Origin of the sequence: Aeromicrobium sp. MLTX1 (assembly GCF_046452335.1) — a bacterium.
Lineage (GTDB): Bacteria > Actinomycetota > Actinomycetes > Propionibacteriales > Nocardioidaceae > Aeromicrobium.
Genome location: NZ_JBKFDN010000001.1, coordinates 115129 through 170444 on the forward strand (window position 1 = coordinate 115129; position 55316 = coordinate 170444).

A 55316-nucleotide genomic window follows, 5' to 3' on the forward strand; every position below is an offset into this window, starting at 1 on the left:
GTGGACCGGCTCGGTGGCGTTCGGCGCGGCGTGGGCGGGGACGGGACTGGTCGGTGCGGCCGTCACCGCCGTGTGCTGCCAGGTCGCGGCGAGCGCGCGTACGTGTGCCGGGCTCGCGGCCGGCGTTCTCGCGGTCCTGTTCGTCGCCCGGGCCGCCGGCGACGCGTCCGGCGCGGAGTGGCTGAGCTGGCTGTCGCCGTTCGGCTGGAACACCCGGCTCGAGGCCTACGGGGACACCCGGTGGTGGGTGCTGGGCCTGTACGTCGCGCTGTCACTCGCGGCGGCCGCCGTCGCCGTCGCGCTGGCGGCCCGGCGCGACCTCGGCGCCGGCCTGCTGGCGCCCCGGCCGGGTCCGGCCCGCGGGCCCGCCTGGCTCGCCGGCCCCCTCGCCCTCGGCCTGAGGTCCCACGTGGCGCCCCTGTGGGGCTGGACGGCCGCCGTCGCGCTGATGGGGCTGCTGTTCGGCGCGATCTCGCCGAACCTCGACGGGATCCTCTCGGACGAGACCGAGCAGCTGCTGGAGGGTCTCGGCGGCACCGGGGCGCTGCGCGACACGATGATCGCGTCGATCGCCTCGATCGCGGCGCTCATCGTCTGCTGCTTCGGCATCACGGTCCTCACGCACGCGGCCGACGACGAGCGGGACGGGCGCACCGAGATCGTCCTGTCCACGCGGGTCACCCGCGCCGGCGCGTACTGGTCCGTCGTGACCCTCGCGATCGGCGGCGTCACGTGGCTGCTGCTCGTCGCCGGTCTCGCGCTGGCGCTCGGCGTCCGGCAGGGCACCGACCACTCGCCGGCACGGATCGTCGAGTCGGCCCTCGGGCAGGCGCCGGCCGTCTGGGTCACGGTGGCCGTCGGGGTGCTGCTGCTCGCGCTGAGGGCCCGCTGGGCGGTGCTCGGCTGGGGCGTCCTCGTCGCCTTCGGCACGCTGGGGCAGATCGGCGAGCTGCTCGGCCTGCCAGATGCCGCCCTGTGGCTCTCGCCCTTCACGCACGTCCCGCACCTCCCGCTCGAGGACGCCGATCCGGTCTCCGCCCTGGCGCTCTCGGGGGTCGCGGCCGGCCTCCTCGGCGTGGGCTGGTGGGCCTACCGGGGCCGGGACCTCGCGTGACTGGCATGCTGGGCCCCATGACCCGCACGGCCCTGATCACCGGCGCCACCGCCGGCATCGGAAACGCGTTCGCCCGGCAGCTGGCGCGACGGGGGACGAACCTCGTCCTCGTCGCCCGAGACACCGTCCGGCTGGAGCAGGTCGCGGCCGAGCTGACCGACGCGCACCGGGTCGAGGTCGAGGTCATCACCGCCGACCTCGCGACCCTGCAGGGCATGGATCGCGTCGCCGACCGCCTCTCCGAGTCCGGCCGGCCGATCGACCTGCTGGTCAACAACGCCGGCGCCTCGCTCGCGGGCTGGTTCGGCACCACCGACATCGCCGACGAGGACCGTCAGCTCGACCTGCTGGTCCGCGCCCCGATGCACCTCATGGACGCCGCCATCAAGTCGATGTCCGGGCGGGGCCAGGGCGGGATCATCAACGTCGCCAGCGTCGCCGCGTTCACCCCGCGCGGGGCCTACTCGGCCCACAAGGCCTGGCTCGTGAACATCTCGCAGTGGGCCAACTGGCACTACTCCGACGTGGGCATCACCGTGCAGGCGCTGTGCCCGGGCTTCACGCGCACCGAGTTCCACCAGCGGATGGGCGCCGAGATCGGCGACGTGCCGCGATGGATGTGGCTCAAGGCCGACGCCGTCGTCAAGGGCTCGCTGCGCGACCTCGAGCGCGGCAAGGCGATCTCGGTGCCGTCGGCGCGGTACAAGGTCCTCGCCGCCGTCGCCCGTCACGCACCGACCTCCCTGGTCGCCAAGATCGCGCAGCGAGGTCGATGACCCGGTGAGCGTTCCCAAGACCCTCGACATCCCCGAGGGCGTCGAGGTCCTCCGCGCCGAGACGTCCCGCACCGAGCACGCCGTGCACCTGGCCCGCGCCACCGGCGAGCGACTCGGCTCGATCCTGCTCGTGCCCGGCTGGACCGGCAGCAAGGAGGACTTCACGCCCGTCCTGCCGCTGCTCGCGGCGCTCGGGTACGACGTGGTCGCCTACGACCAGCGCGGCCAGTACGAGTCGCCCGGCGACCCGCTCGACGACTACTCGCTCGACTCCCTCGCCGAGGACGCGCTCGCCCTCGCGGACACCCTCCTCGAGGACGAGCGGTTCCACCTGCTGGGCCACTCGTTCGGTGGCCTCGTCGCGCAGACCCTGACGATCGCGCACCCCCAGCGCATCCGCAGCCTCAGCCTGCTGTGCACCGGCCCGGGCGCGCTCGGCGACTCCCCCACCCGCCCCCTGCAGCGGATCGCCGCCGCGATCGGCAAGGTGCCTCTGCTCGACATCCACCAGCTGCGCGAACAGGGCATCAAGCGCCCCGCGCAGATCACGGCCTTCCTCGCGAAGCGGTTCACGGCCAACGCGCCCGCCTCGCTCAAGGCGATGACCCAGCACCTGCTGGACGCTCCCGACCGGGTCGACGAGGTCGCCGCCACCGGCGTGCCCGTGTGGGTCGCGCGCGGCGAGACCGACGACGCCTGGCCCCACGACGCGCAGGCCGAGATGGCCCAGCGCCTCGGCACCGAGATCGTCGTGCTGCCGTCGGCGGCGCACTCCCCCGCCGTGGAGGCCCCCGAGGAGCTCGTCGACGACTGGCGCGGTTTCCTGCTCGCCCACTGACGCTCCCCGGACTGCCGCCCGACTCACCTCGCCGAGTGGCGCAAACCGGGGTCGCGAGTGGCGCAGTAACGCCCGCCACTCGGCGAGTGGCGGGCGTTTTCGCGCCACTCGCGGTCAGGGGCGGGCGGCTGCTGGTGCGGCGGTCAGCCGACGATGGCGCGGAGGGCCTCGACGTGGCCGCGGTAGGCGGCGCGGCCGGCCTTCGTGAAGGCGGCCCAGGAGCGGACGCGGCCGGCGCGGGTGGCCTTGGAGACCTTGACGTAGCCGGCGTCCTCGAGCGCCTTGACCTGCTTGCTCAGCACCGACTCGCTCACGTCGAGCCGCTCACGCAGCAGGGCGAACTCGGTCTTGTCGACGGTGTCGAGGACTGCGCAGATCTGCAGCCGGTGCGGGGCGTGGATGAGCGGGTCGAACGCGCCCGAGCTCACGGCTGCTCCTCGATGCTGCGCACCCAGTCGGCGTCCCAGCGGGGGCCGAGCACGGCCCAGGTCGCGGTGGTCACCAGCGCGGCCACGGCCGCGACCACGGGCCCGAGGAACGCCAGACCGAGCGACACGAGCGAGACGGCGACCATCAGCCACGCGCGCCAGGCCCCCGGCTCGCGCAGCGTCGCGAACGTGACGATGCCGGTGTGCTTCGTGTACCAGGTCATAGCGCCGAAGGCCGTCGCCAGGCCGATGACGTAGAGCACCCAGCGGACCCACCCGTCGAGCCCCAGCCCGAGGATCACCAGGCCCATCCCGAAGCCCGCCACCGCGTAGTAGCCCCGCGGGCTCGCGGCACGGTGTGCCGTCTCGCGCCGTGTCGCGGCGATCTGCTCGAGCGCCTCGCGCGCCTCGTCCCGTTCGGTCATGATTCCTCCGTCTCGACTTGCCAACACGGAAAGTCTAGACACCGACTTTCCATCTTGGCAAGCCGAGTCGGCAAGCCGATACGGAAAGTCACTCGAGGAGGCGCTCCAGCTGCTCCGGCTCGGTGAGGTTGGCGCCGAGATGGAACGCGGCGCCCTTGCCGGTGCCGTGGTGGTCGCTGGAGCCCGTCCGGGCGAGGCCGAGGTCGGTGGCAATGGCCGCGAGCTCGGCACGGGCGCGGGTGTCGTGGTCGGGGTGGTCGACCTCGATGCCCGCCAGGCCCACCTCCGCGAGCTCGGCCAGCAGCTCGGGGGTGACCTTGCCGCGACTGTCGCGCGCCCACGCGTGGGCGATCACGGGCCGCCCGCCCGCCTCGCGCACGAGGCGCACCGCATCGAACAGGCTCGCCGCGTAGCGCGCGACGTACGCCGGCTTGCCCGGCACGAGCCAGTCGCGGAAGGCCTCGTCGCGGTCGGCGATGTAGCCCTTCGCGATCATCGCATCGGCCACGTGCGGACGCCCCCACGCGGCCGCGTCGCCGGCCACCGCGAGGACCTCCTGCTCGGTGAGCGGCATCCCCAGCGCGGCAAGCTTGTCGAGGATCCGCGGCAGGCGCTGGTTGCGGCCGCCCAGCACGCGCTCCAGCTCCTCCACGAGCGGCGCGTACGTCGGGTCGAACTCGTAGCCCAGCAGGTGCACGCTGAGCCCCTCGAACTGCGTGGAGATCTCGATGCCGCGGATGAGCCGCAGGCCCACCTCGTCGGCGGCCTCCTGCGCCTCGACCCAGCCCTCGGTGGCGTCGTGATCGGTGAGGGCGATCGCGTCGAGCCCCTCGGCCTTCGCCTTGCGCACGAGGTCGCCGGGCGTGTCGGTGCCGTCGGACCGCGTCGAGTGGGTGTGGAGGTCGATGCGCACGTTCAGAAGACTAGGCCCTGGGCGCGCGGCCGCCCTGCTGGACGTTCCACTGCTGGACCACCGGCTGGCCGCGGTCGTCGCCGAGCACCGAGTAGGTCGCGGTGTCGATCGCGAACACCCGCCCGTCGGCCACCTCGAGGCCCAGCCAGCGCGCCGCCAGGACGCGCAGCGAGTGCGCGTGGGCGAACACCAGGGTGCGTCCGCCGAGCGACCGCGCCCGCTCGACGACGCGGTCGAGGCGCGCGCCGACCTGCTCGGCCGTCTCGCCCCCGGGCGTGGGGTGCGACCACACGGTCCAGTCCGGCACGGTCTCGCGGATCTGCTGCGTCGTGATGCCCTCGTACTCGCCGTAGTTCCACTCGACGACGTCCTCGACCACCTCGGGCTCGAACCCGGCCAGCTCGGCCGTCACGAGGGCGCGGCGCCGCGGGCTGCTCCAGACGCGGTCGAACCGCACGCCCGACAGCTGCGGCCGCAGGGCCTCGGCCTGCTCGCGCCCGAGGTCGGTCAGCTCGACGTCGGTGACCGACGTGTGCCGCCACGCCCGGCTCCACTCCGTCTCGCCGTGGCGGACGAGCCACAGCTCGGCCGTCTGGGGCTCCTGGTCGGCGCTCATGGACTCAGCGTGGCACGAGGACCCAGTAGTCGAGGTCCAGCAGCACGCCGGGCGCGTACTTGCCGTCGTCGCCCTTGAGGGTCATCGACTCGTCACGGCCCTTCGTGGCGACGAGGCGCAGCCGCAGCGCGCCGACGCCGGGCGCGGAGGTCTCGGCCTTGTCGAGCACCTCGCTCCACGCGTAGATCGTGTCGCCGGCGAACGCGGGCGACGTGTGCGCGCCGGCGTTGATCGCGGCGATCAGCTGGGCATTCGCGAGGCCGTTGAACGACAGGGCCCGCGCCAGCGAGATGACGTGGCCGCCGTAGACGAGGTTGTTGCCGTCGGGGCGCGCCTCGACGTTGAAGTGCACCTTGGCCGTGTTCTGCCACAGCCGCGTGGCCTGCTGGTGCTCCGACGCGGTGAGGGTGACGCCGTCGACGTGGTCGATCCTCTCGCCGACCTCGTAGTCGTCGAACCGGTGCGGCTCACCCGCGGCGACGAAGTCGTACCCGGTGAAGTCGAGACCCTGCGGGATGACGAGGTCCTCGGGGGCCACGAACGGGGCGAGCTCGGGGATCACGGTCTCCGGCGCGGCCGCCTCGGTGTCGCGCTTGTGCACCATGACCCAGCGCGCCCAGTCCAGGACGACCTCGTCGCGCTGGTTGGTGGCGGTGGAGCGCACGTAGACCACACCGGACTTCCCGTTGGAGTTCTGCTTGAGGCCGATGACCTCCGACGACGTGGAGATCGTGTCGCCCGGGACGATCGGGGCGTGGAAGCGGCACTCGGCGTACCCGAGGTTCGCGACGGCGTTGAGCGAGACGTCGGGCACGGTCTTGCCGAACGCGACGTGGAACCCGATGAGGTCCTCCACGGGATGAGGGTCCAGACCCACCGAGGCGGCGAACGCCGCGGACGACGGCACCGCGAACCGGGTGGGGTACAGCGAGCCGTAGACGGCGCGGTCACCCTCGGTGATCGTGCGCGGCGTGGCGTGCTGGATCACCTGTCCGAGCGTGAAGTCCTCGAAGAAGTTGCCCGGGTTCGTCTTGCTCATGTCGTCCTCACTGTCGCCGATGGTGCGGGACCATCATGGCGGATCGTCAGAACGCGAGCGTCGCCGCGACCATGTGGTGGTCCGACGGCGGGGTCGCGCGGTAGCGCGCGGTGCGCAGGTTCGCGTCCACGACCGTCTCCCAGCCGCGCGCGCGGATGCCGGCCGCGAGCACGTAGTCGATCCGCGTGCCCTGGTGCTTGTAGTACGCCGCCGGGGTCGAGCCGCGCGGCCGCTTCAGCTTCTTGTCGCGGTACATGCACGTGTTCTTCGCGCTGCCCGGGCCCTTGCCCGAGACCGCGTTGGACGAGTTGTACGAGACGTTGATGCGGCGCTTGACGTGCAGCGGCACGCGGGCGAAGCGGGTGGCGGACAGCGACGAGGTCACGCCCACCGACTTGCACGAGCCGCGCCACGTCGCGCTCTTGGAGCGGTAGACGCGGCGGTCGGTGCCGAGCAGGTCGACGAGGCCGGCGCGCGTGAAGTCGTCCACGGCGGTCGTGCTGCGGGTGCGCCCGTTGCTGTTCAGGTCGCCCACGAGGACGGCCGGCAGGCTGCCCGCGCGCAGCTGCTTGACGGTCGCGAGGATTTGGGCCGCCTGCTTGCGGCGGAAGGAGTTCGACGCCGAGGTCGTGATGGCCTTGCCGCGGTAGCGCGCGTCGAGGTGCGTGTTGGCGAAGAGGAACTGCTTGCCGGTGGCGCGGACGCGGAAGATCGTCCAGTCCAGCGTGCGCTTCGTGGACGTCGCGCTCGAGAGCGGGCGCGAGCCGTGGCGCACGACCTCGAGGACGCGCGAGTCGTAGATCGTGCGGTTGTCCGAGGAGCTGGCCGACGCCGAGGTCGTGCAGGTGCGCCACGGGGCGCGCTCGCCGCGCCACGTGCCGTTCCAGACGGCGGGGTTCGGACCCGTGGTCGGGCACGACTTCCGGTACGTGTTCGTGACGCGGTACGGAGCGCCGGGCGTGCGCGCGTTCATGAGGTCGACGACGTGCTCGAACTGCGCGTGGTTGCGCGAGCCGGCCGGGCGGCGCTGCATCCAGGCCTCCGAGGCCTCCTGCAGGCCGATCACGTCGGGCGAGCAGCGCATGATCATGCCGACCACGCGGTCGGCGCGCGACTCCCAGCCCGGCATCGTGCCGGCCGAGGCGTTGTACCCGGCGATGTTGTACGAGGCCGCGAGCAGCGGCGTGCGCCCCGCGAGCACTCCGCCGGCGGACGTCTCGCGCACGACGTCGTGGTACGCCGCGCAGCGCGCGTTGGCCGCCGAGGCGGGCGCGACGGCGGTGAGCGGGGCGACGAGCAAGCCGGCGGCGACCGCGAGGGCCAGCGCCAGGGCAGCACGAGGGGAACGCACAGGAGACCTCCGGAGGACGTGCGACCCACCCGGTCGCACGATCTCCCATCCTACGTTCCCACGCGTCACTCCAACAAAAAACCGTCACATCCGCCGCAGCGGACGCCGGTCAGAACGTCGGGGTGGGACCGGGCAGCCCGGCGAGCAGCTCCTGACCCCGGGCGAGGTGCTTGTGCTCGACGAGCAGCTCGTACTTGCTCGGCAGGATCGTCTTGACGCTGCTGAAGTCGCGCTGACCACGGGTGGACGCGTAGCCCACCGCCGCGATGATCGCGCCCCACACGACGCCGAGCAGGATGCCCGTGAGGACCGCCGCGAGCCAGTCGCCCTCCGCGGCGAAGATGCCCAGCAGCAGGCCGATGAGCAGGCCGAACCACGCTCCGCCGAGCACGCCGCTGAGGATCACGCGTCCCCACGTGAGGCGACCGGTGACGCGCTCCAGCTGCTTGAGCTCGGTGCCGACGATGAGCACGTTCTCGACCGGGAAGTCGTGGTCGGAGAGGTGGTCGACGGCCTTCTGCGCCGCGTCGTAGTCGTCGTAGACGCCGAGGGACTGCGGGTACTCCAACGAGAAGATCTGAGCCATGCGGCCAGCCTAGACCCGTGAGCGCACGAGAACCCCGCGTCCACGGAGTGGATGCGGGGCTCTCGTGACGGGACTCAGAGCTTGTAGTCCTTGAGCAGGTTGCGCCCGATGATCATCTTCTGGATGTCGGACGTGCCCTCGCCGATCAGCATGAAGGCCGACTCGCGGTACAGGCGCTCGATCTCGTACTCCTTGGAGTAGCCGTAGCCGCCGTGGATGCGGAACGACGCCTCGACGACCTCGTTGCAGTACTCGCTGGCGAGCATCTTGGCCATGCCGGCCTCGACGTCCATGCGCTTGCCGGAGTCCTTGAGCCGGGCGGCGCGCACGACCATCGTGTGGGCGGCCTCGACCTTCGTGGCCATCTCGGCCAGGCGGAACAGGATGGCCTGGTGCTGGGCGATCGGCTTGCCGAACGTCTCGCGCTGCTGGGCGTAGGCGATGCCGAGCTCGAACGCGCGGTTCGCGATGCCGACGGCCCGGGCGCCGACGTTGACGCGGCCGACCTCGACGCCGTCCATCATCTGGTAGAAGCCCTGGCCGGGCGTGCCGCCGAGGATCTGATCGGCCGAGATCTGGTGCTTCTCCAGGATCATCTCGGTGGTGTCGATGCCCTTGTAGCCCATCTTCTCGATCTTGCCGGGCACCGTGACGCCCTGGGCCGTCTCGCCGAAGCCCGGCTCCTTCTCGATGAGGAAGGTGGTCATGTTCTTGTAGACGCTGTCCGAGCCCTCGTCGGTCTTGGTCAGCACCGCGACGAGCGTGGACGAGCCGCCGTTCGTCAGCCACATCTTCTGGCCGGTGATCTCGTACGAGCCGTCATCCTGCTTCGTGGCCTTCGTGGAGATCGCGGAGACGTCGGAGCCGAGCGAGGGCTCGCTCATGCTGAACGCGCCGCGGACCTCGCCGGTGGCCATCTTCGGCAGGTACTTCTGCTTCTGCTCGTCGGTGCCGTGCTGGATCAGCATGTAGGCGACGATGAAGTGCGTGTTGATGACGCCGGAGACGCTCATCCAGCCGCGCGCGATCTCCTCGACCACGAGCGCGTAGGTCAGCAGCGACTCGCCGAGTCCGCCGTATTCCTCGGGGATCATCAGGCCGAAGATGCCGAGCTCCTTGAGGCCCTCGACGATGTCGGTCGGGTACTCGTCCTTGTGCTCCAGGTCCGTCGCGACCGGAATGATCTCCTTCTCGACGAACTGGCGAACGACCTTGAGGATCTCGACCTGCTCTTCGGTCAGGCCCTCGGTGCTGACAAGACGCCCCATGACGGTGCTCCTCGAATCTCGGTGGGAATCGGGGCGAGCCTACAGTGGCGCGCTGCCGGGCACCGGGCGGGGACCGCGCGGAATCAGTCGGCGACGAGGGTCTCGGCCCGGCGCGCCCGCCCGGTCGACGCGGTCACCACGGCGAGGCCGGCGAGGATCAGCGCGATGCCGCCGTACGTCAGCCACGGCAGCGACTCGCCCAGGAACGCCGCGGCCAGCAGGGCCGCTCCGGGCACCTCGAGCAGCAGCATGAGAGACACGACCACGGGCGACATGACGGCCAGCAGGTGGTTGATGACGGAGTGCCCGAGCAGCTGCGCGCACACCATCACGGCCACGATCATCACCCAGGCCCGGGCCGACCAGCCGCCCAGCGGGACGCCGGCGACGAGGCAGACCACCAGCAGGATCGCTGAGCAGATGCCGTAGCAGGCGAAGGTGTAGGCGGTCGTCGACAGCGTCTCGCGCACCCGGGCGCCCACCACGACGTAGATCGCAGCGAACAGGCCGCCGGCCAGCGCCAGCGCGTCGCCCCAGAGCGCCTCCTTCGACAGCGAGAGGTCGACCCCGGAGATCGCGGCCACGCCGATCACCGCCAGGAGGGAGCCGGCGACCACGGCGGGCGCGGCCCGCTGCCCGCGCAGCGCGTCGATCGCGATGACGAAGAGGACCTGCATCGAGACCAGCGCCGTCGCCGCCGCGACCGAGGTCAGCTTGAGCGAGCCCACCCAGCAGGCGAAGTGCGCGGCCAGCGCGGCGCCGGCGACGATCGCCAGGGTCCAGCCGTGCCGGTCCTGACCCGTGATCGCGGTGCGGTGCCGCGTCAGCGCGATCGGCGCCAGCAGGCCCGTGGCCATGGCGTTGCGCCAGAAGGCGATCGCGAGCGCCGGCGCCGCCGTGGCCGCCATCAGCGGACCCGACATCGACACGCCGATCACCGCGACGAGCGCCAGCAGATAGTTCACGGCGTCAGTGTCCCCCGCCGCCTCGGCGCACCGCGTGCTGGGGAGGCGGTGAGTCCTCAACCCCTCCCCGGCCGGGGCGGTGCGCCATCAACCACATCGGCAGTCCATGCGGTTGATCACTCACCGCCCACCAGCCGTCCGCCGCTCATGAGGTTGACCACTCACCGCCCGACCAGCCACCAGCGGCGGGCGACCCGCGGCCGGTAGCCTCGGACCCGTGAGCAGCCAGCCGACCCGGATCTTCGTGTCCCGTCTCGTCGGGCAGGCCGTCTTCGACCCCGTGGGCGACCAGGTCGGCAAGCTGCGCGACGTCGTCGTGGCCGTCCGCAGCGCCACCCAGCGCCCGCGCGTGCTCGGCCTCGTCGTCGAGGTCCTCGGGCGGCGCCGCGTGTTCCTGCCGATCACCCGCGTCACCTCGATGGACTCGGGCCAGGTCATCACCACGGGCGTGCTGAACCTGCGTCGCTTCCAGCAGCGCTCCACCGAGACCCTCGCCGTGCACGAGCTGTTCGACCGCCAGGTCACGCTTGCCGACGGCACCCCGGCCTCCCTCTACGACATCGCGATCGAGCAGGACCCGCGCCGCGACTGGTACGTCTCCACCGTCGCCGTCGCCGAGCCCCACAAGCGCTTCGGCCGCCGCGGCACGAGCCACGTCGTCGAGTGGGACGAGGTCCGCGGACTGGCCAGCGAGACCGCCGCCCAGGGCGCCACCCACCTGCTCGCGATGATGGACGAGATGCGCCCGGCCGACATCGCCAACGCCCTGCGCGACCTGCCGCCGAAGCGCCGCATGGAGATCGTGCGCGAGTTCGGCGACGAGCGCCTCGCCGACGTCCTCGAGGAGATGCCCGAGGCCCTCCAGGTCGAGGTGCTCGGCATCCTCGATCCCAGCCGCGGCGCCGACGTGCTGGGCGAGATGGACCCCGACGACGCGGCCGACCTGCTCGGAGAGCTGCCTGCCCAGACCGCCGAGGAGCTGCTCGGGCTCATGGAGCCCGACGACGCAGAGGACGTCCGCCGCCTCCTGTCCTACGAGGAGCGAACCGCCGGCGGCATGATGACCACCGAGCCGGTCGTCCTCGACCCGAGCGCCACGATCGCCGACGCGCTGGCCCTGGTCCGCGAGCCCGAGCTGAGCGTCGCGCTGGCCTCGATGGTCTACGTGTGCCGCCCGCCGCTCGAGACGCCCACCGGCCGCTTCCTCGGCGCCGCCCACTTCCAGGCGCTGCTGCGCGAGCCGCCCTCCACCCTGGTCAGCCAGATCATCGTCAACGACATCGACTGGCCGCGCCCCGAGGCCTCGCTGGCCGAGGTCGCGGGCCTGCTGGCCGCGTACAACCTCGTCGCCGTCCCGGTCGTCGACGAGAACCAGCACCTGCTCGGCGTCGTGACGATCGACGACGTGCTCGATCACCTGCTCCCGAAGGGATGGCGTGAGCATGGCTGACCGCGAACGCCTCGACCAGCCGCGCGACCTGCGCCGGGGGCTGCGCCGCAACCTCGCCGCCCGCAAGGACGCCGATCCCGAGCGCTTCGGCCGCTTCGCCGAGTCCGCCGCGCGCTTCCTGGGCACCGCCACGTTCATCGCGTGGATGACGCTGTTCATCTTCGTGTGGATCGTCTGGAACGTGCCCTACGGTCCCGACCGTCCGCGCTGGGACGAGTACCCCTTCATCTTCCTCACACTGATCCTGTCGCTGCAGGCGTCGTACGCCGCGCCGCTGATCCTGCTCGCGCAGAACCGGCAGGAGGCGCGCGACCGCATCGCCGCCGAGCAGGACCGCGAGGCGGCCAGCCGCTCGCACGCCGACATGGAGTTCCTGGCGCGCGAGGTGGCGAGCCTGCGGATCGGCCTCGGCGAGGTCGCGACCCGCGACTTCCTGCGCAGCGAGCTGCGCGGCTTCCTGGCCGAGCTCGACAAGGAGGACGAGCCCGACGAGCAGGACCGGACCCGGCCCGACCGGCCGTCCCCGTCCGGACCTTGACGCGACCCCCGGACGTTCGATAGGGCCCCGTAGACTTCACGGCATGGCTGACGTCACCCAGGACCAGATCACCGAGGCGCTCTCGACCGTCAACGATCCCGAGATCAAGCGCCCGATCACCGAGCTGGGGATGGTCGACACCGTCACGATCGGCGAGACCGAGATCGTCGTCCGCCTCCTGCTCACCGTGGCCGGCTGCCCGCTCAAGGACACGCTGACGCGCGACGTCACCGCCGCCGTGGCCAAGGTCGCCCCGGCCCACACGGTCCGCGTCGACATGGGCGTCATGACCGACGAGCAGCGCAAGGCGATGCAGGAGCACCTCCGCGGCGGCCGCGCCGAGCGCGAGATCCCCTTCGCCCAGGCCGGCTCGCTCACCAAGGTCTACGCGATCGCCTCGGGCAAGGGCGGTGTCGGCAAGTCGTCCGTCACCGTGAACCTCGCCGTCGCGATGGCCAAGCGCGGCCTCAAGGTCGGCGTCGTCGACGCCGACATCTACGGCCACTCGATCCCCGACATGCTCGGCGTGGGCGACCAGCGTCCCACCCAGGTCGAGGACATGATCATGCCCGTCCCGGCCCAGGTCGGCGACGTGTCGCTCAAGGTCATGAGCATCGGCATGCTCAAGCCCCGCAAGGATCAGGTCGTCGCGTGGCGCGGCCCGATGCTCGACCGTGCGCTCGTGCAGATGCTGGCCGACGTCTACTGGGGCGACCTCGACGCCCTCTTCCTCGACCTCCCGCCGGGCACCGGCGACATGGCGATCAGCCTCGGGCAGCACCTGCCCAACGCCGAGGTCGTCGTCGTCACGACCCCGCAGCAGGCCGCGGCCCAGGTGGCCGAGCGCGCCGGCACGATGGCGTCGATGATGCACCAGCGCGTCGTGGGCGTCATCGAGAACATGTCGTGGCTCCAGCTGCCCTCGGGCGAGAAGCTCGAGGTCTTCGGCTCGGGCGGCGCCGCCGAGGTGGCCACCACGCTGACCGCGCGCCTGGGCTACGACATCTCCCTGCTCGGCCAGGTGCCGCTGGAGGAGAAGCTGCGCGAGGGCGGCGACAGCGGCTCCCCGATCGTGACCGAGGATCCCGACGCCGAGAGCGCCAAGGTGCTCCAGCAGATCGCCGACGGCCTCAGCGGTCGTTCCCGTGGCCTGGCCGGCATGCAGCTCGGCCTCGCCCCCGCCGGCCGACTGTAGGATCGCGCCCGTGGGCCTGGGCTGGATGGAGATCGGTGCGATCGCCGTCGTGGCCGTGATCGTCTTCGGACCCGACCGGCTTCCCGGTCTCGCGCGTCAGGCGGCGCAGTTCGTCAAGACCGTGCGCCAGATGGCCGAGAACGCCAAGTCCGAGCTCGGCAAGGAGCTCGGCGACGAGTTCAAGGACATCAACCTGCGCGACCTCGACCCGCGGGCCGCGGTGCGCGACGTGATCCTGTCGGACACGACTCCGCCTCCGGTGCCGAGCGTCCGCATCCTGCGCCCGGGCGAGATCCCGCCCTTCGACTCCGAGGCGACCTGACGCCGGCTTGGCAAGATTTGCTCCGTCTTCTACGTTCCAGTGGGACTGAAACGTAGAAAATGGAGCAAATCTCGGTACGGGCCGGTCAGATGCCGAGCGCGCCGAGGACGCGGGTGCGGCCCGCGCGGGGCTCGCGGTGGGCCAGCTCGCGCCGCAGCGCGGCGCGGCCGCGGTGCACGCGCGTGCGCACCGTGCCCGGCTTGACGCCCAGCAGCAGCGCGATCTCCGCGTGCTCGAGCTGCTCGACGTCGGACAGCACGACGGCCACGCGCAGGTGACTCGGCAGCGTCGCGAGCGCCGCCTCGATGTCGGGGTCGAACCCGGCGTCGTGGACGAGGTCGTGCGGCAGGTGGCCGTCGTCGACGAGGCGCGACTCGTGCGCGTCGGTCAGCGCCGAGGTGGGCTGGCGACCCGCGCGACGGGCTCGGTCGAGGAAGAGGTTCGTGGTGATCCGGTGGAGCCAGCCGGCCAGGTTGCGGGCCTCGTAGCGGTCGAGCGAGGTGAACACGCGCTCGAACACGTCCTGCGTGAGGTCCTCGGCGTCCTGACGGTTCCCGGTGAGGCGCGTGGCGAGGCGACGGACCTGCGTCCCGTGCTGGGCGTAGATCTCGGCCTGGTCCTGCAGCGTGGGCTTCCCGTCGGGCATGCCACGATCCTCGACCCTCAACCTGAGAGCAGTCGAAGAACGCCCTGACGGTTGGCGAAGTCCGGTGGGCCCTGACCGCGCGTCCCCTGCGCTCCCGGGGCTCCGCGTCGATAGGCTGGACCCACCCGCCGAACGATTGCGAGGGGACGATGACTTCCGAAGCCAGCCAGGCCTACGTCGAGCAGTACCGGTCCGAGGACGACCACCTGCGCACCGCGCGCCAGCACGCCGAGACCGTCGGCGTGGTCCCCGTCCTGCCCGGCGCGCGCGCCGCGCTGACGTTCCTGGCGGGCGCCGCCGGCGCCAAGAGCATCGCCGAGATCGGCACGGGCACCGGTGTGTCCGGCCTGGCCCTGCTGCGCGGCATGCTGCCCGACGGCGTGCTGACCTCGGTGGACCTCGAGGCGGAGAACCAGCGCCTGGCCCGCCAGGTCTTCCTCGAGGCCGGCATCTCCCCCACGCGCTTCCGGCTCATCACGGGCTCGGCGCTCGATGTCCTCCCGCGGCTCAACGACGGCGGCTACGACCTGGTGTTCTGCGACGGCGACAAGGTCGAGTACGGCGAGTACCTCGACGAGGCGCTCCGCCTCACCCGCGCCGGCGGCTTCGTGGTGTTCGACAACGCCCTGTGGCACGACCGCGTGGCCGACCCGTCGCAGCGCGATCCCGAGACCGTCGCGATCCGCGAGCTCCTGGAGCGCGTGGGCGCCGACGAGGACCTCTCCTCGCTGCTGCTGCCGCTGGGCGACGGCCTGCTGGTGCTGCAGAAGCCGCACTGACAGCGGCGGGCGGTCAGCCCTCGAAGCGGGCGGCGGAGCGGAAACCCGCCGGGCCGCGCACGACGGCGACGACCTCGAACGGCTCGATCTCGGGCAGGGCGCCGATCAGCGCGGTGCCGGGCGCGTCGGCCGCGCGGGTCTCGAAGTCGGCCTGGAACGCCGAGCGTGCCTCGTCGCTGACGAAAACGTAGGTGCCCTCGAACCACTCGCCCTCGCGGGCTCGCCACGTCTTGAAGCGCAGGCCCGACAGGCCCGCGAACTTCGCGTGGGACTCGGACTCGACGTACTCGTGCAGCTGCTCGAGCACGCCGTCAGGCGCGTCGGCCAGGGGCCAACGCACGGAGAGTCCGTACATCCAGCGTGCTCAGACGGCCTTGAGGGCGTCACCGAGCGTGGCGGCCTCGTCGTTGTTGAGCTCGACCACCAGACGTCCGCCGCCCTCGAGCGGGACGCGCATGACGATGCAGCGTCCCTCCTTGGTGACCTCCATCGGTCCGTCGCCGGTCCGAGGCTTCATGGCGGCCATCTGTACCCCTCTCGTTGGTCGCCCGAATTTTCGGGCCGGGATCCATTATCGCCCATCGCGACGACGGAATCACGCCAAGGGGGCGAAAGCGTCAGGCGGAGCGCAGCTCGCCGGACGCGTCGCCCCGCTCCGCGGAGTCGCTCTCGGCGGCCGGAGTGACGATGCGGGGGTCGATCTCGGGGCGCACGCCGAGCATCGCGACGAGCTCCTGCTCGGTGGCGAGACGCTCCTCGAGCTCGTCGATCTGGGCGCTGCCGGCGGCCAGGTCGGCACGCAGGCGGGAGATCTCGGCCTCGCTGGCGCGGAGGCGCTCGGAGACCGCGCGACGGAAGGACGCGTCGACGTCGAGGTGCTCGCGCTCGCGCTCGGCGATGACGCGCGCGTCGCGCACGCGGTCCTTCGCGAACTTCTGGCGAACCTCGCGGATCTCCTCGGACATGAGAACGGTCGACGTGATGCCGGCCGAGAGGGCCACGCAGGAGGCCATGATGAGGGCCGGGATCGTCTGCATCGCGACGGCGGCGATGACGACGACGGCGGCCAGAGCAAGCACGATCGCGGCGGATGTCACGCGCAGCGAGCGGGGAAGTGTGCGGCTGGACATGCGGCCCAGACTAGGCGGGGCGCGAGGTGCGCTCGCGACGGCACGCCGACGGGTCCCCGACAAACTTTCAGGTGAAGCCTGAGGCTTGCTTCGAGTGGACGTCGCGGCGCCGATCACTACGGTGGGACGGGTGCGATTTCCTCCGTCGATGCGGCTGGCCTGCGTGCTGGCCCTCGCCCTCTCGGTCCTGACCGCCTGCTCCACCCGCCCCACTCCCCCGGCCTCGGACGCGCGGCCGCAGTACCTGGCGATCGGCGACTCCTACGCCGCCGGCTACCGGCCCGCCATCGACGGCGAGCCCGCCCAGAACACCACGTCGGGGTTCGCCTGGAAGGTGGCGCGCGATCGCGACCTGCAGCTGGTCAACGTCAGCTGCGCGGGCATCACGGCGGTGGCCTTCGTCGAGGGCGAGACGTGCGACGAGGAGCTCCGCGGACCCGACGCGCCGCCGCTGACCGGCGGCTCGGAGGCGGACGCCGTCGTGCGCCACCTCGACCGCTACGGGGACGACGTCGAGCTCGTCACGGTCGTCCTCGGCGCGAACGACCTGCGGCGCTGCTCGCTCGACGCCGAGCTGCGCGGATGCGTGCAGGCGGCCGTCCCCGAGACCACCGCGGCGATCGACGCACTCCTGGGCCAGATCCGCGAACGGGTGGGCGCCGACGTGCCGATCGTCGGGCTGACCTACCCGGCCTTCTGGACCGGCGAGCCCGTGCGGCACCCCGACTCCGAGCTGGCCGACGCCATCGCCGACGAGACCGTGGACATGTTCCGCACGATCCTCAACCCGGCGCTGCGCGCGGTCTACGCCCAGCACGACGCCACCTTCGTCGACGTCACCGAGGCGTTCGGGGCCTATGCCTCCCCCGACGCCACCGTGGAGTCACCCGACTTCGGGACGATCCCCGCGCGGGCCGAGGACATCTGCGCGCTGACCTACTACTGCGCGCTCGGCGACATCCACCCCACGAGCGCCGGCCACACCGCGATCGCGCGACTCGTGGAGGAGGCCCTGCGGTCTTGACTCAGGCGTCGCCGCTGAGCCAGCGGCGCAGGCGGTCGTGCACGCGGTGCAGGTGCTCGACCGGGACCTGCTCGTCGGCCTTGTGCGCGTAGATCGGGTCGCCGGGACCGTAGTTGACCGCCGGGATGCCCAGCAGGGTGAACTTCGCGACGTCGGTCCAGCCGAACTTCGGTCCGACCTCGCCGCCGACGGCCTCGACGAACGCGGCCGCGGCCGGGCGCTCGAGGCCGGGCAGGGCACCGGGTGCCGAGTCGGTGACGGTGAGCTCGAAGCCGTCGAAGACCTCGCGCAGGTGCGCCAGCGCGGCGTCCTCGTCGCGGTCGGGCGCGAAGCGGTAGTTCACGGTGAGGACGGCCTCGTCGGGGATCACGTTGCCGCTCACTCCCCCGCGGACGCCGACGGCGTTGAGGCCCTCGCGGTACGTGAGGCCGGCGATGTCGACCGTGCGCGGCTCGTACGCCGCGAGGGTGGCCAGCACGGGCGCGAGGTCGTGGATCGCGTTGTGGCCCATCCACGAGCGGGCCGAATGGGCGCGCTCGCCGGTGGTGCGCACGTCGACGCGCATCGTGCCCTGGCAGCCGGCCTCGACGCCCGCGTTGGACGGCTCCATGAGGATCGCGAAGTCGCCCGCCAGCCACTCGGGGTGCTCGCGCGCGATGCGGCCCAGTCCGTTGTGGACGGCGGCGATCTCCTCGGCCTCGTAGAACACCCACGTGACGTCGCGGACCGGCTCGGCGAGGGCCGCGGCCAGGCTCAGCGCGATGGCGACGCCGCCCTTCATGTCGCACGTGCCCAGGCCCCACAGGGTGTCGCCCTCGAGCCGCGAGGGCATGTTGCCGTTCTCGGGAACCGTGTCGAGGTGGCCGGCGATGACGACGCGCTCGGACCGCCCGAGGTCGGTCCGGGCGATGATCGTGTGCCCGTCGCGGACCACCTCGAGGTGGTCGTGCGCGCGCAGCGCGGCCTCGACCGCGTCGGCCAGGACGGCCTCGTCGAGGCTCTCGGACGGCACGTCCACGACGGCGCGGGTCAGGGTGACGATGTCGGCGCTCAGGTCCAGGCTCACGCCCTCCACCCTAGGCCCACGCCCGCGCGGCGGATCAGGCGTCGAAGACGCAGAACTCGTTGCCCTCGGGGTCGACCATCACGGTCCAGCGGCGGTCGTCGCCGGGCGGCAGCAGCACGGAGGCACCGCGCTCGACGAGGTCGTCCACCGTGGCGTCGCCGACGAGCCTGACGTCCCAGTGGATGCGGTTCTTGACCGTCTTGGGCTCCGGCACCGTGACGAAGTCGAACGACTCCGTGGGCGAGCCCGGGATGTCGTCGACCCACGAGTAGTCGCCGTCGGAGCCGAGCGTGGCGCCGAAGACGTCGGCCCACCACGCACCGATCGCGGCGTGGTCGATCGCGTCGACCACGACGTCCTTGAGGCCGTCGGGCCGCTCACCGCCCTCGAACACGCAGAACTCGTGCCCCTCCGGATCGAGGAAGGTCGTCCAGCTGAACTGGCCGGGCTCGGTGACCCGCTGCTGGCCCTCGAAGGGCGTGAGGTCGCGGGCGACGAGGTCGAGGTGGACGCGGTTCTTCACCGTCTTGGGCTCGGCGGGGTTGATCCAGATCGTCTGGCCGGGGTCGTCGCCGCGCAGCACGGCCCCGACCTCATCGGTCTCGCCGCGCAGGTGGAGCCAGCGCCCCCACCGCTCGGCGGCGGCCGCCGGGTCCTCGACGTCGATCACCAGGTCCTTGAACTCCACGAGTGCCATGGAGCCCACGCTAGGGGCGACCACCGACGGCGTCACCCCGAGCGCGTCAGGACGTCAGCGCCTGCGCGACGACGGGTGCGATCGCGCGCAGGGCGCGGCCGCGGTGGCTGATGGCGTCCTTCTCCTCGCGCGAGAGCTCGGCGGTGGACACCTCGTGGCCCTCGGCGGCGAACAGCGGGTCGTAGCCGAAGCCGCCCGCGCCTCGCTCCTCGCGCAGCACCCGGCCGGGCATCTCGCCGATCTCGACGACCTCGGTGCCGTCGGGCAGCACGAACGCCATCGCGCACCGGAAGGTGGCACCACGGCGCTCGTCGGGGACGTCGGCCAGCTGCGCCAGCAGCAGACGGTTGTTCGCGGCGTCGCCCCCTTGGTCCTTCGGGACGCCGGACCAGCGGGCCGACAGCACGCCCGGCATGCCGTTGAGCGCGTCGACGCAGATGCCCGAGTCGTCCGCGAGCGCGGGCAGGCCCGTGACCTGCGCGGCCGTGCGCGCCTTGATGAGCGCGTTGCCCTCAAAGGTCGGCTCGGTCTCGGCGGGCTCGTCGTACGGCTCGACGTCGGCCAGGCCCAGCACCTCGACACCCGGCACGAGGGGCTCGAGGATCCGGCGCAGCTCGTCGAGCTTCTTGGCGTTGCCCGAGGCCAGGACGACGCGGGTCACGAGGCGAGCGCCTCGCGCTGCAGCCGGGTGAGGTCGGCACAGCCCTTCTCGGCCAGGCCGAGCAGCGCGTCGAGCTCGGAGCGGTCGAACGCCGCGCCCTCGGCGGTGCCCTGGACCTCGATGAATTTCCCGGAGCCGGTCATCACGACGTTCATGTCGGTCTCGGCGCGCACGTCCTCGACGTAGGGCAGGTCGAGCATGGGGGTGCCGTCGATGATGCCGACGCTGACGGCGGCGATGGAGTCGACGAGCGGGTCGCCCTTCACCGCGCCCTGGGCCTTGAGCTGGGCGATCGCGTCGACCAGCGCGACGTAGGCGCCGGTGATCGCCGCGGTGCGGGTGCCGCCGTCGGCCTGGAGCACGTCGCAGTCGATCGCGATCGTGTTCTCGCCGAGCTGCGACAGGTCGACCGCGGCGCGCAGCGAACGGCCGACGAGGCGGCTGATCTCGTGCGTGCGGCCGCCAACCTTGCCCTTGACCGACTCGCGGGCGGAGCGGTCGTGGGTGGCCTGCGGGAGCATCGCGTACTCGGCGGTGAGCCAGCCCATGCCCGAGCCCTTGCGCCAGCGCGGCACGCCCTCGGTGGCGGCCACGGCGCACAGCACGCGGGTCTTGCCGAACTCGATCAGGCACGAGCCCGCGGCGTGGTCGAGCCAGCCTCGGGTGATCGTGATCGGTCGCAGCTCTTCGGGGGTCCTGCCGTCTTCTCGGGTCACCCCGCCACGGTAGCCGGGCGGAGGTTTCCCCGGTTACGTGGGTTTCCTGTCACTTCCCGGGGATCACAATCCCCGGGAAGTGACAGTTTTCCCACGTAACCGGGGAAACCGTCAGTCGGCTCAGCTGCCGCCGGGCTGTAGCTCGCCGTTGACGGTCAGGCGGTACGGCGCGTACTGCTGGACCATCTCGGTGGAGTCGTCGTAGCTGACGATCGCCACGATCTGCTTGGCGGGCTTCAGCGCGATCAGCGAGAGCTTGTCGAGCTTGACCGAGCTCTTGCCGTCCGAGGCCACCTGGAACACGTACGGGACCTTGCCCGGACGGATGCCGACAAGCTTGACGTGCCAGTTCTCCACGGGCGTCGGACGGATCTGCGTCGGCGACTGGAAGTCGTCGAGGTTCGAGCCGTCGCTGATCGTCGTGTCACCGACGACCACGTTGTCGATCTTCAGGCCGCCCTCGTTCACGCCGCCGTCCGAGATGTACCGGAAGGACAGCAGGATCTCCTGGCCCGCGTAGGCCGAGAGGTCAAACGTGTGCGGCTCGAAGCCGTCGGTGGTGCCGGCCAGCGCCGGACCCTGCGGGCCGTCGACGGTCTTGTCGCCGGCGAGCGACGTGTAGGTGGCGCCACCGTCGGTGGAGACCTGCACGTAGCCGTAGTCGTAGCCCTCCTCGGCGCCGTACTTGGCGTCGAGCGTCAGCGTGGGCGAGCCCGCCGGGACCGTCACCGGGGTGACCGCCGCGACGTCGAGGCTGTTCTCGTTGCCCGAGAACAGGACGGCGTCGCCGGGGCGATCGCTGTCGTCGGTCACCGAGGTCCAGCGCAGCGGCTGGGCCGGGAGCGTCTTGGCGCCCTCGAACGTCGCACTGCGCAGCTGGGCACCGGTGATCTGCTTGCCCTTGACCGTGAGCGGGACGTAGTCGGCGCCGTTCGGGGCGGCACCCGGCGTCGCGTAGGCGGCGGGGTTGTCCAGGTTCACCGACGAGCGCAGGCTCGGCGTGGTCACCTTCGACTTCGTGGTGCCCACGAGGAGCGCCTTCTTGGCGTCGCCGACCAGCTGGTCGAGCAGCGTCATCGACTGGAAGTCGTGGAACACCTTGCGGAAGCTGGTGCCCTTCGCCTTGAGCTGCTTGTCGATCGCCGCGATGCCCTGGGCCTCGCCGTCACGGTGCAGCTCGGAGATGAAGTCCTCGCCGAACTTGTCACCCAGGTACAGCATCAGCTGGTACGCGTGGCCGTAGTCCGCCAGCACGCCCGAGGAGGTGTTGCCCTCGTCCCAGAGGTTGAAGGAGTTCTCCGGGCCGCCGCAGTCGCGCGGGTTCGTGTTGTACGGGGTCTGGACGGTGCCGTAGCCCTGGAAGCAGTAGAGGTGGCCGTCGCCGCCCTTGTCGTAGACGGTCTTTGTGCCGTCGACGTAGCCGACGAGGGTCTGCGCCCAGTCGGACAGGCCCTCGTTCACGGCGATGCTCTCGCCGGGATCGGTGTAGTACTGCAGCAGGTGCTGGTACTCGTGCGCGAACGTGCCCTCGTAGAGGTGCGGGCGCGCCGGGCGGCTCGTGCACACGTCGCCGGTCGGCTCGTCGGCCGGGTCGGCACCGGTGCGGTGCTCCCAGTCGAACGCGTCGATCGTCATGATGTTGCGATCCATGTACTCGTTGAAGATCGACCAGAAGAAGCCCGCGATGTACGTCGGGGCCGCCGGGAAGTCGTAGTAGTTGTCGTCGCGGACGTTGTCGACGAGCGTCACGATCTTCTCGCCGCCGCCGCTGAAGTCACCCTCGATGAGCGCGTTCGACCCGTCGCGGGCCGGCGGCGTGCTGAACGCCTCGGACTCCTTCGGGTAGATGTTCGAGTCGAACTCCTCGACCAGGCTCTCGACCTGGGCGTCGGTCACGACCGTGGCGTCGTCACCGCGGCAGTCGCCCTCGGGGAACGCGATGTCGTTGGCGACCCACACCTCGATGTTGTCGCCGGACCCGCGCAGTGTGTAGTCCTTGTAGTAGATCGAGCCCTGCACGTCGTCGAGGGCGAGCCACTCGCGGACGGTGCCCACGGGCGGGGTCTCGCCCGCCGGAGCGGCCGAGCGGCTCTGGGTGCGCTTCCCGGCCTTGTACTGCGTGGTGGTGTCGACCTTCTTGCCCTGGAAGGTGAGGTCCTTCAGGTCGAGGTCGGGGTGGAACGGCTGGGGATCGGCGGCCTTCGCGGAGGTCGGCGCGGCGGCGGTGGCCGTGCTGCCGGCGATCGCCGGCCCCGTCAGTGCCGAGGCCGCGAGTGCTGCGGACACGGCGAGTGGCTTCCATGAGATCTTCACGATCTACCTCTCTTGGTGCCCGTCCCCCCGGACGCACACGCCGTGCCCTGATGGCACGGTGGCTGGGCACCGAGAGTCACTTAACCCCCTCGCGACCCACCAGGGCAATGCCCCGTCGAGTTACAACTCGACTACGTCGCCCGCCCGCACGAGCGTGTAGTCGCCGGTGTAGGTGGTGAGCAGATCGGCCTCGACCTCGGCCCGGTCGGTCCACGGCGGGATGTGCGTCAGCAACAGTCGCGCGCTCTGCGCCTTGGTGGCCAGGCGGCCCGCGTCGGCGCCCGTGAGGTGCAGGTCGGGCGGATTCTCGGCGGACTCGACGAACGACGCCTCGCACAGGAACACGTCGGCGCCGGAGGCGAAGTCGGCGAGGTTGTCGTCGGGGCCGGTGTCGCCGGAGTACACCAGGACGCTGCCCTCGTGCTCGACGCGGACGGCGTAGGCCTCGACGGGGTGCGGGGTGCGACGGGCCTTGAGCGTGAACGGCCCGATCATCGTCTCGAGACCGTCGGCCAGCTCGCGGAACTCGAACGGCAGGGTCATCCCGTTGGGCGCGGTGGTGCCGTAGGCGTTGGACAGCTGCCAGTCGCTGCCGGGCGGGGCGTAGACCGGGATCTTCGGCGGCGGGCCGGACGGGTGGTACTTGCGCACGACGTAGAGGCCGCTCATGTCGAAGCAGTGGTCGGCGTGCAGGTGCGACAGGCTGATCGCGTCGATGTCGCGCAGGTCGATGACGTCCTGCAGCGGCCCGAGGGCGCCGGAGCCGAGGTCGAGCAGCAGCCGGAACGTGCGGCCCTCGAACGGGGCCTCCACGAGGTAGCAGCTGGCGGCCGACTCGGGGCCGGGGAAGGAGCCGGAGCACCCGACGATCGTGAGCCTCACGTGGCCACCCACGCGAACTGGTCGACCGACTCGACCTCGGGACCGAGGAAGCGACGACCGAGGTCGGCGAACTCGGCGGGGTGCCCCGTGGTGAGGAAGCGGTGCTCGGGCGGCGGCAGCGCGCCGTCGCGCTCGAGGCCGTGCGACGCCAGCAGGCGATACACGTCCTTCGCGGTCTCCTCCGCACTGGACACGAGGGTCACGCTATCGCCCATCACGTACGCGAGGACGCCCGTCAGCAGCGGATAGTGGGTGCAGCCGAGCACGAGCGTGTCGACGCCGGCCTCCTGCAGCGGCGCCAGGTACTCCTGCGCGACGGCGATCAGCTCGGGTCCGCCGGTGATCCCGGCCTCGACGAACTCGACGAAGCGCGGGCACGTGCTGGTGTGCAGGTCGATGCCCGGGTTGGCGGCGAAGGCGTCGTCGTAGGCGCCCGACGTGGCGGTGGCGGCGGTGCAGATGACACCGACGCGGCCGTTGCGCGTGGCGTTCACGGCGCGCCGCGTGGCGGGCAGGATCACCTCGACGACCGGGACGTCGTAGCGCTCGCGCGCGTCGCGCAGGACGGCGGCGCTGGCGGAGTTGCACGCGATGACGAGGGCCTTGACGCCCAGCGCGACGAGGTGGTCGAGGCACTCGAGGGCGTACTCGCGGACCTCGGAGATCGGCTTGGGCCCGTAGGGCTGCCGGGCCGTGTCGCCGAGGTAGACGATCGGCTCGTGCGGCAGCTGGTCGAGCACGGCCCGGGCGACCGTGAGGCCCCCGAAGCCCGAGTCGAAGATGCCGATGGGTGCGTCGCTCACACGTCAGAGGGTAGACACCTCGCCGCCCGGACGTGCAGTCGAACCGGCGTGAGGTCCGTCATCACACCGAGATCGACGGTGTCGTCGAGGGTCCCCCGCGGGTGCGGGTTTCGGTGCAGGATGGGCGCATGCGTGATCTGCCTCACTTCGGACCCGACTTCACCTGGGGCGTCTCGACCGCCTCGTACCAGATCGAGGGGGCGATCGACGAGGACGGACGCGGGCGCTCGGTGTGGGACGAGTTCAGCCACACGCCCGGCCGCACCCTGGCCGGTGACACGGGCGACGTGGCCTGCGACCACTACCACCGCTACCGCGACGACGTGGCGCTCATGGCCGACCTCGGGGTGGACGCCTACCGCTTCTCGATCGCGTGGCCGCGGATCCAGCCGGACGGCGTGACCGTGGAGCCGCGCGGGCTCGACTTCTACGACCGGCTCGTCGACACGCTGCTCGAGCACGGCATCGAGCCCAGCGCGACGCTCTTCCACTGGGACTCGCCGCTGGCCCTCGAGGCCGGCGGCGGGTGGGAGAACCGCGACATCGCCGACCGCTTCGCCGAGTACGCGCGCATCGTCGGCGAGCGTCTCTCCGACCGCGTCACGCGCTGGTTCACCCTCAACGAGACCGTGGTGTTCACGCTGCTCGGTCACGCCACGGGGATCCACGCACCGGGCAAGGAGCTCGGGTTCGGCGCGCTCCAGGTCGCCTGGCACCAGCTGCTGGCCCACGGCCGGTCGGTGCAGGCGCTGCGGGCGGCCGGCGCGCAGCAGGTGGGCCCCGCGAACAACCACTGCGAGGTGCTGCCGATCGAGGACACGCCCGAGCACCGCGACGCCGCGGGCCTGTTCGACCTCATCTACAACCGCGCGTTCCTCGACCCGATCCTGCTGGGCACGTGGCCGCTGGCCGGGATCGTCGACCCGGTCGCGCAGGACGGCGACCTCGAGCTGATCTCGCAGCCCATCGACTTCCTGGGCGTCAACTCGTACAACCCCCAGCACGTCGCCGCGGCCGAGCCCGGTGCCGAGATCCCGTTCGAGATGGTCACGCCCGAGGGCCTGGAGTACAACGACTTCGGCTGGCCGATCATCCCGGAGGGCTTCACGCGGATGCTGACGGGCCTGAAGGACACCTACGGCGACGCGCTGCCACCGATCCTCATCACCGAGAACGGCGGAGCGTTCAACGAGACGCCCGGCGAGGACGGCCGGGTCCGCGACCAGCGCCGGATCGACTACACGGCCGCCCACCTCGGCGCCCTGCACGACGCGATCGACGCGGGCGTCGACGTGCGCGGCTACTTCCACTGGTCCTTCATGGACAACTTCGAGTGGGCCGAGGGCTACTCGCAGCGCTTCGGCCTCACGTACGTCGACTACGAGACGCAGCAGCGCATCCCGAAGGACTCGTTCGCCTGGTACCGGTCGGTGATCGACGCGCAGCGGGACCGATGACCACGCCCGTCGAGCGCCTGGCGCCCGTGCGCCTGCCGTGGCTGCTGTCGGTCGCGGTCGTCAACCTCGGGACCTACGTCGCGTTCTTCGGCCCGCTCGCGGTGCTGCTGCCCCAGCAGACCGAGGCGATCGTCGGCGACGGCAAGGAGACGGCGCTCGCCATCGTCACGGGCATCGGGGCGGCGATCTCGATGGTCGCCAATCCCCTCTTCGGCGCGCTGTCGGACCGCACCCGGTCGCGCTTCGGCCGACGCGTCCCGTGGATCACGGCCGGCTCGGTCATCGGCGCGCTGGGCCTGACGATCCTGTCCGGCGCGAGCGAGTTCTGGCAGGTCGTGGTCGGCTGGTGCCTCGTGCAGGCCTCGGTCAACGCCTCGCTGGCCTCGATCACCGCGACCCTGCCCGACCGCGTGCCGGTCGCCCAGCGCGCGTGGGCCGGCGGACTCGTCGGGCTGGGCCAGACGCTCGGCATCCTCGTCGGCGCGGGGCTCGCGATCGCGTTCGGCGGCACCCGCGCGGGCTACCTCGCGTGCGCGGCGTTCCTGCTCCTGAGCGCCCTGCCGTACCTCGCGCGCAGCCACGACGAGCCGCGCACCGAGCGCATCCCGTGGTCGGCGCGCGCGTTCGCGCAGTCGTTCTGGATCTCCCCCACCCGGCACCCCGACTTCGCGTGGGCGTGGCTGACCCGCTTCGTGGTCAACCTCGGCAACGCGATCGCGACGCTCTACCTCTTCTACTTCCTCCAGGACGCGGTGGGCGTGGCGGATCCCGACGGCGGCGTGTTCGTCGTCATCGCGGTGAACTCGGTCGTCGTGGCGATCTCGGCCGTGGTCGCGGGGCGCTGGTCCGACCGCGTCGAGCGCCGCAAGGTGTTCGTGGTGTGGGCCGGCGTCGTGATGGCGGTCGCCGCGCTGCTGCTGGCGTTCTGGCAGACGTGGCCCGGCGTGCTGGTGGCCGCCGTCGTGCTGGGCGTCGGCTTCGGCGCGTTCATCGCCGTCGACCTCGCCGTCATCACCGAGGTCCTGCCGGACGAGGCGGGGTTCGCGAAGGACCTCGGCGTCATCAACATCGCCAACGCGCTGCCGCAGGTGCTCGCGCCCGTGGTCGCGGCGGTCATCGTGAACGCACTGGGCGGCTACACGACGCTCTACGTCACGGCCGCCCTCGTCGGGCTCGCCGGCGCGCTGGCCGTCGTCCGCATCCGCGGCGTGCGCTGACCCTGCCCGCGACGCACGACGCTCCACTTCTGGAACGGATGGCACGTCTTCGCGGAGCGAAAGCGTGCATCCCGTTCCAGAAGTGGGGCGGGGCGGCGGTCAGGCGACGCTGAGGTCGACCTCGACGTTGCCGCGCGTGGCGTTGGAGTAGGGGCAGACCTGGTGCGCCTGCTCGACGAGCTTCTCGGCCTCCTCGCGGCTGACGTTCGGCAGCGTGACCTCGAGGGCCACGGCCAGGCCGAAGCCGCCCGTGCCGTCCTCGCCGATCGAGACGTCGGCGACGACCTCGGAGTCGGTGACGTCGGCACCGGATCGCTTGGCGACGGTGCGCAGCGCGGAGTGGAAGCACGCGGCGTAGCCGGCGGCGAAGAGCTGCTCGGGGTTCGTGGCCCCTCCGGCTCCGCCGAGCTCCTTCGGGGCGCGGACGTCGGCGGTCAGGATGCCGTCGGTGGACTCGACGTGGCCGTTGCGGCCGTCACCGGTCGCGACGGCGCTGGCGGTGTAGAGAGGTTTCATGTCTGCAACTCTATTGCGCGCAATTGATTGCCGCAAGGTCTAGTCTGGAGTCGTGGACGACTCGTACCCGCAGCTCGCGCTCGACCAGCAGATCTGCCTGCCGCTGTACGCCGCCTCCCGTGCCGTGACCCGCCGCTACACCGACCTGCTCGCCGAGGTGGGACTCACCTACCCGCAGTACCTGTGCCTGCTGGCGCTGTGGGAGTCCGACGCGCCCCTCGGCGTGAGCGAGCTGGGTGCCCGCCTGCACCTGGACTCGGGCACCCTCACTCCCCTGCTCAAGCGGATGGAGGCCGCCGGGCTCGTCACCCGCGCCCGCGACCGAGCGGACGAGCGTCGCGTGCTCGTGTCGGCGACCGAGCAGGGCTGGGCGCTGCGCGAGCGCGTGGCCGACGTGCCGGCCCGTCTCGTGGAGGGCATGGGCATGTCGGCGGCCGACGGTCGCGCCCTGCGCGGACTGCTCGACCGACTGATCACCGAGCTGGAGGGCTGAGGCTCAGAAGAGCTTCGGCTGCGGCGGCGCGTGTGCCGGGTCCACGCCGTCGAACAGGCTGGAGACCGACTCGCCCGCGTGGATGCGCGCGATCGCCTCGGCGAACAGCGGCGCCACCGAGCGCACCTTGAGCTCGGGCCAGTCGGCCGGGGCCGGGACGGTGTCGGTCGTGACGACCTCGGTGATCGCGGGGTGCGAGCGCAGCCGCTCGACCGCTTTGCCTGCGAACAGGCCGTGCGTGCAGGCGACCGACGCCTCGGTGACCCCGGACTCGGCCAGCTTGTCCATCAGCTCGATGATCGAGCCGCCCGTGGCGATCTCGTCGTCGAGGACGATCGCGCGCTTGCCCGCCACGTCGCCCACGATCGTGTCGATGACGACCTTGTCGTCCGCCTTGCGCTGCTTGCTGCCGGCGGCCACGGGCAGGCCCAGCAGGCGGGCGAACTGCGAGGCCGTCTTGGCGTTGCCGAAGTCGGGCGAGACGACGATCGCGTTGCTGAGGTCCTGCGCCCGGTAGTGCTCGGCGAGCTCGCCGAGCGCCGTGAGGTGGTCGACGGGCATCGAGAAGAAGCCGTGCACCTGGGGCGCGTGGAGGGTCATCGTGACGACGCGGTTGACGCCCGCCGTGGCCATCATGTCGGCCACCAGCCTGCCGCCGATCGAGATGCGCGACGCGTCCTTCTTGTCCGAGCGCGCATAGGCGTAGTGCGGGACCACCACGGTGACCGAGGCCGCGGACGCGCCGCGCGCCGCGTCGACCATGAGCAGCAGCTCCATGAGGTGGTCCTGCGTGGGCGGCACGAGCGGCTGGACGATGTAGACGTCGCGCTGGCGGCAGTTGTCGAGCAGCTGGACCTGGAGGCAGTCGTTGCTGAACCGCTGGGTGTCCGAGGGGCTGAGGGCGACCCCGAGGTTGCTGCAGATCTCCTCTGCCAGCTTCCGGTGTGCACTGCCCGAGAACACGACGATGTCGCTCACGGCTCGAAGGCTAACGGGTCGCGGGGCACACTGAACAGGTCAGGCCCAGAGCTGGCCCTCGAGGCGGTCCTCCGCCTCGTCGATGGTGCCCTCGTACGCCCCGGTGGACAGGTACTTCCAGCCCGCGTCGGCGATGACGAACGCGATGTCGGCGCGCTCGCCGGCCTTGACGGCCTTCGCGGCCTGGGCCAGCGCGGCGTGCAGGATCGCGCCGGACGAGATGCCCGCGAAGATGCCCTCCTCGTCGATCAGCTGGCGCACGCGGCGCACGGCGTCGCGCGGGCCGACCGAGAAGCGGCCGTCGATCAGTGACGCGTCGTAGAGCTCGGGCACGAAGCCCTCGTCGAGGTTGCGCAGGCCGTAGACGAGCTCGCCGTAGCGCGGCTCGGCCGCGACGATCCGCACGTCGGGCTTGTGGTCGCGGAAGAATCGGCCGACGCCCATGAGGGTGCCCGTGGTGCCCAGTCCGCCCACGAAGTGCGTGATCGTGGGCAGGTCCTCGAGCAGCTCGGGCGCGGTGCCGCGGTAGTGCGCATCGGCGTTCGCGGGGTTGCCGTACTGGTAGAGCATGACCCAGTCGGGGTGCTCGGCCGCGAGGCCCTTGGCCACCCGCACGGCCTCGTTCGAGCCGCCGGCGGCGGGCGAGCTGATGATCTCGGCGCCGAACATCGTGAGCAGCTGGCGCCGCTCGACCGAGGTGTTCTCGGGCATGACGCAGATCAGTCGGTAACCGCGCTGGCGCGCGACCATCGCGAGCGAGATGCCGGTGTTGCCGCTGGTGGGCTCGAGGATCGTGCAGCCGGGCGTGAGGGTGCCGTCGGCCTCGGCCGCCAGGATCATCGACAGTGCCGCGCGGTCCTTGATCGAGCCGGTCGGGTTGCGGTCCTCCAGCTTCGCCCAGAGCCGCACGTCGTCGCTCGGCGAGAGGCTCGGCAGCCCCACCAGGGGCGTGTGGCCGACCGAGTCGACGAGCGAGTCATAGCGCATGCTCAGGCCGCGCCGCCCGCGACCGCGGGCAGGATGACGACGGTGTCGCCATCGGACAGCTCGGTCTCGAGGCCGCCGGTGAAGCGGACGTCCTCGTCGTTCACGTAGACGTTGACGAAGCGGCGCAGCTCGGCGCCGTCGAGCAGGCGCTCCTTGATGCCCTCGTGGTTCGCCTCGAGATCGTCGATCAGGGCGGACAGGTTGGTGCCGTCGGCCTCGACGGCGCGCTCACCCCCCGTGTAGGGGCGCAGGATCGTGGGGATGCGGACCTCGACGGCCATCAGATGTCACCTTCGGTTGGGGGGACTGCGGGATCCGCAGTCGTGCTGTCTTCGGTGTAACGGTCGACCACGCGAACTTCTTCCTCGGTGATCGCTCCGTCGACGATGCGGTAGGAGCGGAAGTCCACCTCGCCGGCCTCGTGGGCGCCGTCGCGCGTGGACACGAGCACGTAGTGCGCGTTCGGCTCGGAGGCCAGGTTGAGGTCGGTGCGCGACGGGTAGGCCTCGGTGGCGGTGTGCGAGTGGTAGATGACGACGGGCTCCTCGTCGTTGTCGTCCATCTCGCGGTAGAGACGCAGCAGGTCGCCGGAGTCGAACTCGTAGAACGTGGGCGACATCGCGGCGTTGAGCATCGGGATGAGCCGCTCGGGGCGGTCGGACCCGAACGGCCCGGCGATGACGCCGCACGCCTCGTCGGGGTGGTCGCGGCGCGCGTGGGCGATGATCGCCTCCACGTGGTCGCGCAGGATGGTCAACACGGTTCCCGAGTCTATCGAGGCGTCCCGACGCCCGATCCACCCATCCGTGGTGCGGACAGCGCTCCGGCGGGCACTCGCTCAGGCGACGTGGACGAGGGTCTCCTGCACGAAGCCGAGCCAGTCGAACACGTCGCCCATCGCGACAGTGGCCTCGTCGTCGGACTCGGCGAGGCGCTCGGCGTCCTCCTCGGTCTCGATGCCCAGGCGCACGGCGAGCGCGATGCGGATGTCGGTGAGCGCGCGCAGCCAGGACATCACCGCGGCGTCGTCGAGCTCGACCTCGACGTGCTTCGCGCCCTCGGCGAGCCCGCCGTCCTCGAGGCTCTCGATCACGACGCGGGCGTTGCCGACCTTGGTGGACGAGAGGGACTGCTCGGTGAACCGGCGGAACTCCGCGGCCTCGACCGGGTCGTCGCGGTAGGCGTCGGGCAGCAGCCGCGCCAGCACGGGGTCCTCGGGCGGCTGCACCGGGCCGGTCATGCCGATCAGCTGCGCGAGCGGATCGGGCTCGGACTCGCTGGGACCGTTGCGGTCCTGGAGCAGCTCGACGACCTGGCTGGCCAGGTTGACCAGCAGCTGCGCCTCGTTGAGCTCGAACGTGGCCGTGACGGTGCCGCGCCGACGGCGGCGGAAGGGCTTCACACGTCGCTCCGCTCGAGCGTGGCCCACAGGCCGTACTCGTGCATGGCCTGCACGTGGCGCTCCTGCTCCTCGCGGCGGCCGCTCGAGACGATGGCCTTGCCCTCCTCGTGCACGGCGAGCATCAGCTGGGTGGCCTTCTCCTCGGTGTAGCCGAAGTACGTCCGGAAGACGAACGCCACGTACGACATGAGGTTGACCGGATCGTTCCAGACGATGGTCACCCACGGGTCCTCCAGCTGGACGACGAGGTCGGCCTCCGGCTTCTCGGTCTCGACGGGGGTGGGGGTGGTCACCTCCCCATTGTGCCTGCCCGCGCTCCCCCGCACGAAGGTCGGCGTGGTCCTACGCTGAACCCATGGTGTCGACCGCGCTGCTGACCGACCACTACGAGCTGACGATGCTGCAGGCCACGCTGGCCGACGGCACGGCCTCACGGCGCAGCGTGTTCGAGGTGTTCGGGCGGAGGCTCAACGGCGGGCGGCGGTTCGGCGTGGTGGCCGGCACCGCGCGCGTGCTCGACGCGCTGGCGGACTTCCGGTTCGACCAGTCCGAGATCGAGTTCCTGCGGCTGTCGAAGGTCGTCGACGACGTCACGTGCGACTGGCTGGCCGACTACCGCTTCACCGGCGACATCTGGGGCTACCCCGAGGGCGAGCTGTGGTTCCCCGGCTCGCCCATCCTGAGGGTCGACGCCACGTTCGGCGAGGGCGTGATCCTCGAGACGCTGATCCTGTCGATCCTCAACCACGACTCGGCGATCGCCTCGGCCGCGACGCGCATGACGATGGCCGCGGGCGACCGGCCGTGCATCGAGATGGGCACGCGCCGCACGCACGAGGAGGCCGCCGTCGCGTCCGCGCGGGCCGCCTACATCTGCGGGTTCGCCGCCACCTCGAACCTCGAGGCCGGGCGCCGCTACGGCATCCCCACCGCCGGCACCGCGGCGCACGCGTTCACCCTCGTGCACGACTCCGAGCGCGACGCGTTCACGTCGCAGATCGGGTCGCTCGGGCACGACACGACCCTGCTGGTCGACACGTACGACACGCCGCAGGGCGTCGCCACCGCGATCGAGGTCGGCGGGCCTCATCTCGGCGGCGTGCGGCTGGACTCCGGCGACCTCGGCGACGTCGCGCGGGCCACCCGGGCCCAGCTCGACGCCGCCGGCAACACCGACACCCGCATCACGGTCACGAGCGACCTCGACGAGTACGCGATCGCCGCCCTGGCCGCGGCGCCCGTGGACGGCTACGGGGTGGGCACGTCGCTCGTCACGGGCTCGGGCTCCCCCACGAGCGGCTTCGTCTACAAGCTCGTGGCCCGCGAGACCGTCGACGGCGAGATGCTCGGCGTCGCGAAGAAGAGCAAGGACAAGACGTCCATCGGCGGCCGCAAGACCGCGCTGCGCCGGCTCAGCCCCAAGGGCGTGGCCGAGGCCGAGGTCGTCGGGATCGACGTCAAGCCCCGTGACGACGGCGACGACCGCGAGCTGATGGTGCCGCTCGTCGAGGCCGGCGAGCGGGTGCACCGAGCCACCCTGCAGGACTCGCGAGCCCGCCTCCAGGCGTCGCTGCGCGAGCTGCCCGCGGCGGCGCGACGCCTCTCCAAGGGCGATCCTGCCATCGCGACGATCTACGAGGAGGACTGATGAGCGGACCCCGCACCCTGGTCGTCGTCGACGTCCAGAACGACTTCTGCGAGGGCGGCTCGCTCGCCGTCGCCGGCGGTGCCGCCGTGGCCAAGGCCGTGGCCGAGCTGACCGCCGCGGGCGACTACGAGCTCGTGGTGGCCACCCGAGACGCGCACGTCGACCCGGGCCCGCACTTCAGCGAGACGCCCGACTACGTGGACTCGTGGCCGCCGCACTGCGTCGTCGGCACGCCGGGCGCCGAACTGCACGAGCCGCTCACCGACGACCTCTTCGCGGCGATCTTCGACAAGGGCGCGTACGAGGCCGCCTACTCCGGCTTCGAGGGCGCCGACGCCGACGGACGATCCCTGGCGGAGTTCCTGCGCGACCGCGACGTGGACGCGATCGACGTGTGCGGCATCGCCACCGACCACTGCGTGCGCGCCACGGCCCTCGACGGCGCGGCCGAGGGCTTCCGCGTCACCGTGCTGCAGGACCTCACGGCGGCCGTGACGCCGGAGAACCTCAACCAGGTCTGGCAGGAGTGGGCCGCGGCGGGCGTCACGACGGCCTGACGGGATCTCGAGAGATCCCCGGTCAGCCGGCGACGAGCTCGAGGGTGCGGACGCGTGCGGGCGTCGTTCGCGGGTCGGCGCCGCGGCGGGCGGACGCCACCGGGTGCAGCATGACCTCGTCGACGTCGAACTGGGCGGCGAGCGCCTCGAGCTCCTTGCGCGCGGTGTCCGGGTCGCCGACCACCATGCGCGCCAGGCCGGAGTCGACGAGCGAGTCCATGCCCGGATCGAGGTCGAGCGCCTCCGCGTCCTCCACGAGGTCGATCGGCGCGAGCGGCTTGCCGGTGCGCAGCCGAGCCATGTTTTGCAGGTTCGGCAGCGCGAGCGCGGTGGCCTCGTCGGCGGTGTCGGCCACGACGATGTTCACGGTGAGGAACGTCGTCGGCCGGTCGCAGACGTCGCTGGGCCGGAACTCGCTGCGGTAGACCTCGAGGGCCTCCGCGGTGCCGTGCCCGCTGAAGTGGTGCGCGAAGACGTAGGGCAGGCCCTTCGCGGCCGCGAGGTGCGCCGAGTACATCGACGAGCCGAGCAGCCACAGGTTCGGGGCGCCGACGGCGGCCGGCGTCGCCTTCAGCACGTACTGCTGGTTCGGGATCGGCACGCGGACCCCGCGGCCGTCCATGAGGGCGACGACGTCGTCGAGGTACCGGGGGAAGTTCTCGATGTCGGAGTCGTCGCGACCCGCGGCACCGCGCAGCGCCCACGAGGTGACGGGGTCCGAGCCGGGTGCGCGCCCGATGCCGAGGTCGATGCGTCCCGGGAACGCGGCCTCGAGCAGCGCGAACTGCTCGGCCACCGCGAGCGGCGCGTGGTTGGGCAGCATGACGCCGCCCGAGCCCAGCCGGATGCGCTCGGTCGCCGCCGCCAGCAGGGCGATCAGGACCGGCGGCGACGTCGCCGCGACGGCGGGCATGTTGTGGTGTTCGGCGACCCAGTACCGCTCGAACCCGAGCCGGTCGGCGGCCTGCGCCAGCTCGGTGGCGGCGGCGACGGCATCGCCGCTGGTCTGGTCGGTGCGGACAGGGACGAGATCCAGGACCGAGAGCTTCACACCGGGTTCAACCCGGGAGGGGCCCGTTCGATTCCCCACGCGCTAGCGTCGAGCCATGCGAGAGGCGTTCGGGGCGACGTTCATCGGGCCGGAGGGCTACCTCAACACGGCCGCCTACGGGCTGCCGCCGAAGGCCACCGTCGACGCGCTCGAGCGGGTCCACCGCGGCTGGGCCGCGGGCACGGTCGTGGGGCCCGACTTCGACGCCGACATCGCCACGGGGCGCGCGGCGTTCGCACAGCTGGCCGGTGTCCCGGTCGAGTCGGTCGCGATGGGATCGTCCGTCGCCGCGCTGCTCGGCCCGGTGGCGTCCGCCCTGCCCCACGGCTCGCGCGTGCTGGTCCCCGAGGGCGAGTTCACGTCCGTCAGCTTTCCGTTCGCCGCCCATGACGGCCGCGGCGTGACCGTCACCGAGGTGCCGCTCGAGCGGCTGCCCGAGCTGGCGGCCGATCACGACGTGGTGGCGGTGTCCACCGTGCAGTCGGCCGATGGCGCGCAGGTCGACCTCGCCGCGCTGCGGGCCGCCACCGAGGGCACCGAGACGCTCGTGATCCTCGACGCGACGCAGCAGCTGGGCTGGCTTCGGCTCGACCTCGCGTGGGCCGACGTCGTGGTGAGCTCGAGCTACAAGTGGCTGCTGGCGCCCACCGGCATCGCCTGGGCGTCGTACGCCGAGCGGATGGTCGAGCGGCTCGTCCCGCATCACGCCAACCGCTACGCCGGGGGCGCGCCGTGGCAGACCACCTACGGGCTGCCCCTGCGGCTCACCAATGACGCGCGCCGGTTCGACATCTCGCCCTCGTGGTTCCCGCTGGTCGGCGCGGCCACGAGCCTGGCGTGGATGGCGACGCTCGACCTCGACGCCGTCACCGCGCACAACCTCGACCTTGCCGGCCGGGCGCGGGCCGCGCTCGACCTGCCGCCGCAGGACTCGGCGATCGTCTCGATCCCGATCGAGCACGCCGCCACGCGGCTGCAGGACGCGGGGCTGCGCGCCTCGGTGCGCCAGGGTGCGGCGCGCATCGCCTTCCACCTCTACAACGACGAGGAGGACCTCGACCGCGTGGTCGACGCCCTGCGTGCATGACGCCCGGTCGGCACCCCGAGGATGCCGAGCCGGGCGTCACCTCCCGAAGGAACCCTGAGTTGTACGTTCGCACAACTTTGAGGAAAGCGCGACCTCGGTCACGTCCCGAGGTTCTCGATGAGGAAGCCCCCGGGGTAGCTCTTGATGCGGCTCGAGTCGCGCACGCGGCGCGGCTCGGTGCGCTCGGGCAGCATCCGCACCACCCGACCGCGCAGCCGCAGCGCGCCGTGGCTCAGCCGCTCGAACCAGGCCGGCGGATGGTCGTAGCCGAACGCCTCGCGCAGGTGCGGGTCCATGATCGCGATGCTGAAACGGCGCACGCCGGGCGCGAGCGGACGCGGGTAGAACGTGGTGAGCAGGTCGAGCGTCGCGTCGGCCACGGCGCGCGAGCGCGGATCGAAGCGGAAGTGCTCGGCCTCGTAGTCGTCGAGCAGGCGCGCGAACCCGGCGAGGTCCGTGGGCACGTCGGTGATCCCCATCAGCCGCCCGAGACGCCGGTAGTAGTTCACGCCGGCGACGTCCTCGGTGGGCGTGGTGCGTCGGAAGCCGTAGCGGTTGACCCAGCGGTTCGGCATCACGACGAAGGTCGCCAGGACGTAGCGCATGTCGTCGTTGCTGATGTCGTAGCGGCCGTGCATCTGGTTCATCCGTCGGATCGCGGCGCGACCGGGCGTGCTCTCGAGTCCCTGGTCGACGATCTCTCCCAGCAGCAGGGCGGTGTCGTCGTGGCGCCGCTGGGTGTCGGTGCCGAACTGCTCGGTCTCGTACAGCAGCCGCCCGATGGACGGGACCGCGTACGTGCGGAACAGCGCGAAGCTCAGGGCCTGCTCGAGGTCCCACGGGAAGTCGTACTGGCCGAACAGCCGCGCGATCTCCTCGTAGTCGACCTCGGGATCGAGGCCGTTCGAGCGGACCCGGCGGGTCACCTCGGCACCACCACGTGCGCGGCGACGTAGTCGACGATGTCGGAGGCGGCGTCGGTCGCGGCGGGCGAGACGCCCGGCAGGCTGACGAACCCGTGCACCGTCCCCGGGTACTCGCGGTAGCGCACCGGCACGCCCGCGCGCTGGAGCGCCTCGCGGTAGTGGACGCCGTTGTCGAGCAGCGGGTCGTGGTCGGCGGTCAGGATGAACGCCGGCGGCAGCCCGTCGAAGGACTTGGCGCGCAGCGGCGAGGCGAGCGGGTCCTCGGTGCCGTAGGCGTCGCCCATGTAGAGGTGCGCGAAGGCGCTCATGTTGGCCGAGGACAGGACCGGCTCGTCGGGCATCCGCAGCTCGGAGGCGAACTTGTCGTACATCTCCACCGCGGGGTAGATCAGCACCTGGGCACGCAGCCGCGGTCCGCCCTCGGTCACCGACCGCTGCGCCGCGACGGCCGCGAGGTTGCCGCCGGCGCTGTCGCCCATCACGGCGAGCCGGTCGGCGTCGATGCCGAGGCTCTCGGCGCGCGAGGCGATCCAGCCCAGCGCCTCCCACGTGTCCTCGACGGCGGCGGGGTACGGGTGCTCCGGCGCCAGCCGGTACGACGGCGAGATGACGACGGCACCGCTACCGGCCGCGACGCGCGACGCGAGCCACGCCGACTGCTCGGGCGAGCCCTGCACCCAGCCGCCGCCGTGGAAGTTCACGACCGCGGGGCGCAGTCCCCCGACGCCCGTCGGGCGGTGCACGATCGCGCGCAGGGTGCGGCCCTTGAGCGGGATCTCGATCTCCTCGGTGCGCACGCGCCGGTCGGGACGGCCGAACACGACGCGGCCCGGCGGCGACTGCATGAGCCGCAGCCGCTGGGCGCGCAGCTCGGCGTAGTCGGTGGCCTCCTCGACGGGGGTGGCCAGACGCTTCATGAGGGCGGCGAACGCACGGGTCCGCGGCGGCAGTGGGGCACTCACGGGCACAGCCTAGGGGTCACGCGTGACCCGGGTCACCCGTCCGGGTCAGCCCGAGGCGCGCAGGGCCCAGTCGCGCAGCATGTCGATCCGGTGCTGCAGCTGCGCCGTGGTGGCCTGGGCGGCGGCCGGGCCGCCGCACTCCTGGCGCAGCTTGTTGTGAGTGACGCCGTGCGGCGTGCCGGTGCGGTGGTGCCACGCGGCCACGAGCGAGTTGAGGTCGCGGCGCAGCTGGGCGCGGCGCTCGTACTCGACGTCGGCCTCAGCGCGCGCCGGTGCGTCCTCGCGCTTGCGGGTGCGCGCGCTGCGCAGCAGCTCGGCCACCTGGTCGCGCTCGAGCAGACCGGGGATGCCGAGGAAGTCGAGCTCGTCGGAATCGCCGGCCACCATCTCGTAGTCGATCGGGGCGAACTCGTCGCCGTCGTAGACCACGCGGTCGAACAGCGCCTCGCTGCCGATCGCGGCGTACTGGTTGCCGAGCTCGTCGCTGGCGCCCTCAGACGCGTTGGCGCGCGCGATGAGCGCCTCCTCGGCGGCGAACAGGTCGGACTCGTCGTGCACGGGACGGCCGATCACGTGGTCGCGCTCGGCCTCGAGGTCGGCGGCCAGCTTCAGCAGGCCGGGGACGCTGGGCAGGAAGACCGACGCGGTCTCGCCGCGACGCCGGGCGCGCACGAAGCGGCCGATCGCCTGGGCGAAGAACAGCGGGGTGGCGATCGTCGTGGCGTAGACGCCGACGGCGAGGCGCGGGACGTCGACGCCCTCGCTGACCATGCGCACCGCGACCATCCACGGGTCGTTGCCCGCGGCGAACTCGGCGATCTTCGCGCTCGAGCCGGCCTCGTCGGAGAGCACCAGCGTGGGCGACTGCCCCGTGAGCTCCTTGAGCAGCGCGGCGTAGGCCCGGGCCGAGGTCTGGTCGCTGGCGATCACGAGGCCGCCCGCGTCGTGGATGTCGCGGCGGACCTCGACGAGGCGCTTGTGCGCGGCCTCGAGGACGGCCGGCACCCACGAGCCCGTGGGGTCGAGTGCCGTGCGCAGCGCCTGCGCGGTCTGGTCGCGCGTGAGCGGCTCGCCGAGCCGGGCCGAGACCTCGTCGCCCGCACTCGTGCGCCACTGCATCTCGCCCGAGTAGGCCATGAAGAGGACCGGACGGACGACGCCCTCCTTGAGGGCCTCGCCGTAGCCGTAGGCGTAGTCGGCGACCGACGAGATCGAGCCGTCGCCGACCGGCGCGTACGTGACGAACGGGATCGGGTTGTCGTCGGAGCGGAACGGCGTGCCGGTGAGCGAGAGGCGGCGGATCGCCGGCTCGCACGCCTCCAGCACGGCGTCGCCCCACGAGAGCGCGTCGCCGGCGTGGTGGACCTCGTCGAGGATCACGAAGGTGCGGCTGCGCTCGATGCGCACGCGGTGGCCGACGGGGTTCGTGGCCAGGCCCGCGTAGGTGACGCAGTAGCCGTCGAAGCGCGCACCGAGCGCCCCCGACAGGTTCGGCTCGAGCGCGATGCCCGAGCGGGCGGCGGCCTGCGCCCACTGCGACTTGAGGTGCTCGGTGGGGGTCACCACGACGACGCGCTCGACGACGCGACGGTGCAGCAGGTCGGCCGCGATCGTCAGCGCGAAGGTGGTCTTTCCGGCGCCGGGCGTGGCGACGGTGAGGAAGTCGGCCGGCTGCGTGCGGACGTACTGATCGAACGCCTCACGCTGCCAGGCCCGTAGCGACAGGCCCGAGCTCACTGGTCGGAGTCACTCCCGGACTCGTCGTCGTCGCCGGGGTTGAAGTTCTCCCAGATGTCCTTGCACTCCGGGCAGACCGGGAAGCGCTGCGGATCGCGACTGGGGACCCAGACCTTGCCGCACAGGGCCACGACGGGCGTGCCCATGACCATGGCCTCGGTCAGCTTGTCCTTCGGGACGTAGTGGCTGAAGCGCTCGTGGTCGCCGTTGTCGAGGCGCTGCTCGGTGCGCTCGTCTTGAACGGTCTGGGTGCCGCGGCCGAAGAATCCCACGCCTCCATCGTAGGCGACGGATCCGACGCCGAGGACCGGTCCACGCCGACGACCTCAGTTCAGCCCGGGCTCGTCGGGCAATGTCGACCAGAAGCGGGTGTCGCCCGCCTGACGCCGGAGCACCTCGCTCCACAGGCGGTCGGGAGCGGGCGAGATCAGGTCGCCGTCCTGGGCCGGCACCACGAGCCACGCGCCCTCCGCGATCTCCTCCTCCAGCTGGCCCGTGGACCAGCCGGCGTATCCCGCGAACACCCGCAGTCCGAGCAGCTCACCACCCACGGGGACGGGTCCCTCGAGGTCGACGATCCCGACGCGGCCCGCCATCTGACGCCAGCCGATCGGTCGCGAGGCCATGTCGCTGACGACGCCCACGGCCAGCGCGGAGTCCATCGCGCACGGGCCGCCCTCGAACAGGCAGCCGGGCGCGTTGGCCGAGTCGGCCCACCCGGGCAGGACCTCGTCGAGGTCGGACTCGAGGGGGTGGTTCACGATCACGCCCAGCGCGCCGTCCTCGTCGTGGTCCAGGACGTACACGACGCTTCGCCGGAAGGGGCCGGAGTCGATCGCCGAGGTGGCGACCAGGAGCTGGCCTCGCACCGTTGCCATACCCCCATGATGCCGGATCCGCGGTCACGCTCACCTAGACTTGCGGCATGACGGACGCGGCGCGCGACGAGGAGTTCACCGTCGACGTGCTCGCCGAGCGGGCCGGGATGACGGTGCGCAACGTCCGCGCCTACTCCACGCGCGGACTCATCGATCCGCCGCGCCTCGAGGGACGCACCGGGTACTACACCCAGAAGCACCTGCAGCGCCTCGTGCTGATCCGCACCCTGCTGGGTCGCGGCTTCACCCTGGCGGCGGTCGAGGACGCGATCCTGAAGTCGCCGTCCACCGCCTCCAGCGTGGCGCTGGACCTGCTCAACATCTTCGAGGTCGACGACGCGCAGGACCCCACCGAGGTGATCAGTCGGGCCGAGCTGGCCTCGCTGTCGAACGTGAGCCCCGACCACAAGCTCATCGACCAGATGATCGAGCTCGGCCTGCTGGAGCACGTCGACGACCAGACGGTGCGGATGCTGAACCCGAGCGTCGTGCGTCAGGGCGCCGCCTCGGTCGCCCTCGGCCTGAGTCCCGACAGCGTCGTCGACATCGTGCCGCACATGCGCGAGCACCTCGAGCAGATCTCCGACCGCTTCGTCCACCACGTCAGCCGCGACGTCGCGCAGCCGTTCCTCGACGCCGGCCTGCCCCAGGAGGAGTGGCCGGTCGTCTTCGAGAAGATCGACCAGCTGATCCCGATCGCGAGCCAGGTGGTCGTCGCGATGTTCCGCAGCGTGCTGCGCGAGGCGATCGAGGTCGAGATCGGCCACAAGCTGGAGGAGCTGGCCGCCGAGGGCGACCAGCCGTCCTCCTAGCGGCTACTGCGCGCTGAGCGCGGTGGACTCCCGCTTGCTCAGCAGCTCGATCCAGGTCTTGCCCTTCGGCAGCTTCATGGCCTGGCCGTCGCGGGTGGTCAGCACGATCGTGGAGGCGTTGTTGGCCTTCTTCCACTTCGCGTTGACACGCGTGCCGCCGATGAAGACGACGGCCTTGCCGCCGCCCTGGAACGTGGTCTCGGGCACCGGGTTGCCGGCGGGATCGGTGTAGCCGGCGTCCTTCTCGTCGGCCCACAGGACCACGAGGTTCTTGGCGCCGAACTCCTTCGCGCTCGTGCCGTTGGTGCGCTTCCAGGCCTTGCCGTTGAACTTCCACGACGTGGTGTGGCTGCGGGAGAACTTCACGGTGGCGCCGGTGACCTGAGGGCCCTTCGGCGCCGCGGCATCGGTGGCCCACTGGAAGTAGGGGCGCTCGGGCTGCGCGTTCTTGACGTCCTTGTTGAGCCGGCCGAGGTCGACGACGACGTTGTAGGGCGCGTAGCCGGCGTCGCGCGAGAGGCCGGGCGAGCCGGCGTCCTGCGAGTGGATCGGGATGCCCGCGTCCTTGATGCGCGAGATCGTCTTGCCCGCGCCGCCCGAGGCGACGACCTGGCCGCGCACCGGCTTCGCGATGCCGATGTCGGTGGCGCGCATCGAGCGGACGTGGCCGACGTCGCCGGGAAGGCGCGTGTAGTAGAGCGCGGCGAGGCGGGTGATGCCGCCCTCGACGGTCTGCTCGACGACGAGGTCGGCCTGGTCGATGCTGGTCTGCGGCGCCGAGGCCGGGGTGTTGTCGACCTTGACGACGAAGACGGGGTTCGCGGGCGTCTTCTTCAGGACGCCGCCGGTGAGCGGGTTGATCGCCGCGACCTTGGCGGCCGTGGTCTTCGCAGGCTCCTTCGGGGCGGGCGCCTCCTTCTCCTCGCCTCCGTTCGAGCACGCGCCCACCGACAGCAGGAGGGCACAGGTCACCGACAGCATCCGCAACTTCATGCCCCCCAGCATGCCTGAGGGGGTGTGGGCGGCTGGCGTCGGCACGCCGGTCCGGGGGGCGCGTCCGGGCTTGGAATCCCCGCGATTACCCTGCGCCGCTCCCGCTCGCAGGGCCAGTGTCGGAGTCCGGTGCCACGATGGGTCCATGTCCTTCGGCCCCGCGACCCAGACGTGGTTCGACGAGTCGTTCACCGCACCCACCAGCGCCCAGACCGGCGCGTGGGACGCGATCGAGAACGGCCGCCACACGCTCGTCGTCGCGCCCACCGGCTCGGGCAAGACCCTGGCGGCGTTCCTCTCGGCGATCGACCGCCTGCTGCACCGTGATCCCGAGGTCGAGCCGCGAGGCACCTCGGTCCTCTACATCTCGCCGCTCAAGGCGCTCGCGGTCGACGTCGAGCGCAACCTGCGGTCGCCGCTCGTCGGCATCTCGGGGGTGGCCGCGCGGCTGGGGCACGAGCTCGCGCCGGTCACCGTGGGCGTGCGCACGGGCGACACGCCCCCGGCCGAGCGGCGCCGGCTCCAGTCGCACCCGCCCGACGTCCTCATCACCACGCCCGAGTCCCTGTTCCTCGTCCTCACCTCCGCGGCGCGCGAGATGCTCACGGGCGTCCACACCGTGATCGTCGACGAGGTGCACGCCGTCGCGGGCACCAAGCGCGGCGCCCACCTCGCGGTCTCGCTCGAGCGGCTCGACGACCTGCTCGACTCCCCTGCCCAGCGGATCGGCCTGTCGGCCACGGTCAGTCCGCACGACGAGGTCGCCCGGTTCCTCGGCGGGCGCGCGCCGGTCGAGGTCGTCGCGCCCGACGCGCCCTCGCGGCTCGAGCTGTCGGTGCGGGTGCCGGTCGAGGACCTCACCGAGATGCCGCCGCGCCACGAGGGCCCGCGCGAGGGCAGCGCCGCCCGCGGCCTCGACGAGTCCCGTCCCCAGGAGGCCGGCGGCACGATCTGGCCCCACGTCGAGGAGGCGATCGTCGACGCGATCGAGTCGGCGCGCACCACGATCGTGTTCGCCAACAGCCGTGGCGTGGCCGAGCGGCTCACCCAACGGCTCAACGAGGTCTGGGTCGAGCGCACCACGGGCGAGCGGCCCCAGCCCCACACGCGCAACCCGGCGCAGATGGGCGGACTCTCGGGGATCTCGTCGGGCGTCGAGCCGGTGCTGGCGCGCGCCCACCACGGCTCGGTCAGCAAGGAGCAGCGCGCCCTCATCGAGGACGACCTGAAGTCGGGCCGGCTGCGCTGCGTCGTGGCCACCTCCAGCCTCGAGCTCGGCATCGACATGGGCGCGGTCGACCTCGTCATCCAGGTGTCGGCGCCGCCGTCGGTCGCCTCGGGCCTCCAGCGCGTGGGCCGCGCCGGCCACCAGGTCGGCGAGGTCTCGCGCGGGCTCGTGTTCCCCACCGGCCGGCACGACCTGCTCTCCACCACGGTCACGGTCGAGCGGATGCTGGCGGGGCGCATCGAGCGCCTCGCGGTGCCGGCGAACCCGCTCGACATCCTCGCCCAGCAGACGATCGCGGCCTGCGCGCTCGAGCCGATCGACGTCGAGGCGTGGTTCGAGACCCTGCGCCGCTCCGCGCCCTTCGCCACGCTGCCGCACGCCGCGTTCGAGGCCACCCTCGACCTCGTCGCCGGGCGCTACCCGTCCGACGAGTTCGCCGAGCTGCGACCCCGTGCCGTGTGGGACCGGCACGCCGGCACCCTCACGGGGCGGCCGGGCGCCCAGCGGCTCGCCGTCACGAGCGGTGGCACGATCCCCGACCGCGGGATGTTCTCGGTGGTCCTCGCGGGCGAGGAGGGCACGGCCGGGCGCCGCGTCGGCGAGCTCGACGAGGAGATGGTCTACGAGTCGCGCATCAACGACGTGATCGCCCTGGGCGCCACCAGCTGGCGGATCATGGAGATCACCGCCGACCGGGTGATCGTCACGCCCGCGTTCGGCCTGCCCGCGCGACTGCCGTTCTGGCGCGGCGATGCGATGGGACGCCCCTACGAGCTCGGCGAGGCGATGGGCGCGTTCCTGCGCGAGCTGAGCGCGATGTCGCCGGCGAAGCAGCGCCGGCGGGTCGAGGAGGTCGGCCTCGACGCCTACGCCGTGGGCAACCTGTCGGCCCTCGTCGCCGACCAGTACGAGGCCACGCGTCAGCTGCCCACCGACACGACGCTCGTCGTCGAGCGGTTCCGCGATGAGGTCGGCGACTGGCGGCTCGTGCTGCTCTCGCCGTACGGCCGCGCCGTGCACGCGCCGTGGGCACTCGTCGTCGGCCGCCGGATCGAGCAGCGCTTCGGCGTCGACGGCGCGGTCGTGGCCTCCGACGACGGCATCGTCGCGCGCGTCCCCGACGTCAGCGGAGAGCCTCCGGGCGCCGAGCTGTTCGACCTCGAGGACCCCGACGACCTCGAGCCCCAGGTCACCGAGCTGGTCGGCGGCTCGGCGCTGTTCGCGGCGCGCTTCCGCGAGTGCGCGGCCCGGGCGCTGCTCCTGCCGCGGCGCAACCCCGGTGCTCGGGCGCCCCTGTGGCAGCAGCGTCGGCGCGCCTCGATGCTGCTCGACGTCACGCGCAAGTACCCCGACTTCCCGATCCTGCTCGAGACCGCGCGCGAGGTGCTCCAGGACGTCTACGACCTGCCCGCGCTCGTCACGCTCGCCCGGCGGATCCGCTCGCGCGAGGTCGCACTCGTCGAGGTCGGCACCGACAACGCCTCGCCGTTCGCCCAGCGGCTGCTGTTCGGCTATGTCGGCGCGTTCCTCTACGACGGCGACCTGCCGCTGGCCGAGCGGCGCGCTGCGGCACTCACCCTCGACCCCGAGCTGCTGGGTCAGCTGCTGGGGCGCGCCGACCTGCGCGAGCTGCTCGATCCCGAGGTCGTCGCGCAGACCGAGGCCGAGCTCCAGCGCCTCGTGCCCGAGCGGCATGCCAAGGACCTCGAGGGCGTCGCCGATCTGCTGCGCCTGCTCGGACCGCTCTCGGTCGAGGAGGTCGCCGAGCGCACCCGCGAGGACGTCCGGCTGCAGGCCGGCGGCTGGCTCAAGGAGTTGCGCGAGTCGCGGCGCGCGATCGAGGTGCAGGTGGGTGGACAGGCCCGCTGGGCCGCGATCGAGGACGCCGGCCGGCTGCGTGAGGCGCTGGGCACCGCGCTGCCGCTCGGCGTCGCGGAGGCCCACCTCGCCACCGGCGCCGATCCGCTCGGCGAGCTCGTGGCGCGGTACGCCCGCACCCACGGCCCGTTCACCGGCGAGCACGTCTCGCAGCGCCTTGCGCTTGGTCCGGCCGTCGTCCGCGACGCCCTCCAGCGTCTCAGTGAGTCCGGACGGGTCACCCGCGGCGAGTTCCTGCCGGTCGCCTCGGGCGAGGCCGAGTGGGTCGACACCGAGGTGCTGCGCCGGCTGCGCAACCGCTCGCTGGCCGCGGCTCGCAAGCAGGTCGAGCCGGTCGACTCCGCCGCGTTCGCTCGCTTCCTCCCGGCGTGGCAGCACGTCGGCTCGCGGCTGCGCGGGGTCGACGGCGTCCTCACCGTGGTCGAGCAGCTGGCCGGGGCCGCGCTGCCCGCCAGCGCGTGGGAGTCGCTCGTGCTGCCTTCGCGCGTCAGCGACTACTCCCCCGCCATGCTCGACGAGCTGACCACGGCGGGCGAGGTCACGTGGACCGGCGCGGGCACCCTGCCCGGCCGCGACGGCTGGATCCGGCTGCTGCCCGGCGACACCGCCGGACCCGCCACCGGCGAGCTCGTCGAGGCCGGCTCCGACACGCCCGCCGGACGCCTGCTCGAGGTGCTCGGCGACTCGGGCGCCTGGCTGTTCGGCGAGCTCGCCGACCGCGTGGAGGGCGAGCGCGAGGGTCTGGTCGAGGCGCTGTGGGAGCTCGTGTGGAGCGGCCAGGTCAGCAATGACACGTTCGCCCCGGTCCGCAGTCTGGTGGCCGGCGGCGGCTCGCACCGCACGAAGCGCCAGGCTCCCCGGGCCCGGATGGTGGGCGGACGCATGCGCGCTCCGCGCGCCGTGGTGCCGCCGATCGCCTCCGGCCGCTGGTTCTCGGTCCCGCTCGGCGGGCAGACCACGGCCGAGCACATCGCCCGGGCCGAGACCCTGCTGCACCGGTACGGCGTCGTCACCCGCGGCTCGGTGCAGGCCGAGCAGACCCCGGGCGGCTTCGCCGCCGCCTACCGCGTCCTGCGCGAGATGGAGCAGAACGGCACGGCCCTGCGCGGCTACTTCGTCGACTCCCTCGGCGCCGCCCAGTTCGCGGCGCCGGGAGTCGTCGACCGGCTGCGCTCGTTCGTGCGCGACGCCGACGAGCCTGCCGACTCCCCCGCGGTCACGCTGGCGGCCACCGATCCGGCCAACCCGTTCGGCGCCGCCCTGCCGTGGCCCGACCGAGGCGGGGACGGCCACCGCCCGGCGCGCAAGGCCGGATCGCTCGTGGTGATCCACGACGGTCGGCCGGTCATCTACCTCGAGCGCGGCGGCAAGTCCGCGCTCACCTTCAGCGACGAGCCCGTCGCCCTGACCGCGGCCGCCGAGTCCCTCGTGCAGACCGTGCGGCGCGGCCGCCTCGGCCGGGTCACGGTCCAGACCGCCGACGGCGAGCCGGTGGCGTCCACACCACTGGGTGAGGCGCTCGCCGCGGCCGGCTTCGAGGCGCACCTCAAGGGACTGCGACTCGATGCCTGAGGGCGACACCGTCTGGCGCGCCTGCCACCACCTCCACGAGGCGATGGCCGGGCACGTGCTGACGTCGACGGAGTTCCGGGTGCCGCGCTACGCCACCACCGACCTCGGCGGACAGGTCCTGCGCGAGGTCGTGCCGCGCGGCAAGCACCTGCTGATGCGCACCGACGAGTGGACGATCCACTCCCACCTCAAGATGGAGGGCTCGTGGCACCTCTACCGACCCGCCACGCTGCGCCGGGGCGGTCGTGGGCTGCGCCGGCCCGCCCACACGGTGCGCGCGATCGTCAGCACCGAGGAGTGGGTCGCCGTGGGCTTCAGCCTCGGCGTCGTCGAGGTGCTGCGGCGTGAGGACGAGGACACCGTCGTCGGCCACCTCGGACCCGACGTCCTCGATCCCGACTTCGACCGCGAGCTGGCGCTGGACAATCTCGCCCGCCAGCCCGAGCGGCCGATCTTCGTGGCGCTGCACGACCAGCGGAACCTCGCCGGGTTCGGCAACGAGTTCGTCAACGAGATGCTGTTCCTCTCGGCGGTCGATCCCCGTACTCCGGTGGCCGACGTCGACCTCGGCCGAGTGGTCGACCGTGGCGTGAAGCTCATCCGCCTCAACCGCGACCGCACCGAGCGCTCCTTCACCGGCAGCCTGCGCCCCGGCGAGCTGCACTGGGTCTTCGGCCGTGCCGACCGTCAGTGCCGCCGATGCGGCACCACGATCCGCGAGATCGCTCTCGGCCCGCCCACCCAAGAGCGTCGCGTCTACTTCTGCCCGAACTGCCAGGCCCCCTCTCCCGCCTCCGGCGGGCCAGATCTGTAGCGCTGTCCACCTTTTCTCGGCCGGAACCGACGAGAAAGGGTGGATGCCGCTACAGATCTCGCGCGGCCGGGGCCGTGGTCAGGCCACGCCGGAGCGCGCCGCCGGCAGGTCGGCCCGGCGCACCCACACCATGTCCTCGTCGAGGTCGGTGCGCCGCGCGTCCCAGCTGTCGAGGAACCAGTTCTGGCGCACCTTCCACGGCGTGCGGGCGCCCGACTTCGGCAGCAGCTCGTCGGCACGCGCGATGTAGCCCGAGGACAGGTCGAGCAGGCGCGCGTCGTGGCCGAAGTCAGCGTCCGGGTCGGGGATGCCGTAGGCGTAGCCCTTCGCATCGAGGTGGTTGAGGTAGTCGGCGACGTACTTCCACGTGAGGTCGGCCCGCAGCGTCCACGAAGCGTTGGTGTACCCGACGCACCACGCCAGGTTGGGCACGCCGCTGAACATCTGGCCCTTGTAGGTGTAGAGCTCGTGCGGATCCACCTTGGTGCCGTCGATGCTGACGTCGATCTGCCCGAGGGCCACCAGCTTGAGACCCGTGGCGGTGACGACGATGTCGGCGTCGAGGTGCTCGCCGGACGCCAGCGCGACACCCTTCGGCGTGAGCTCGGTGATCCGATCGGTGACGATCTCGGCCTTGCCGGCGCGCACCGCCTTGTAGAGGTCGCCGCCCGGCACGACGCAGAGTCGCTGGTCCCACGGCTTGTACGGCGGCGTGAGGCTGGCGCGGTCGACGCCGGGCATCGACTTGCCAGTGAGTCCCAGCAGGATCGACCGCGAGGCCCGCGGGAACGCGCGGCAGAACATGTAGAAGCCGACGGTCATCACGGCGTAGCGCAGCCGGGCGACCCGGTGGACGAGACCGGCGGGCAGCACCCTGCGGGCCGCGTTGGCCACCGGGTCGCTGCCGGGCTGGCTGAGCACGTAGGTGGGCGTGCGCTGCAGCATCGTGACCTTCTCGGCGTCCTTCGCCATCGACGGCAGCAGGGTCACGGCCGTGGCGCCCGAGCCGATCACGACGACCTTCTTGCCGGCGTGGTCGAGGTCCTCGGGCCAGAACTGCGGGTGCACGACCTCGCCCTCGAAGTCCTCGAGGCCCGGGAAGTCGGGCGTGTAGCCCTCCTCGTAGGAGTAGTAGCCGCTGCAGAGGTAGAGGAACGACGCGGTGACGACCTCGGTGGAGCCGTCCTTCACCGTGCTGGTGACCGTCCAGGTGGCGTCGTCGCTCGACCACTCGGCGGTGGTCACGCGGCGCCCGAACCGGATCCGGTCGGCGATGCCGTGCTTGGCCGCCGTGGACTCGAGGTAGTGCCGGATGTCGTCGCCGTCGGCGATCGCCTTGGGGTGCGTCCACGGCTCGAACGGGAAGCTCAGGGTGTACATGTCGGAGTCGGACCGCACGCCCGGGTACCGGAAGAGGTCCCACGTGCCGCCGATCGCGTCGCGCTGCTCGAGCACGGCGTACGACTTGCCCGGGGCTCGCTCCTGGAGGCGGTAGGCGGCCCCGATGCCCGACAGGCCGGCACCGACGATGAGGACGTCGACGTGTTCGGTCATTGCACACTCCTATGTGACATTGGTGATGTCACATTAACAGCACTTGTGGCGCACGTCACCGGCTCGCGTCACTCGGAGTTGCGCAGCGTCCGGACCGTGACCCGTGCCCCTCTAGAATTTCCCCATGACCGCCGTTGCCTCCGACGCGCCTGCGCCGGCACCTGCCGAAGACTCCCCGCGCTCCGATCGCGGACTGGGGATCTTCCTCGTCGTGACCGGAGCCATCGCGCTGTGGTCCTCGCTGATCCTCACGTACGACAAGATCTCGCTGCTCAAGGGCGAGGCCGCGGGCACCGCGAAGGAGCTCGGCTGCGACCTGTCGGCGTTCGTCAGCTGCAGCAGCGTCGTGAGCTCGAACCAGTCCGAGGCGTTCGGCTTCCCGAACACGTTCATGGGCATCGTCGGCTTCAGCGTGGTGGTGACGCTGGGCGTCCTGCTGGCCGCCGGCGTGGTGTTCCCGCGCTGGATCTGGGTCGGCCTCGGACTCGGCACCCTGTTCGGCATCGGCTTCGTCACCTGGCTGCAGTACCAGGCGATCTTCGAGATCGGGAAGCTCTGCCCCTGGTGCATGGTCGTCTGGGCGATGATGATCCCGATGTTCGTCGTGGTCGCCGGCCGCGTCACCGGCAGCCGCTTCGTGAAGAACTGGGCGGTCCTCCTCTCGGCCCTGTGGATCGTCGCCATCGTGGCCACGATCTGGTTCAAGTTCGGCGAGACCCTCTGGGCCTGACGCCCCCCACGCAACGACGACGGCCCGGCTGGTGATCCAGCCGGGCCGTCGTCGTTCTGGTGCTACTTCTTGGCGATCTTCTTGAAGGCCGAGTATCGCGCGACCGTGGTGAAGCCGGACTTCGTTCCCGTGATCCGCACGCGGATCTTCTTGCCCCGGTACTTCGTGGGCACCTTGTAGCTCGACCTCGTCGCCCGCGGGATCTTCTTCGATCCGACGTACCACTGGTAGCGGTACGACACCGGTGCCGGCCGCCAGTAGGTGGAGGCACGCAGCGTGCCCTTCGGTCGCGCCGAGCCAGTGATGCGCGGCGTACTCGTGGTGAGCACACCCGGGGCCACCGCGCGGGTCGCCGGGCTGGTGATCGTGATGGGCGCGTAGCCCGTCCGCTCACCCCGCACCTGCACCACGATGGACTTCCCCACGGCAGACGGCGGCACGGTGAACAGCGTCGAGGTGCCCTCCTGAGCGATCCGCCCACCGACGAGCCACGTGTAGCGGCGCGTCACGGGAGCGACCGGAGTCCACGCGGTGGCTGCGGCGGTGAGTCGCTGACCCACTCGGGCCGTGCCGGTCACCGCCACCCTGCCGCCGGTGAACGAGGCGCCGGTGATGCGCACGGTGGGCGTCGCCAGCGACCGGGGGTTGTAGCCGTCTCGCGTTCCCTTGACCACCGCGTGCACGTCAGACCCGATCAGTCCCGTGGACGGCGTGAAGGTCGAGCGGGTCTGGCTGGGGATCTTCTCGCCGTCGGCGTACCACTCGTAGTCGTACCGTTCCGCGAACGGCGACCACGTGCCGGGAACGGCGGTGAGCGGCTTGCCATGAATGCCCGACCCCTCGATGCGCGGAGCTGGCGTCGACGTGAACTCGAGGTTGGTGACCGGCACCGTCGGCGAGCTCTCGATCGTCATGTCGTCGAAGTTCAGACGGCGCGCCGTGACGCGGACCTTGATGACCTTGCCGGCCTGGGCGGCGGTCACCTTGAACGTGTCGCCGGTCTCGCCCGAGATCGGGAGGCTGTCCGCCCACCACTGGTACGAGTACGAGTCCGGTCGGGGCGAGAAGCTGCCGGTGGAGGCGGTGAGCGTGTCGTTGACCCTGACGTCGTTGCGAGGCTTCGTGATCGTCGGGACCGCCGAGTTCGTGAAGACACCGTCCTGGATCTGGAGGGTGGGCGTCCACTGCGCGGAGGCCGGGCTGGGGAAGGTCTCCGAGCGGTAGCCGTCCTTCTTGCCGGTGACGACCGCCATCAGGCACAGGCCCTTCTCGTCGATCGTCGGTGCGTAGGACTGACGATCCGCGTCGGGGATCTGGATCCAGTTCTTCAACGCTCCGTCGTTGCAGTTCGCGGTGCTGATCCAGTAGCGGTACCAGCGGAATCGCAAGTCGACGCCACCCGGGTGCCACCCGTTGTCGGCTGCGTCGTACCGCTCGATCTGGGTCGTGTCCGGGTTGAGATCGACCGTCAGGACGTTCTGCACGCCGCGGTGCCCGGCAACGATGGCGGGCCGCAGGGGCATCAGACCGGTCTCGGCCGAGCTCGACCACGAGCAGTTCTCCGCGGTACGAACCCGGTCGACCATCGCGACGGAGTCGAGCGAGTTGTTGTTGGCGTCGCTGATCGAGAGCGTCACGGACGAGCCAGCCGTGATCGGAACCTCGAACGTCTCCACCGACGTGAAGTGGTTCAACGGTGTGACGTCAGCCAGAAGCGGGACTGCGTGATCGTCGGGCTGCCGCTCGAACTCCTGGTTGATCCCGTGCCAGTACTTGATCGTGTTCACGCTCATCGGCTTCGGCTCGGGATAGCGCGAGTCGCGGATCGGGTCCGCGAGCTGCCCGAAGTACCGCACCCCGGCGTGGTTCGCGTACTCGGTCTCGTCACCTGCCGCCTTGAGCGAGATCGTGTCGCCCGGCACCGTCTCGGCGTAGGTGTGCACTCGCTCCTCGGTCCCCATGGCGACGTCCATCAGCAGGCATGAGCCGGTGGCAGCAGCGCCGACGTCGAACGTCAGCGACACCTTGTCGTCGGCGCCGTCGAGGTTCGTCGACGGCTGCAGACCTGGCACGCTCATGTTGAAGAGGTCGGACGCCAAGCCGGTCGACAGCACGGCGTACTGCGCGTTGCCGTGACGGCTGGGGAAGTCGTTGAACTTCCGCGTCTCGACGCCGAAGCCGCGGGGGTCGCCCGCCTGCGCGACCGTGATGCCGGACGGCAGGTCGAGTGCCGTCGCCAGCTGGGCGTCGCTGGCGGCGGCGTGCGCCGACGTCAGCGGAAGGGCTGCGAGCAGTCCCCCGGTCAGGACGCCGGCGACGACGCCCGTGGTGCACCTACGCATGTGGTTCTCCCTCTGTGCGCGTGGTCGATGAAGCAGCGGTACGGCTCGCTCAGGAGCCCTTGAAGGCGGCGATCGCGCCGAGGATGGCCGGGCCGATGACGATCATGAACAGCACCGGGAGGATCGTGCCCATCAGCGGCATGAGCATCTTGACGGGGATCTGGTTCGCCACCGCCTCGGCACGCAGTCGTCTGCCGACTCGCATCTCGGCCGCCTGGTCGCGCACGATGTCCGACACCGGAACGCCGAACTCCTCGCCCTGGAGGATCGAACGGACGAACTTCTTCAGCTCGGGGACGTCGGTGCGCTCGACGAGGGACTCGTACGCCTCCCTGCGAGGCAGGCCAAGACTGATGTCCTGGATCGTGCGGACGATCTCGTCGGCCAGCGGTCCGCCGCCCGCCTGCGCCGAGCGGGACAGTGCGTTCTCGAAGCTCGTGCCGGACTCGATCGAGATCGTGATCTGGTCCAGCAGGTCGGGCAGCGAGTACTGGATCTCCTCCTGCCGGCGCGTGGCGCGTCCGTTCAGCAGAATGTCCGGGGCGAAGTAGCCCATCAGCGGTGCGCCGAACAGCCCGGCCCAGCCGATCAGGCCACCTCCCTGCCCGGAGTAGATCATGATGCCCAGGCCCACGCCGGCCGCAGCGAAGATCAGCTTCTGCATGAGGATCTTGGCGACGCTCGAGTCCTCGGGACGTCCGGCGAGCATGTAGTTGCGCTCGGCCTTGTCCACGATCGAGCGGGGGGTCAGTCGGTAGCCGAGACCGCCCTTGGACGCGCCCTGGTGCAGGTCCTTCGCCGATCCGCCGACCACCACCTCGGACTCGGTCAGCTCGCGCAGGCGCGCGGCCGCGACCGACTCCTGCTTGCCGAAGATGCCGAGCGCCTTGAACAGCAGGATCAGCGACGCGAAGATCGCGATGATTCCGACGAGCAGCATCACAGTTTCACCTTCGTGATCGACCGGAGCCACAGGCCGCCGAGCGTGTAGAAGAACAGCGCGAGAAGGAGCAGGATCTTTCCGGCGGTCGTCGTGAACAGCGGCATCATGTAAGTCCTGTTGACCAGCAGGAACAGCAGACCGATCGCGACCGGCAGACCCATGAGGATGGCCGCGGAGGCCTTGCCCTCGGCCGCCAGCGCGTTCACCTTGAGGCGCAGCTCGTTGCGCTGGGCGATCGTGTCCGTCACGCGGTCGAGGATCTCGGTGAGCCGGCCACCCGACTCACGCTGGATCGCCACGGCCTCGGTCACCCAGAGGAAGTCGTCGCTCTCCATCCGCGCCGAGGTGTCCCTCATGCCGTCGATCAGGTCGCGTCCCAGGCGGGTCTCGTTCACGATGCGCGCCAGCTCCTCGCCCATGGGCGCGTCCATCTCGGCGGCGACGTTGCCCAGTGCGTTCGGCACGTTCATGCCCGACTTCAGCGCCGAGCTCAGGAGCGTCATGGCCTCCGCCATCTGCGCACCGAATGCGGCTCGGCGACGACTGGTCTTGATGCTGACGAAGAGCTTCACGGTCACCGGCGCGACGATCATCACGACGATCGCGAAGAACAGTGAGGTCGTCAGCGCCAGCGTCCCGGCGAACGCGATGAAGGCGATCAGCAGCGTCGTCGCCACGACCGAGGTGACGCTCGACTTGATCCCGGCGAGATCGAGCTCCTCCTCCGTGAAGGGCTTGATGCCGAGGGTCTTGAGGCACCGCTCGATCAGGTCGTAGATCGGCGTGGAACGCTGGACCGAGACGCCGTCCTCGGTGACCATCGCCGCTCTCATCTGCTCGGATCGCAGGGTGGCCAGCTCCGGCTGGAGCAGTGCATATCCCAGGCAGGTCACGGCCACGAGGATCAGCACGACACCGAAGGCCAAGAGGCTCGTCATGACACGTACTCCTCGTTCTCTCCGAGCAGGTGGGGCGGCACCTTCACACCGCGCTCCTCCAAGAGGGTGATCATGCGGCGACCGTCTCCGGCGCGCTTCACCGTGCCGAGCGGCTTGCCGTCCTCGTCGTAGCCCGCGCCGAAGTCGAAGCGGTAGAGGTCGTTGAGGACCGGCTCGTCGTCCTTGATGCCGACGAGCTCCGTCACGTGCGTGATGCGGCGCGATCCGTCCCGCAGACGGGTGATCTGCACGATGAGGTCGACGGCCGAGCCGATCTGCTCGCGGATCGCGCGCAGCGGCAGGTCCATGCCGGCCATCAGCACGAGCGTCTCGAGACGGGCGATGCAGTCGCGCGGCGAGTTGGCGTGCAGGGTCGAGATCGAGCCGTCGTGACCCGTGTTCATCGCCTGCAGCATGTCGAGCGCCTCACCCGAGCGGCACTCGCCGATGACGACGCGGTCGGGGCGCATGCGCAGCGAGTTCTTGACCAGGTCGCGGATCGTGACCTCACCGCGACCCTCGATGTTCGCGGGACGGGCCTCGAGCTGGACGACGTGCGTCTGCTGGAGCTTGAGCTCGATCGCGTCCTCGATCGTGACGATGCGCTCGTCCTCGGGGATGAACGACGAGAGCACGTTGAGCAGCGTGGTCTTGCCGGTGCCGGTGCCGCCCGAGACCAACACGTTGAGGCGGCCACGCACGCACAGCTCGAGCACCTCGGCCAGCTCCGGGCTCAGGGAGCCGTAGTTGATCAGGTCCTGGATGCTGAGCGCCTTCTTGGCGAACTTGCGGATCGTGAGCGACGAGCCGCGCACGGCCAGCGGCGGGATCACGGCGTTGACGCGGGAGCCGTCGGTGAGGCGTGCGTCCACGAGCGGCGAGGACTCGTCGATGCGGCGGCCGACCTTGCCGACGATGCGCTCGATGACGCGACGCAGCTGCTCCTCGGAGCTGAACGACTCGTCGGCCAGGGTCAGCTTGCCCTTGCGCTCGACGAAGATCTGCTCGGGGTGGTTGACCATGATCTCGCTGACGTCGTCGTCGTCGAGCAGTCGCTGGATCGGCCCGAGGCCTA

The 55316-nt window shown here is 71.4% G+C and carries 58 protein-coding genes (2 of these 58 only partly in view); 19 read left to right on the top strand and 39 right to left on the bottom strand.

All coding sequences use genetic code 11. The annotated features are described in order from the left end of the window. The 3 genes in view from ACK99Q_RS00505 to ACK99Q_RS00515 are tightly spaced (at most 17 nt apart) and all read left to right on the top strand, a layout consistent with a single transcriptional unit that may run on beyond the window. Positions 1-1114 carry the 3' portion of an ABC transporter permease gene (locus ACK99Q_RS00505; RefSeq protein WP_410184306.1) on the top strand. 467 nt of this gene lie to the left of the window's left edge, so only the last 1114 of its 1581 coding nucleotides appear in the window; its start codon lies off the left edge, out of view; its stop codon occupies positions 1112-1114. Positions 1115-1131: 17 nt separating this feature from the next. After that, positions 1132-1890: an SDR family NAD(P)-dependent oxidoreductase gene (locus ACK99Q_RS00510; protein ID WP_410184307.1), complete on the top strand. Its 759-nt coding sequence runs from the start codon at positions 1132-1134 to the stop codon at positions 1888-1890. 4 nt (positions 1891-1894) lie between these two features. Beyond that, complete coding sequence (locus ACK99Q_RS00515; RefSeq protein WP_410184308.1) at positions 1895-2728, top strand: alpha/beta fold hydrolase; 834 nt, start codon at positions 1895-1897, stop codon at positions 2726-2728. A gap of 143 nt (positions 2729-2871) precedes the next feature. On the opposite strand, the gene ACK99Q_RS00520 is transcribed toward ACK99Q_RS00515, so the two are convergent. From ACK99Q_RS00520 to ACK99Q_RS00560, 9 genes are all read right to left on the bottom strand, one after another. Continuing rightward, positions 2872-3156, bottom strand: a complete 285-nt coding sequence (locus ACK99Q_RS00520) for a transcriptional regulator (RefSeq protein ID WP_410184309.1) — start codon at positions 3154-3156, stop codon at positions 2872-2874. Next, complete coding sequence (locus ACK99Q_RS00525; RefSeq protein ID WP_410184310.1) at positions 3153-3581, bottom strand: hypothetical protein; 429 nt, start codon at positions 3579-3581, stop codon at positions 3153-3155. Before ACK99Q_RS00525 ends, ACK99Q_RS00520 begins: the two co-directional genes overlap by 4 nt. A gap of 88 nt (positions 3582-3669) precedes the next feature. Then, complete coding sequence (locus tag ACK99Q_RS00530) at positions 3670-4494, bottom strand: PHP domain-containing protein (protein WP_410184311.1); 825 nt, start codon at positions 4492-4494, stop codon at positions 3670-3672. 10 nt (positions 4495-4504) lie between these two features. Further along, positions 4505-5110 (bottom strand): histidine phosphatase family protein, encoded by a 606-nt coding sequence (locus ACK99Q_RS00535; protein WP_410184312.1) that lies wholly within the window; start codon positions 5108-5110, stop codon positions 4505-4507. A 4-nt stretch (positions 5111-5114) separates the two neighbouring features. Further along, complete coding sequence (locus ACK99Q_RS00540) at positions 5115-6149, bottom strand: MaoC family dehydratase (protein ID WP_410184313.1); 1035 nt, start codon at positions 6147-6149, stop codon at positions 5115-5117. A 46-nt stretch (positions 6150-6195) separates the two neighbouring features. Continuing rightward, positions 6196-7500 (bottom strand): endonuclease/exonuclease/phosphatase family protein, encoded by a 1305-nt coding sequence (locus ACK99Q_RS00545; RefSeq protein WP_410184314.1) that lies wholly within the window; start codon positions 7498-7500, stop codon positions 6196-6198. 109 nt (positions 7501-7609) lie between these two features. Further along, the gene (locus tag ACK99Q_RS00550) at positions 7610-8086 is read right to left on the bottom strand and encodes a general stress protein (RefSeq protein WP_410184315.1); all 477 of its coding nucleotides are present in this window, start codon (positions 8084-8086) and stop codon (positions 7610-7612) included. Positions 8087-8160: 74 nt separating this feature from the next. Continuing rightward, positions 8161-9354: an acyl-CoA dehydrogenase family protein gene (locus ACK99Q_RS00555; protein WP_179425935.1), complete on the bottom strand. Its 1194-nt coding sequence runs from the start codon at positions 9352-9354 to the stop codon at positions 8161-8163. Between the two features lie 83 nt (positions 9355-9437). Next, complete coding sequence (locus ACK99Q_RS00560) at positions 9438-10319, bottom strand: DMT family transporter (RefSeq protein WP_410184316.1); 882 nt, start codon at positions 10317-10319, stop codon at positions 9438-9440. A 217-nt stretch (positions 10320-10536) separates the two neighbouring features. Here ACK99Q_RS00560 and ACK99Q_RS00565 point away from each other — a divergent pair, with 217 nt between their 5' ends. Genes ACK99Q_RS00565 through ACK99Q_RS00580 form a run of 4 tightly spaced genes read left to right on the top strand, consistent with a single transcriptional unit; the run spans position 10537 to position 13824 of the window. Further along, positions 10537-11769, top strand: coding sequence for a magnesium transporter MgtE N-terminal domain-containing protein (locus ACK99Q_RS00565; protein ID WP_410184317.1), 1233 nt, complete (start codon positions 10537-10539; stop codon positions 11767-11769). Beyond that, positions 11762-12307 carry a DUF1003 domain-containing protein gene (locus tag ACK99Q_RS00570; protein ID WP_410184318.1) on the top strand — a complete coding sequence of 182 codons (546 nt, stop codon included), beginning with the start codon at positions 11762-11764 and terminating at the stop codon, positions 12305-12307. Before ACK99Q_RS00565 ends, ACK99Q_RS00570 begins: the two co-directional genes overlap by 8 nt. A gap of 43 nt (positions 12308-12350) precedes the next feature. Then, entirely contained in the window at positions 12351-13502 is a 1152-nt protein-coding gene (locus tag ACK99Q_RS00575; RefSeq protein ID WP_410184319.1) for an Mrp/NBP35 family ATP-binding protein, read from the top strand. A 10-nt stretch (positions 13503-13512) separates the two neighbouring features. Then, positions 13513-13824 (top strand): sec-independent translocase, encoded by a 312-nt coding sequence (locus tag ACK99Q_RS00580; protein WP_410184320.1) that lies wholly within the window; start codon positions 13513-13515, stop codon positions 13822-13824. An 85-nt stretch (positions 13825-13909) separates the two neighbouring features. On the opposite strand, the gene ACK99Q_RS00585 is transcribed toward ACK99Q_RS00580, so the two are convergent. After that, the gene (locus ACK99Q_RS00585) at positions 13910-14470 is read right to left on the bottom strand and encodes a sigma-70 family RNA polymerase sigma factor (protein ID WP_410184321.1); all 561 of its coding nucleotides are present in this window, start codon (positions 14468-14470) and stop codon (positions 13910-13912) included. A 149-nt stretch (positions 14471-14619) separates the two neighbouring features. Here ACK99Q_RS00585 and ACK99Q_RS00590 point away from each other — a divergent pair, with 149 nt between their 5' ends. Next, entirely contained in the window at positions 14620-15249 is a 630-nt protein-coding gene (locus ACK99Q_RS00590; RefSeq protein WP_410184322.1) for an O-methyltransferase, read from the top strand. A gap of 13 nt (positions 15250-15262) precedes the next feature. Here the strand turns inward: ACK99Q_RS00590 and ACK99Q_RS00595 are convergent, their stop codons facing one another. The 3 genes from ACK99Q_RS00595 to ACK99Q_RS00605 form a co-directional block, all read right to left on the bottom strand. Next, on the bottom strand, positions 15263-15589 hold the full coding sequence (locus tag ACK99Q_RS00595) for a hypothetical protein (protein ID WP_410184323.1): 327 nt from the start codon (positions 15587-15589) through the stop codon (positions 15263-15265). 24 nt (positions 15590-15613) lie between these two features. Further along, entirely contained in the window at positions 15614-15775 is a 162-nt protein-coding gene (locus tag ACK99Q_RS00600; RefSeq protein ID WP_078700305.1) for a DUF3117 domain-containing protein, read from the bottom strand. 91 nt (positions 15776-15866) lie between these two features. Then, positions 15867-16379: a hypothetical protein gene (locus ACK99Q_RS00605; protein WP_410184324.1), complete on the bottom strand. Its 513-nt coding sequence runs from the start codon at positions 16377-16379 to the stop codon at positions 15867-15869. A 130-nt stretch (positions 16380-16509) separates the two neighbouring features. On the opposite strand from ACK99Q_RS00605, the gene ACK99Q_RS00610 reads away from it, so the two are divergent. Then, on the top strand, positions 16510-17403 hold the full coding sequence (locus ACK99Q_RS00610) for an SGNH/GDSL hydrolase family protein (protein WP_410184325.1): 894 nt from the start codon (positions 16510-16512) through the stop codon (positions 17401-17403). A 1-nt stretch (position 17404) separates the two neighbouring features. Here ACK99Q_RS00610 and dapE read toward each other — a convergent pair whose 3' ends face one another. The 7 genes from dapE to murI form a co-directional block, all read right to left on the bottom strand. Then, complete coding sequence (gene dapE, locus ACK99Q_RS00615; protein ID WP_410184326.1) at positions 17405-18469, bottom strand: succinyl-diaminopimelate desuccinylase; 1065 nt, start codon at positions 18467-18469, stop codon at positions 17405-17407. A 34-nt stretch (positions 18470-18503) separates the two neighbouring features. Further along, positions 18504-19166, bottom strand: a complete 663-nt coding sequence (locus tag ACK99Q_RS00620; RefSeq protein WP_410184327.1) for a VOC family protein — start codon at positions 19164-19166, stop codon at positions 18504-18506. A gap of 46 nt (positions 19167-19212) precedes the next feature. Next, positions 19213-19827 (bottom strand): RdgB/HAM1 family non-canonical purine NTP pyrophosphatase, encoded by a 615-nt coding sequence (gene rdgB, locus ACK99Q_RS00625; protein WP_410184328.1) that lies wholly within the window; start codon positions 19825-19827, stop codon positions 19213-19215. After that, positions 19824-20543 (bottom strand): ribonuclease PH, encoded by a 720-nt coding sequence (gene rph, locus ACK99Q_RS00630; protein ID WP_410184329.1) that lies wholly within the window; start codon positions 20541-20543, stop codon positions 19824-19826. Before rph ends, rdgB begins: the two co-directional genes overlap by 4 nt. Positions 20544-20663: 120 nt before the next feature. Next, the gene (locus ACK99Q_RS00635; RefSeq protein ID WP_410184330.1) at positions 20664-22856 is read right to left on the bottom strand and encodes a choice-of-anchor J domain-containing protein; all 2193 of its coding nucleotides are present in this window, start codon (positions 22854-22856) and stop codon (positions 20664-20666) included. 120 nt (positions 22857-22976) lie between these two features. Further along, positions 22977-23738 (bottom strand): MBL fold metallo-hydrolase, encoded by a 762-nt coding sequence (locus ACK99Q_RS00640; RefSeq protein ID WP_410184331.1) that lies wholly within the window; start codon positions 23736-23738, stop codon positions 22977-22979. Beyond that, entirely contained in the window at positions 23735-24541 is an 807-nt protein-coding gene (gene murI, locus ACK99Q_RS00645; RefSeq protein WP_179425966.1) for a glutamate racemase, read from the bottom strand. Before murI ends, ACK99Q_RS00640 begins: the two co-directional genes overlap by 4 nt. 128 nt (positions 24542-24669) lie before the next feature. Here murI and ACK99Q_RS00650 point away from each other — a divergent pair, with 128 nt between their 5' ends. Together ACK99Q_RS00650 and ACK99Q_RS00655 are read left to right on the top strand one after the other, a co-directional pair. After that, entirely contained in the window at positions 24670-25998 is a 1329-nt protein-coding gene (locus ACK99Q_RS00650; protein WP_410184332.1) for a GH1 family beta-glucosidase, read from the top strand. Beyond that, on the top strand, positions 25995-27215 hold the full coding sequence (locus ACK99Q_RS00655) for an MFS transporter (RefSeq protein ID WP_410184333.1): 1221 nt from the start codon (positions 25995-25997) through the stop codon (positions 27213-27215). The genes ACK99Q_RS00650 and ACK99Q_RS00655 overlap by 4 nt, the downstream gene beginning before the upstream one ends. Before the next feature lie 99 nt (positions 27216-27314). On the opposite strand, the gene ACK99Q_RS00660 is transcribed toward ACK99Q_RS00655, so the two are convergent. Beyond that, the gene (locus tag ACK99Q_RS00660) at positions 27315-27731 is read right to left on the bottom strand and encodes an organic hydroperoxide resistance protein (protein ID WP_410184334.1); all 417 of its coding nucleotides are present in this window, start codon (positions 27729-27731) and stop codon (positions 27315-27317) included. 52 nt (positions 27732-27783) lie between these two features. Here ACK99Q_RS00660 and ACK99Q_RS00665 point away from each other — a divergent pair, with 52 nt between their 5' ends. Next, positions 27784-28224, top strand: a complete 441-nt coding sequence (locus tag ACK99Q_RS00665) for a MarR family winged helix-turn-helix transcriptional regulator (protein WP_410184335.1) — start codon at positions 27784-27786, stop codon at positions 28222-28224. 3 nt (positions 28225-28227) lie between these two features. On the opposite strand, the gene ACK99Q_RS00670 is transcribed toward ACK99Q_RS00665, so the two are convergent. The 6 genes from ACK99Q_RS00670 to clpS form a co-directional block, all read right to left on the bottom strand. After that, positions 28228-29202: a ribose-phosphate diphosphokinase gene (locus ACK99Q_RS00670; RefSeq protein WP_410184336.1), complete on the bottom strand. Its 975-nt coding sequence runs from the start codon at positions 29200-29202 to the stop codon at positions 28228-28230. Positions 29203-29241: 39 nt separating this feature from the next. Further along, positions 29242-30189 carry a PLP-dependent cysteine synthase family protein gene (locus ACK99Q_RS00675; protein WP_410184337.1) on the bottom strand — a complete coding sequence of 316 codons (948 nt, stop codon included), beginning with the start codon at positions 30187-30189 and terminating at the stop codon, positions 29242-29244. Between the two features lie 2 nt (positions 30190-30191). Then, the gene (locus tag ACK99Q_RS00680; RefSeq protein WP_410184338.1) at positions 30192-30470 is read right to left on the bottom strand and encodes a MoaD family protein; all 279 of its coding nucleotides are present in this window, start codon (positions 30468-30470) and stop codon (positions 30192-30194) included. Then, entirely contained in the window at positions 30470-30949 is a 480-nt protein-coding gene (locus ACK99Q_RS00685) for a Mov34/MPN/PAD-1 family protein (protein WP_410184339.1), read from the bottom strand. The genes ACK99Q_RS00680 and ACK99Q_RS00685 overlap by 1 nt, the downstream gene beginning before the upstream one ends. A gap of 78 nt (positions 30950-31027) precedes the next feature. Further along, positions 31028-31591: a DUF2017 domain-containing protein gene (locus ACK99Q_RS00690; RefSeq protein WP_410184340.1), complete on the bottom strand. Its 564-nt coding sequence runs from the start codon at positions 31589-31591 to the stop codon at positions 31028-31030. Then, positions 31588-31884, bottom strand: coding sequence for an ATP-dependent Clp protease adapter ClpS (clpS, locus tag ACK99Q_RS00695; protein ID WP_410184341.1), 297 nt, complete (start codon positions 31882-31884; stop codon positions 31588-31590). The genes ACK99Q_RS00690 and clpS overlap by 4 nt, the downstream gene beginning before the upstream one ends. Positions 31885-31949: 65 nt before the next feature. On the opposite strand from clpS, the gene ACK99Q_RS00700 reads away from it, so the two are divergent. After that, a complete protein-coding gene (locus ACK99Q_RS00700; RefSeq protein ID WP_410186044.1) occupies positions 31950-33239 on the top strand; it encodes a nicotinate phosphoribosyltransferase in 1290 nt (429 codons plus the stop codon). Further along, positions 33239-33796, top strand: coding sequence for an isochorismatase family protein (locus tag ACK99Q_RS00705; protein WP_410184342.1), 558 nt, complete (start codon positions 33239-33241; stop codon positions 33794-33796). The genes ACK99Q_RS00700 and ACK99Q_RS00705 overlap by 1 nt, the downstream gene beginning before the upstream one ends. 22 nt (positions 33797-33818) lie before the next feature. Here ACK99Q_RS00705 and ACK99Q_RS00710 read toward each other — a convergent pair whose 3' ends face one another. After that, positions 33819-34847 (bottom strand): LLM class flavin-dependent oxidoreductase, encoded by a 1029-nt coding sequence (locus ACK99Q_RS00710; RefSeq protein ID WP_410184343.1) that lies wholly within the window; start codon positions 34845-34847, stop codon positions 33819-33821. Positions 34848-34902: 55 nt separating this feature from the next. Between ACK99Q_RS00710 and ACK99Q_RS00715 the strand changes: the two genes are divergently transcribed. Further along, complete coding sequence (locus tag ACK99Q_RS00715; RefSeq protein ID WP_410184344.1) at positions 34903-35934, top strand: aminotransferase class V-fold PLP-dependent enzyme; 1032 nt, start codon at positions 34903-34905, stop codon at positions 35932-35934. Between the two features lie 98 nt (positions 35935-36032). Here ACK99Q_RS00715 and ACK99Q_RS00720 read toward each other — a convergent pair whose 3' ends face one another. From ACK99Q_RS00720 to ACK99Q_RS00740, 5 genes are read right to left on the bottom strand one after another with little or no spacing between them, the layout of a single operon-like run. Further along, complete coding sequence (locus ACK99Q_RS00720; protein WP_410184345.1) at positions 36033-36860, bottom strand: oxygenase MpaB family protein; 828 nt, start codon at positions 36858-36860, stop codon at positions 36033-36035. After that, positions 36857-37822: an alpha/beta hydrolase gene (locus ACK99Q_RS00725; RefSeq protein WP_410184346.1), complete on the bottom strand. Its 966-nt coding sequence runs from the start codon at positions 37820-37822 to the stop codon at positions 36857-36859. The genes ACK99Q_RS00720 and ACK99Q_RS00725 overlap by 4 nt, the downstream gene beginning before the upstream one ends. A 45-nt stretch (positions 37823-37867) precedes the next feature. Further along, on the bottom strand, positions 37868-39559 hold the full coding sequence (locus ACK99Q_RS00730) for a DEAD/DEAH box helicase (protein WP_410184347.1): 1692 nt from the start codon (positions 39557-39559) through the stop codon (positions 37868-37870). Further along, complete coding sequence (locus ACK99Q_RS00735) at positions 39556-39831, bottom strand: DUF3039 domain-containing protein (protein WP_179426001.1); 276 nt, start codon at positions 39829-39831, stop codon at positions 39556-39558. Before ACK99Q_RS00735 ends, ACK99Q_RS00730 begins: the two co-directional genes overlap by 4 nt. Before the next feature lie 54 nt (positions 39832-39885). Next, positions 39886-40437, bottom strand: coding sequence for a YqgE/AlgH family protein (locus ACK99Q_RS00740; RefSeq protein ID WP_410184348.1), 552 nt, complete (start codon positions 40435-40437; stop codon positions 39886-39888). A gap of 47 nt (positions 40438-40484) precedes the next feature. Here ACK99Q_RS00740 and ACK99Q_RS00745 point away from each other — a divergent pair, with 47 nt between their 5' ends. Next, positions 40485-41249: a MerR family transcriptional regulator gene (locus tag ACK99Q_RS00745; protein ID WP_410184349.1), complete on the top strand. Its 765-nt coding sequence runs from the start codon at positions 40485-40487 to the stop codon at positions 41247-41249. A gap of 3 nt (positions 41250-41252) precedes the next feature. Here the strand turns inward: ACK99Q_RS00745 and ACK99Q_RS00750 are convergent, their stop codons facing one another. Next, positions 41253-42242, bottom strand: a complete 990-nt coding sequence (locus tag ACK99Q_RS00750; RefSeq protein WP_410184350.1) for a DUF3048 domain-containing protein — start codon at positions 42240-42242, stop codon at positions 41253-41255. Between the two features lie 145 nt (positions 42243-42387). Here ACK99Q_RS00750 and ACK99Q_RS00755 point away from each other — a divergent pair, with 145 nt between their 5' ends. Next, positions 42388-46920 carry an ATP-dependent helicase gene (locus ACK99Q_RS00755; protein ID WP_410184351.1) on the top strand — a complete coding sequence of 1511 codons (4533 nt, stop codon included), beginning with the start codon at positions 42388-42390 and terminating at the stop codon, positions 46918-46920. Continuing rightward, a complete protein-coding gene (locus tag ACK99Q_RS00760; RefSeq protein ID WP_410184352.1) occupies positions 46913-47734 on the top strand; it encodes a DNA-formamidopyrimidine glycosylase family protein in 822 nt (273 codons plus the stop codon). The genes ACK99Q_RS00755 and ACK99Q_RS00760 overlap by 8 nt, the downstream gene beginning before the upstream one ends. A 78-nt stretch (positions 47735-47812) precedes the next feature. Here the strand turns inward: ACK99Q_RS00760 and ACK99Q_RS00765 are convergent, their stop codons facing one another. Next, the gene (locus ACK99Q_RS00765) at positions 47813-49288 is read right to left on the bottom strand and encodes a flavin-containing monooxygenase (RefSeq protein ID WP_410184353.1); all 1476 of its coding nucleotides are present in this window, start codon (positions 49286-49288) and stop codon (positions 47813-47815) included. Positions 49289-49412: 124 nt separating this feature from the next. Here ACK99Q_RS00765 and ACK99Q_RS00770 point away from each other — a divergent pair, with 124 nt between their 5' ends. Beyond that, a complete protein-coding gene (locus ACK99Q_RS00770) occupies positions 49413-50018 on the top strand; it encodes a vitamin K epoxide reductase family protein (RefSeq protein ID WP_410184354.1) in 606 nt (201 codons plus the stop codon). Positions 50019-50080: 62 nt separating this feature from the next. Here the strand turns inward: ACK99Q_RS00770 and ACK99Q_RS00775 are convergent, their stop codons facing one another. The 4 genes in view from ACK99Q_RS00775 to ACK99Q_RS00790 are tightly spaced (at most 49 nt apart) and all read right to left on the bottom strand, a layout consistent with a single transcriptional unit that may run on beyond the window. Further along, complete coding sequence (locus ACK99Q_RS00775) at positions 50081-52360, bottom strand: hypothetical protein (RefSeq protein ID WP_410184355.1); 2280 nt, start codon at positions 52358-52360, stop codon at positions 50081-50083. A 49-nt stretch (positions 52361-52409) separates the two neighbouring features. Further along, positions 52410-53300 (bottom strand): type II secretion system F family protein, encoded by an 891-nt coding sequence (locus tag ACK99Q_RS00780; RefSeq protein WP_410184356.1) that lies wholly within the window; start codon positions 53298-53300, stop codon positions 52410-52412. Next, positions 53300-54241 (bottom strand): type II secretion system F family protein, encoded by a 942-nt coding sequence (locus ACK99Q_RS00785; protein WP_410184357.1) that lies wholly within the window; start codon positions 54239-54241, stop codon positions 53300-53302. Before ACK99Q_RS00785 ends, ACK99Q_RS00780 begins: the two co-directional genes overlap by 1 nt. Next, positions 54238-55316, bottom strand: partial view of a CpaF family protein gene (locus ACK99Q_RS00790; protein WP_410184358.1) — the 3' portion only. 283 nt of this gene lie beyond the right edge of the window; the window shows 1079 of its 1362 coding nt (coding positions 284-1362); the start codon falls outside the window, past its right edge; it ends in the stop codon at positions 54238-54240. The genes ACK99Q_RS00785 and ACK99Q_RS00790 overlap by 4 nt, the downstream gene beginning before the upstream one ends.

What these genes read in the sequence shown, in the direction of transcription:
- ACK99Q_RS00510 (WP_410184307.1), top strand. Translation starts at nt 1,132, where the DNA reads ATGACCCGCACGGCCCTGATCACCGGCGCCACCGCCGGCATCGGAAAC.
- ACK99Q_RS00525 (WP_410184310.1), bottom strand. Translation starts at nt 3,581, where the DNA reads ATGACCGAACGGGACGAGGCGCGCGAGGCGCTCGAGCAGATCGCCGCG.
- ACK99Q_RS00535 (WP_410184312.1), bottom strand. Translation starts at nt 5,110, where the DNA reads ATGAGCGCCGACCAGGAGCCCCAGACGGCCGAGCTGTGGCTCGTCCGC.
- ACK99Q_RS00540 (WP_410184313.1), bottom strand. Translation starts at nt 6,149, where the DNA reads ATGAGCAAGACGAACCCGGGCAACTTCTTCGAGGACTTCACGCTCGGA.
- ACK99Q_RS00550 (WP_410184315.1), bottom strand. Translation starts at nt 8,086, where the DNA reads ATGGCTCAGATCTTCTCGTTGGAGTACCCGCAGTCCCTCGGCGTCTAC.
- ACK99Q_RS00555 (WP_179425935.1), bottom strand. Translation starts at nt 9,354, where the DNA reads ATGGGGCGTCTTGTCAGCACCGAGGGCCTGACCGAAGAGCAGGTCGAG.
- ACK99Q_RS00570 (WP_410184318.1), top strand. Translation starts at nt 11,762, where the DNA reads ATGGCTGACCGCGAACGCCTCGACCAGCCGCGCGACCTGCGCCGGGGG.
- ACK99Q_RS00575 (WP_410184319.1), top strand. Translation starts at nt 12,351, where the DNA reads ATGGCTGACGTCACCCAGGACCAGATCACCGAGGCGCTCTCGACCGTC.
- ACK99Q_RS00585 (WP_410184321.1), bottom strand. Translation starts at nt 14,470, where the DNA reads ATGCCCGACGGGAAGCCCACGCTGCAGGACCAGGCCGAGATCTACGCC.
- ACK99Q_RS00590 (WP_410184322.1), top strand. Translation starts at nt 14,620, where the DNA reads ATGACTTCCGAAGCCAGCCAGGCCTACGTCGAGCAGTACCGGTCCGAG.
- ACK99Q_RS00600 (WP_078700305.1), bottom strand. Translation starts at nt 15,775, where the DNA reads ATGGCCGCCATGAAGCCTCGGACCGGCGACGGACCGATGGAGGTCACC.
- ACK99Q_RS00605 (WP_410184324.1), bottom strand. Translation starts at nt 16,379, where the DNA reads ATGTCCAGCCGCACACTTCCCCGCTCGCTGCGCGTGACATCCGCCGCG.
- ACK99Q_RS00620 (WP_410184327.1), bottom strand. Translation starts at nt 19,166, where the DNA reads ATGGCACTCGTGGAGTTCAAGGACCTGGTGATCGACGTCGAGGACCCG.
- ACK99Q_RS00650 (WP_410184332.1), top strand. Translation starts at nt 24,670, where the DNA reads ATGCGTGATCTGCCTCACTTCGGACCCGACTTCACCTGGGGCGTCTCG.
- ACK99Q_RS00655 (WP_410184333.1), top strand. Translation starts at nt 25,995, where the DNA reads ATGACCACGCCCGTCGAGCGCCTGGCGCCCGTGCGCCTGCCGTGGCTG.
- ACK99Q_RS00660 (WP_410184334.1), bottom strand. Translation starts at nt 27,731, where the DNA reads ATGAAACCTCTCTACACCGCCAGCGCCGTCGCGACCGGTGACGGCCGC.
- ACK99Q_RS00675 (WP_410184337.1), bottom strand. Translation starts at nt 30,189, where the DNA reads ATGCGCTATGACTCGCTCGTCGACTCGGTCGGCCACACGCCCCTGGTG.
- ACK99Q_RS00680 (WP_410184338.1), bottom strand. Translation starts at nt 30,470, where the DNA reads ATGGCCGTCGAGGTCCGCATCCCCACGATCCTGCGCCCCTACACGGGG.
- ACK99Q_RS00705 (WP_410184342.1), top strand. Translation starts at nt 33,239, where the DNA reads ATGAGCGGACCCCGCACCCTGGTCGTCGTCGACGTCCAGAACGACTTC.
- ACK99Q_RS00715 (WP_410184344.1), top strand. Translation starts at nt 34,903, where the DNA reads ATGCGAGAGGCGTTCGGGGCGACGTTCATCGGGCCGGAGGGCTACCTC.
- ACK99Q_RS00740 (WP_410184348.1), bottom strand. Translation starts at nt 40,437, where the DNA reads ATGGCAACGGTGCGAGGCCAGCTCCTGGTCGCCACCTCGGCGATCGAC.
- ACK99Q_RS00745 (WP_410184349.1), top strand. Translation starts at nt 40,485, where the DNA reads ATGACGGACGCGGCGCGCGACGAGGAGTTCACCGTCGACGTGCTCGCC.
- ACK99Q_RS00750 (WP_410184350.1), bottom strand. Translation starts at nt 42,242, where the DNA reads ATGAAGTTGCGGATGCTGTCGGTGACCTGTGCCCTCCTGCTGTCGGTG.
- ACK99Q_RS00755 (WP_410184351.1), top strand. Translation starts at nt 42,388, where the DNA reads ATGTCCTTCGGCCCCGCGACCCAGACGTGGTTCGACGAGTCGTTCACC.
- ACK99Q_RS00760 (WP_410184352.1), top strand. Translation starts at nt 46,913, where the DNA reads ATGCCTGAGGGCGACACCGTCTGGCGCGCCTGCCACCACCTCCACGAG.
- ACK99Q_RS00765 (WP_410184353.1), bottom strand. Translation starts at nt 49,288, where the DNA reads ATGACCGAACACGTCGACGTCCTCATCGTCGGTGCCGGCCTGTCGGGC.
- ACK99Q_RS00770 (WP_410184354.1), top strand. Translation starts at nt 49,413, where the DNA reads ATGACCGCCGTTGCCTCCGACGCGCCTGCGCCGGCACCTGCCGAAGAC.
- ACK99Q_RS00775 (WP_410184355.1), bottom strand. Translation starts at nt 52,360, where the DNA reads ATGCGTAGGTGCACCACGGGCGTCGTCGCCGGCGTCCTGACCGGGGGA.
- ACK99Q_RS00780 (WP_410184356.1), bottom strand. Translation starts at nt 53,300, where the DNA reads ATGCTGCTCGTCGGAATCATCGCGATCTTCGCGTCGCTGATCCTGCTG.
- ACK99Q_RS00785 (WP_410184357.1), bottom strand. Translation starts at nt 54,241, where the DNA reads ATGACGAGCCTCTTGGCCTTCGGTGTCGTGCTGATCCTCGTGGCCGTG.